The 57,671-nt window shown below is 62.1% G+C and carries 23 protein-coding genes, 2 tRNA genes, 2 rRNA genes and 1 other annotated feature (1 of these 28 cut by a window edge); of the genes, 14 read left to right on the forward strand and 13 right to left on the reverse strand.

Annotated elements, in window-relative coordinates; all coding sequences use genetic code 11:
* Positions 1 to 89: 89 nt before the first annotated feature.
* Positions 90 to 222: a sequence feature (16S ribosomal RNA rRNA prediction is too short), on the forward strand.
* A 78-nt stretch (positions 223 to 300) separates the two neighbouring features.
* The 4 genes from CRX69_RS14285 to rrf all read left to right on the forward strand — a co-directional run bounded on the left by CRX69_RS14285 (position 301) and on the right by rrf (position 3,886).
* A tRNA-Ile gene (locus tag CRX69_RS14285) sits at positions 301 to 377 on the forward strand.
* A gap of 27 nt (positions 378 to 404) precedes the next feature.
* Positions 405 to 480: transfer RNA gene (locus tag CRX69_RS14290), tRNA-Ala, on the forward strand.
* A gap of 248 nt (positions 481 to 728) precedes the next feature.
* Positions 729 to 3,620: ribosomal RNA gene (locus tag CRX69_RS14295) — 23S ribosomal RNA — on the forward strand.
* A gap of 150 nt (positions 3,621 to 3,770) precedes the next feature.
* Positions 3,771 to 3,886 (forward strand): 5S ribosomal RNA (rrf, locus tag CRX69_RS14300).
* Between the two features lie 102 nt (positions 3,887 to 3,988).
* Here the strand turns inward: rrf and CRX69_RS14305 are convergent.
* Positions 3,989 to 4,390 carry a lysozyme inhibitor LprI family protein gene (locus CRX69_RS14305; protein WP_047230566.1) on the reverse strand — a complete coding sequence of 134 codons (402 nt, stop codon included), beginning with the start codon at positions 4,388 to 4,390 and terminating at the stop codon, positions 3,989 to 3,991.
* Between the two features lie 123 nt (positions 4,391 to 4,513).
* Here CRX69_RS14305 and CRX69_RS14310 point away from each other — a divergent pair, with 123 nt between their 5' ends.
* The gene (locus tag CRX69_RS14310) at positions 4,514 to 4,972 is read left to right on the forward strand and encodes an SRPBCC family protein (RefSeq protein WP_047230567.1); all 459 of its coding nucleotides are present in this window, start codon (positions 4,514 to 4,516) and stop codon (positions 4,970 to 4,972) included.
* 251 nt (positions 4,973 to 5,223) lie between these two features.
* Here the strand turns inward: CRX69_RS14310 and CRX69_RS14315 are convergent, their stop codons facing one another.
* Both CRX69_RS14315 and CRX69_RS14320 read right to left on the reverse strand, forming a co-directional pair.
* The gene (locus CRX69_RS14315) at positions 5,224 to 5,625 is read right to left on the reverse strand and encodes a hypothetical protein (RefSeq protein WP_107322198.1); all 402 of its coding nucleotides are present in this window, start codon (positions 5,623 to 5,625) and stop codon (positions 5,224 to 5,226) included.
* A 181-nt stretch (positions 5,626 to 5,806) separates the two neighbouring features.
* Positions 5,807 to 6,754: an AraC family transcriptional regulator gene (locus tag CRX69_RS14320; RefSeq protein WP_047230448.1), complete on the reverse strand. Its 948-nt coding sequence runs from the start codon at positions 6,752 to 6,754 to the stop codon at positions 5,807 to 5,809.
* Between the two features lie 202 nt (positions 6,755 to 6,956).
* Here CRX69_RS14320 and CRX69_RS14325 point away from each other — a divergent pair, with 202 nt between their 5' ends.
* Positions 6,957 to 7,694: an SDR family oxidoreductase gene (locus CRX69_RS14325; protein ID WP_047230449.1), complete on the forward strand. Its 738-nt coding sequence runs from the start codon at positions 6,957 to 6,959 to the stop codon at positions 7,692 to 7,694.
* Between the two features lie 97 nt (positions 7,695 to 7,791).
* Here the strand turns inward: CRX69_RS14325 and inhA are convergent, their stop codons facing one another.
* Positions 7,792 to 8,478 (reverse strand): isonitrile hydratase, encoded by a 687-nt coding sequence (gene inhA, locus CRX69_RS14330; protein WP_047230450.1) that lies wholly within the window; start codon positions 8,476 to 8,478, stop codon positions 7,792 to 7,794.
* A gap of 98 nt (positions 8,479 to 8,576) precedes the next feature.
* Between inhA and CRX69_RS14335 the strand changes: the two genes are divergently transcribed.
* Positions 8,577 to 9,569, forward strand: a complete 993-nt coding sequence (locus tag CRX69_RS14335) for a GlxA family transcriptional regulator (RefSeq protein ID WP_047230451.1) — start codon at positions 8,577 to 8,579, stop codon at positions 9,567 to 9,569.
* Here CRX69_RS14335 and CRX69_RS14340 read toward each other — a convergent pair.
* Together CRX69_RS14340 and CRX69_RS14345 are read right to left on the reverse strand one after the other, a co-directional pair.
* Complete coding sequence (locus tag CRX69_RS14340; protein WP_107322199.1) at positions 9,538 to 10,440, reverse strand: alpha/beta fold hydrolase; 903 nt, start codon at positions 10,438 to 10,440, stop codon at positions 9,538 to 9,540. The genes CRX69_RS14335 and CRX69_RS14340 overlap by 32 nt on opposite strands.
* Before the next feature lie 28 nt (positions 10,441 to 10,468).
* Positions 10,469 to 10,846 carry a hypothetical protein gene (locus tag CRX69_RS14345; RefSeq protein ID WP_047230453.1) on the reverse strand — a complete coding sequence of 126 codons (378 nt, stop codon included), beginning with the start codon at positions 10,844 to 10,846 and terminating at the stop codon, positions 10,469 to 10,471.
* A 604-nt stretch (positions 10,847 to 11,450) separates the two neighbouring features.
* On the opposite strand from CRX69_RS14345, the gene CRX69_RS14350 reads away from it, so the two are divergent.
* Positions 11,451 to 11,819, forward strand: a complete 369-nt coding sequence (locus tag CRX69_RS14350; protein ID WP_076383879.1) for a DUF6124 family protein — start codon at positions 11,451 to 11,453, stop codon at positions 11,817 to 11,819.
* 167 nt (positions 11,820 to 11,986) lie between these two features.
* On the opposite strand, the gene CRX69_RS14355 is transcribed toward CRX69_RS14350, so the two are convergent.
* The 4 genes from CRX69_RS14355 to tam all read right to left on the reverse strand — a co-directional run bounded on the left by CRX69_RS14355 (position 11,987) and on the right by tam (position 16,851).
* Complete coding sequence (locus CRX69_RS14355; RefSeq protein WP_107322200.1) at positions 11,987 to 13,810, reverse strand: glycoside hydrolase family 15 protein; 1,824 nt, start codon at positions 13,808 to 13,810, stop codon at positions 11,987 to 11,989.
* Positions 13,803 to 14,603: a glucose 1-dehydrogenase gene (locus CRX69_RS14360; RefSeq protein ID WP_076383881.1), complete on the reverse strand. Its 801-nt coding sequence runs from the start codon at positions 14,601 to 14,603 to the stop codon at positions 13,803 to 13,805. The genes CRX69_RS14355 and CRX69_RS14360 overlap by 8 nt, the downstream gene beginning before the upstream one ends.
* Before the next feature lie 267 nt (positions 14,604 to 14,870).
* Positions 14,871 to 16,004 (reverse strand): cupin-like domain-containing protein, encoded by a 1,134-nt coding sequence (locus CRX69_RS14365; protein ID WP_107322201.1) that lies wholly within the window; start codon positions 16,002 to 16,004, stop codon positions 14,871 to 14,873.
* A gap of 76 nt (positions 16,005 to 16,080) precedes the next feature.
* Entirely contained in the window at positions 16,081 to 16,851 is a 771-nt protein-coding gene (gene tam, locus CRX69_RS14370) for a trans-aconitate 2-methyltransferase (RefSeq protein ID WP_047230458.1), read from the reverse strand.
* A gap of 144 nt (positions 16,852 to 16,995) precedes the next feature.
* Here tam and CRX69_RS14375 point away from each other — a divergent pair, with 144 nt between their 5' ends.
* The 6 genes from CRX69_RS14375 to CRX69_RS14395 all read left to right on the forward strand — a co-directional run bounded on the left by CRX69_RS14375 (position 16,996) and on the right by CRX69_RS14395 (position 50,172).
* Positions 16,996 to 17,730 (forward strand): thioesterase II family protein, encoded by a 735-nt coding sequence (locus CRX69_RS14375; protein ID WP_107322202.1) that lies wholly within the window; start codon positions 16,996 to 16,998, stop codon positions 17,728 to 17,730.
* Between the two features lie 263 nt (positions 17,731 to 17,993).
* Positions 17,994 to 30,233 (forward strand): non-ribosomal peptide synthetase, encoded by a 12,240-nt coding sequence (locus tag CRX69_RS14380; protein WP_107322203.1) that lies wholly within the window; start codon positions 17,994 to 17,996, stop codon positions 30,231 to 30,233.
* A complete protein-coding gene (locus CRX69_RS14385; RefSeq protein ID WP_420821171.1) occupies positions 30,233 to 39,346 on the forward strand; it encodes an amino acid adenylation domain-containing protein in 9,114 nt (3,037 codons plus the stop codon). The genes CRX69_RS14380 and CRX69_RS14385 overlap by 1 nt, the downstream gene beginning before the upstream one ends.
* Positions 39,244 to 43,983 (forward strand): condensation domain-containing protein, encoded by a 4,740-nt coding sequence (locus CRX69_RS28240; RefSeq protein WP_420821172.1) that lies wholly within the window; start codon positions 39,244 to 39,246, stop codon positions 43,981 to 43,983. The genes CRX69_RS14385 and CRX69_RS28240 overlap by 103 nt, the downstream gene beginning before the upstream one ends.
* Entirely contained in the window at positions 43,980 to 47,210 is a 3,231-nt protein-coding gene (locus CRX69_RS14390) for a non-ribosomal peptide synthetase (RefSeq protein WP_107322204.1), read from the forward strand. The genes CRX69_RS28240 and CRX69_RS14390 overlap by 4 nt, the downstream gene beginning before the upstream one ends.
* Positions 47,211 to 47,703: 493 nt before the next feature.
* Positions 47,704 to 50,172 carry a TonB-dependent siderophore receptor gene (locus tag CRX69_RS14395; RefSeq protein WP_107322205.1) on the forward strand — a complete coding sequence of 823 codons (2,469 nt, stop codon included), beginning with the start codon at positions 47,704 to 47,706 and terminating at the stop codon, positions 50,170 to 50,172.
* Positions 50,173 to 50,982: 810 nt separating this feature from the next.
* Here CRX69_RS14395 and CRX69_RS14405 read toward each other — a convergent pair.
* The 3 genes from CRX69_RS14405 to pvdO form a co-directional block, all read right to left on the reverse strand.
* Positions 50,983 to 55,140 carry a non-ribosomal peptide synthetase gene (locus CRX69_RS14405; RefSeq protein ID WP_107322206.1) on the reverse strand — a complete coding sequence of 1,386 codons (4,158 nt, stop codon included), beginning with the start codon at positions 55,138 to 55,140 and terminating at the stop codon, positions 50,983 to 50,985.
* Between the two features lie 14 nt (positions 55,141 to 55,154).
* A complete protein-coding gene (locus tag CRX69_RS14410) occupies positions 55,155 to 56,813 on the reverse strand; it encodes a cyclic peptide export ABC transporter (RefSeq protein WP_107322207.1) in 1,659 nt (552 codons plus the stop codon).
* Positions 56,814 to 57,051: 238 nt separating this feature from the next.
* Positions 57,052 to 57,671, reverse strand: the 3' portion of a protein-coding gene (gene pvdO, locus CRX69_RS14415) for a dihydropyoverdine dehydrogenase (protein ID WP_107322208.1). The gene runs 256 nt beyond the window's last position; only the last 620 of its 876 coding nucleotides appear in the window; the start codon falls outside the window, past its right edge; its stop codon occupies positions 57,052 to 57,054.

The raw sequence follows: 57,671 nt of genomic DNA on the forward strand, positions 1-57,671 counted from the left end.
CGCAGTCTGCAACTCGACTGCGTGAAGTCGGAATCGCTAGTAATCGCGAATCAGAATGTCGCGGTGAATACGTTCCCGGGCCTTGTACACACCGCCCGTCACACCATGGGAGTGGGTTGCACCAGAAGTAGCTAGTCTAACCTTCGGGGGGACGGTTACCACGGTGTGATTCATGACTGGGGTGAAGTCGTAACAAGGTAGCCGTAGGGGAACCTGCGGCTGGATCACCTCCTTAATCGACGACCGCAGCTGCTTCATGAGCTCCCACACGAATTGCTTGATTCATTGAAGAAGACGATTGGGTCTGTAGCTCAGTTGGTTAGAGCGCACCCCTGATAAGGGTGAGGTCGGCAGTTCGAATCTGCCCAGACCCACCAATTTCATGGTGTTCCCTGTAGCGATACGGGGCCATAGCTCAGCTGGGAGAGCGCCTGCCTTGCACGCAGGAGGTCAGCGGTTCGATCCCGCTTGGCTCCACCATTACAGATTGGCACCAACGTTTAAAGCTTAGAAATGAGCATTCCACCAAGACGGTGCTGAATGTTGATTTCTAGTCTTTTGATTAGATCGTTCTTTAAAAATTTGGGTATGTGATAGAAAGATAGACTGRACGTTACTTTCACTGGTAACGGATCAGGCTAAGGTAAAATTTGTGAGTTGCTCTTAGAGCATGCGAATTTTCGGCGAATGTCGTCTTCACAGTATAACCAGATTGCTTGGGGTTATATGGTCAAGTGAAGAAGCGCATACGGTGGATGCCTTGGCAGTCAGAGGCGATGAAAGACGTGGTAGCCTGCGAAAAGCTTCGGGGAGTCGGCAAACAGACTTTGATCCGGAGATGTCTGAATGGGGGAACCCAGCCATCATAAGATGGTTATCTTGTACTGAATACATAGGTGCAAGAGGCGAACCAGGGGAACTGAAACATCTAAGTACCCTGAGGAAAAGAAATCAACCGAGATTCCCTTAGTAGTGGCGAGCGAACGGGGACTAGCCCTTAAGTGGCTTTGAGATTAGCGGAACGCTCTGGAAAGTGCGGCCATAGTGGGTGATAGCCCTGTACGCGAAAATCTCTTAGTCATGAAATCGAGTAGGACGGAGCACGAGAAACTTTGTCTGAATATGGGGGGACCATCCTCCAAGGCTAAATACTACTGACTGACCGATAGTGAACTAGTACCGTGAGGGAAAGGCGAAAAGAACCCCGGAGAGGGGAGTGAAATAGATCCTGAAACCGTATGCGTACAAGCAGTGGGAGCCCACTTTGTTGGGTGACTGCGTACCTTTTGTATAATGGGTCAGCGACTTATTTTCAGTGGCGAGCTTAACCGAATAGGGGAGGCGTAGCGAAAGCGAGTCTTAATAGGGCGTCTAGTCGCTGGGAATAGACCCGAAACCGGGCGATCTATCCATGGGCAGGTTGAAGGTTRGGTAACACTRACTGGAGGACCGAACCGACTACCGTTGAAAAGTTAGCGGATGACCTGTGGATCGGAGTGAAAGGCTAATCAAGCTCGGAGATAGCTGGTTCTCCTCGAAAGCTATTTAGGTAGCGCCTCATGTATCACTGTAGGGGGTAGAGCACTGTTTCGGCTAGGGGGTCATCCCGACTTACCAAACCGATGCAAACTCCGAATACCTACAAGTGCCGAGCATGGGAGACACACGGCGGGTGCTAACGTCCGTCGTGAAAAGGGAAACAACCCAGACCGTCAGCTAAGGTCCCAAAGTTATGGTTAAGTGGGAAACGATGTGGGAAGGCTTAGACAGCTAGGAGGTTGGCTTAGAAGCAGCCACCCTTTAAAGAAAGCGTAATAGCTCACTAGTCGAGTCGGCCTGCGCGGAAGATGTAACGGGGCTCAAACCATACACCGAAGCTACGGGTATCACTTAGGTGATGCGGTAGAGGAGCGTTCTGTAAGCCTGTGAAGGTGAGTTGAGAAGCTTGCTGGAGGTATCAGAAGTGCGAATGCTGACATGAGTAACGACAATGGGTGTGAAAAACACCCACGCCGAAAGACCAAGGTTTCCTGCGCAACGTTAATCGACGCAGGGTTAGTCGGTCCCTAAGGCGAGGCTGAAAAGCGTAGTCGATGGAAAACAGGTTAATATTCCTGTACTTCTGGTTATTGCGATGGAGGGACGGAGAAGGCTAGGCCAGCTTGGCGTTGGTTGTCCAAGTTTAAGGTGGTAGGCTGRRATCTTAGGTAAATCCGGGATYYTAAGGCCGAGAGCTGATGACGAGTTACCCTTTGGGTGACGAAGTGGTTGATGCCATGCTTCCAAGAAAAGCTTCTAAGCTTCAGGTAACCAGGAACCGTACCCCAAACCGACACAGGTGGTTGGGTAGAGAATACCAAGGCGCTTGAGAGAACTCGGGTGAAGGAACTAGGCAAAATGGCACCGTAACTTCGGGAGAAGGTGCGCCGGTGAGGGTGAAGCACTTGCTGCGTAAGCCCACGCCGGTCGAAGATACCAGGCCGCTGCGACTGTTTATTAAAAACACAGCACTCTGCAAACACGAAAGTGGACGTATAGGGTGTGACGCCTGCCCGGTGCCGGAAGGTTAATTGATGGGGTTAGCTAACGCGAAGCTCTTGATCGAAGCCCCGGTAAACGGCGGCCGTAACTATAACGGTCCTAAGGTAGCGAAATTCCTTGTCGGGTAAGTTCCGACCTGCACGAATGGCGTAACGATGGCGGCGCTGTCTCCACCCGAGACTCAGTGAAATTGAAATCGCTGTGAAGATGCAGTGTATCCGCGGCTAGACGGAAAGACCCCGTGAACCTTTACTATAGCTTTGCACTGGACTTTGAATTTGCTTGTGTAGGATAGGTGGGAGGCTTTGAAGCGTGGACGCCAGTTCGCGTGGAGCCATCCTTGAAATACCACCCTGGCAACTTTGAGGTTCTAACTCAGGTCCGTTATCCGGATCGAGGACAGTGTATGGTGGGTAGTTTGACTGGGGCGGTCTCCTCCTAAAGAGTAACGGAGGAGTACGAAGGTGCGCTCAGACCGGTCGGAAATCGGTCGTAGAGTATAAAGGCAAAAGCGCGCTTGACTGCGAGACAGACACGTCGAGCAGGTACGAAAGTAGGTCTTAGTGATCCGGTGGTTCTGTATGGAAGGGCCATCGCTCAACGGATAAAAGGTACTCCGGGGATAACAGGCTGATACCGCCCAAGAGTTCATATCGACGGCGGTGTTTGGCACCTCGATGTCGGCTCATCACATCCTGGGGCTGAAGCCGGTCCCAAGGGTATGGCTGTTCGCCATTTAAAGTGGTACGCGAGCTGGGTTTAGAACGTCGTGAGACAGTTCGGTCCCTATCTGCCGTGGACGTTTGAGATTTGAGAGGGGCTGCTCCTAGTACGAGAGGACCGGAGTGGACGAACCTCTGGTGTTCCGGTTGTCACGCCAGTGGCATTGCCGGGTAGCTATGTTCGGAAAAGATAACCGCTGAAAGCATCTAAGCGGGAAACTTGCCTCAAGATGAGATCTCACTGGGACCTTGAGTCCCCTGAAGGGCCGTCGAAGACTACGACGTTGATAGGTGGGGTGTGTAAGCGCTGTGAGGCGTTGAGCTAACCCATACTAATTGCCCGTGAGGCTTGACCATATAACACCCAAGCAATTTGCTGACCCGATACAGGGCACCAGATTGCGGTGTGTGAAGACGCTATGAACCGAAAGTTCGCACAACACACAAACCTATCGCATACCCATTCGCTGGAACGTGACCGYAAGGCACGCGCTGGCTACCGAATTTCTTGACGACCATAGAGCATTGGAACCACCTGATCCCATCCCGAACTCAGCAGTGAAACGATGCATCGCCGATGGTAGTGTGGGGTTTCCCCATGTGAGAGTAGGTCATCGTCAAGATTAAATTCCGAAACCCCTATCTGCTGACGCAGGTAGGGGTTTTGTTTTTGTGCCGAAAAAAAAGGATGACCTGAAGAGGTCATCCTTTTTTTGCATCAATGGTTAAGCCCCAGGGACCGGGCAGCTCAGATCACCTTCTTCGCACTTGAGGTAGGTCTTGAGCGTCTCGACCCGGGCCTTGGTTACGGCTGTGGCGCAATTGCTGTGGACCAGCGGATAGACGCTACCCCCTTCGACTCCGGAGGCAGAAAAATTGCATTCGGCGTCACGGAAGCTGATCCAGGCCCGCTGTGCCTTGACCAGTAGCTGCTTGGCCTGCGGGTCATCTTTAAGGCGTGCAGTGATCTGCTTGTACAGACTGTTCAGCTCGTCGTCAGCGGCTTTGTTCTCTTGGGCTGCGCACTGGTTCATTGCTCCCTGGGTGCTAGCATTGGCGCAGTCATCGGCTTGGACAATACTGATAAAAAGCAGCGGCGTCAGGCCCAGAAACAAGCGTGGGAACATGGTCGATCTCTCCTTGATGGGATTTCTAAATGCCGAAGGAGTGTACCCAAACGCTGGGTCGATACAACTTTCTGGTTGGCCTCGTGGTCTTACAGGCCTAGGGTTGAACACAGGAGGTGACTCATGCATTCATCTGATCGCATCGAAAGAAAAATTCTGCTCAAGGCGCCGCGCTCTCAGGTCTGGCGGGCCTTGGCCAATGCCGAAGCCTTCGGTCAATGGTTCGGCGTCGCGCTTGAAGGCAGACGATTTGTCGCGGGCGAGCGTACCCAGGGGCAGATCACCTATCCTGGTTATGAACACCTTATCTGGGACGTTGCGGTAGAGCGGGTCGAGCCGGAGCGGGTTTTTTCGTTTCGCTGGCATCCGTACGCCATTGAACCGCAGGTGGACTACTCTCAGGAACCCGAAACGAGGGTTCAGTTCGAACTTGAAGACATGGATGGCGGCACCTTGCTCAAAGTGGTGGAGTCGGGCTTTAACGGTATCCCGGAGGCGCGTCGGCTTAAGGCTTTTCGTATGGACAGCCGTGGTTGGGACGAGCAGATGGCGAATATCGAAGCATTCCTGGCCAAGGCCTGATCCTCAGTGCCCGTGCATCTAAGGGTTTACGGAAGGGCTGCTATAGCGAATGTCTTACACGCCATGGTTGCTATATCGTCTGTTGCGCTTTGGATCCGATGCGTAATCTGTACTCAACCACTGAAGCACAGGGAGTGCTTCAGGATCAGGGACGATCGACCTTGCAAGGATGGCTATCGACAGGGAGTCGTGATGGTCTTGGAAAAACCCGCCTCGGCGGGTTTTTTTTCGTCTGCAGAAAAGCCGACCTATCAAGCCAGGCGTCGCGCCATGGTACGGTCGGAACCATCAGCGGCAAGTGCCTGCCCAGGTGTGCGGTCGGAACCATCAGCGGCAAGTGCCTGCCCAGGTGTGCGGTCGGAACCATCAGCGGCAAGTGCCTGCCCAGGTGTGCGGTCGGAACCATCAGCGGCAAGTGCCTGCCCAGGTGTGCGATCCGAACCATCAGCGGCAAGTGCCTGCCCAGGTGTGCGGTCCGAACCATCAGCGGCAAGAGTCTGCCCAGGCGTGCGGTCCGAACCATCAGCGGCCACAGGCTGCTGATATCCGAGCGTTTGCGTAAAGAAACGGTCCTGCTGCTGGCTGGGCAGGGCAAAGGCACTGACGCTCAGGACGAAAGTGGTAACGGCGATCAAGGAACTGAAAGTTTTCATGGCGATGACTCCGGTCATATCAAAAGGGGTTGAGTGCCGGGTCGTTCAGATGTCGCGATCTGCTGAACCCGTTGCAGCCCGGACGGTAGTCTTGCTGCATGGGTTCAGAGTAGGGGCGAGGAGGGGGACGCCGTTAGACGGATACTGCCCTTGGTTTGCCTGATCCTGTTTGTGTGCAGGATCAGGCGCGACTCATCTGCAAGGCCTCGGCACGTAGCCGGGCGATGTCCTTGCTCGGCGAGGCCCCGAATAGACGGCTGTATTCGCGGCTGAACTGCGAGGGGCTTTCATAGCCCATTTTGTAGCCGATTGACGAAACGTCGCTGTTCTCCGCCAGCAGCAGCCGTCGGGCTTCCTGCAGGCGCAGCTGTTTCTGGTATTGCAGCGGGCTCATGGCGGTCACGGCTTTGAAGCGATGGTGCAGTGCCGAAGGGCTGAGATTGATCATTTGTGCCAGGCTATCGATGCTCAGCGGCTCGGCATAATGGGTGTTGAGCCACTCGATTGCGCGACTGATACGGTGGGTTTGCGTGTCGGGTATGGCAATTTCGTGCAAGCGCTGGCCCTGGGCACCCCGTAGCAGGCGGTAGAAAATTTCCTGTTGGGCCAAGGGCGCGAGCGTGGCGATATCGTCCGGACTCTCCAGCAGCCGCAGCAAACGCAACACCGCATCGAGCAGCGGCGCATCGATGCGGTCCAGGAATAGTCCTCGATCGGTTCGTTGGGCCGGTACCCCAATGGGGCTGGCGTCGGCGATCAGACGGCAGATCTGCGCCGGGTCGATATCCAGGCGAATGCACAGGTAGGGGCGCTCGGGGCTGGCTTCGATCACCTGACCCGCCAGCGGCAGGGTGACCGAGACCACCAGGTAGTTGAGCGAATCATAGACGTAGCATTCATCCGCCAGCCGAACCTCTTTGCGCCCCTGGACGATCACGCACAAACCGGGCTTGTGGATCGTGTGCAGGGCTTCGGTGGGCTGGTCGCTACGGATCAGGTGCAAGGTCTCGATGGCGGTGGGATGAACGCCGAATTCCGGGGCGAAGCGCTTCATCAGTTCCGCCAGTTCGGTGCGGCGCTGGTTGACGCCGTCCTCAGGCGTTACGTGTATGGACGTGGATACCGACATGCCGATCTATCTCCCTGGCCAAATGGGTGGACCGCGCTAGTAAAGCCGATTGTGCGCCCGGCGACCAGAGGCGGTTTTATCGCTACAGGATCGTGCAAGGGCGCAGGAGGATCCGGCTAACCCAGACACGGATCTGCTCCCTAATCTGGACCTGTCAAAACGCTCCCATCGGGGGGCCATACATCCAGACGAGGAAACCATCATGTCCGCTATTCAAAACAAAGTTGTGGTGATCACCGGCGCCAGCAGCGGTATTGGCGAAGCCGCCGCACGGTTGCTGGCTGCCCGGGGCGCACGAGTGGTGCTGGGTGCGCGACGCGTCGATCGCTTGCAGGCGCTGGTGCAGGAACTTGAAGCCGACGGCCAGCAGGCTGCTTGCAAAGCCGTGGACGTGACGCGCCGTGATGATGTGCAGAGCCTGATCGACTTCGCTGTCGAGCGATTCGGCAAGGTCGATGTGATCGTCAACAACGCCGGGGTCATGCCGCTCTCCAAACTCGAGGCGCTGAAAGTTGACGAGTGGGATCGCATGATCGACGTCAACATTCGTGGTGTACTCCACGGCATCGCCGCCGGTTTGCCTTTGATGCAACGCCAGCGCAGCGGCCAGTTCATCAACATTGCTTCCATTGGTGCCTACACGGTCAGCCCGACGGCGGCGGTGTACTGCGCCACCAAGTTCGCCGTGCGAGCGATTTCCGAGGGTTTGCGCCAGGAGGTCGGTGGTGACGTACGGGTGACGGTGATTTCCCCTGGCGTAACCGAGTCGGAGTTGGCCGAAAGTATTTCCGATGAAGGTGGGCGCGCCGAGATGCGCGAGTTTCGCCGGATCGCCATTCCCGCCGAGGCGATTGCCCGGGCGATTGCCTACGCCATTGAACAGCCGGACGATGTGGACGTCAGCGAACTGGTGGTGCGCCCGACGGCCAGCCCGTTCTGAATTGAATCGATGCGGCAGGAGATTCTTCATGTCTTGTGTGGTGAGGGGATAAAACCCCTCACCACCTTTTTTTGGGGGGACTGATTGGCGTTAATCGTTATTGCAGTGCCAATCGCGCCGCTGCCCGTTGAGTAATCTGCGAGCGCACTCGAAACGACTCTGCTGCGCGTCGGTTGGCTTCTTCCAGCACCTGGGTCGGCGCGGTCTCCGGGCCGCCGGCGGTGAACGGCGGGGCCGGGGCGTATTCAAGCTGTAGCTGGACCAGCTCGGCGGTGTCCTGGTCGAACAATTCGGCCGCCAGGGTCAAGGCAAAATCGATCCCGGCGGTGATGCCACCACCGGTGAACAGGTTGCCGTCGCGTACCACGCGGTCCTTGACCGGTGTGGCGCCCAGGGTTTGCAGCAGACTGTGATAAGCCCAATGGGTGGTGGCCCGTTTACCCTGCAATAAACCCGCCGCGCCAAGCACCAGCGAACCGGTGCACACGGAGGTGATGTACTGCGCGTGGGCCGCCTGTTGCTTGATGAACGCCAAGGTCTGCTCATCTTCCATCAACGGCCCGACGCCGCTGCCGCCCGGGATGCAGATCACGTCGAGCTTGGGGCACTTCTCGAACGTGGTGGTCGGTAGGAGTACCAACCCGGTGCTGGCGGTGACTGGGGCCAGGTCTTTCCAGATCAGGTGCACCTTCACGTCTGGCAGCGAGGCGAGCACGTCATAAGGGCCGGTGAGGTCCAGTTGTTGAACCTGGGGGAATAACAGAAAACCGATCTGCAACGCCATGGCGCTTTCTCCTGAAGTGATGCCTGAGGGGTGGACGGTTTAACTTTAGGCCCGTAGGCTCTGGCGTATACGCCAATAAGCCCACGAATTACGCCAATATGCCAAACCCACCGAAAACCGTTCATGTACTGGCCTTTGCCAACGTGCAGGTGCTAGATGTCACCGGGCCCTTGCAGGTCTTTGCTTCGGCCAACGACCTGGCACGCCAGCAAGGCTTGCCGTTGCCTTACGCACCCACCGTGATTGCTGCCGGTGGCGGGGCGGTGATGTCGTCGGCGGGGCTCGCGCTTATGGCCGAGCCGCTGCCGAGCGTGGGTAGCGACACATTGCTTATCGCCGGCGGTTGGGGGGTGTACGAGGCGGCGCAGGACGCGGCGCTGGTGGCCTGGGTCAGGGACCATGGTCTGCGCTCGCGGCGCGTGGCGTCGGTGTGCACCGGGGCGTTCCTGCTGGCCGCCAGCGGTTGGTTGGACGGACGTCGGGTGGTCACGCACTGGACCCGTTGCGAACAACTGGCCAGGCAGCACCCGCAACTGCGGGTCGAACCCAACCCGATTTTTATCAACGACGGCCCGGTCTGGACTTCGGCGGGCGTTACGGCCGGCATCGACCTGGCGTTGGCCCTGGTGGAGGACGATTTGGGTCGCGCCATCGCTCTGGAAGTCGCCCGGCAACTGGTGGTGTTCCTCAAGCGTCCAGGCGGTCAATCGCAGTTCAGCGTGACCTTGTCACTGCAGAATCAGGGCAGTCGTTTTGATGATCTGCACGCCTGGATCGCGGAAAACCTCACCCAGGACCTGGGCTTGCCGAGTCTGGCGGCAGAGGCGGGGATGAGCGAGCGCAGTTTCGTGCGTCACTACCGTGCCGACACCGGCCAGACGCCAGCGCGGGCGGTGGAGCTGATTCGTGTGGAGACCGCCCGCCGGCTGCTGGCCGACACAGCACTGCCGATCAAGCGGGTCGCGGTGCAATGCGGCTTTGGCAGCGAAGAAACCCTGCGCCGCAGCTTCCTGCGGGCCATGGGTGTGACGCCCCAGGCGTATCGGGAGCGTTTCGCGGTCAGTCCTCAAGCAGATCCAGCAATGCCCTGAGCGTGGCCTGGGGGGCTTCCTGGGGAATGTTGTGGCCGACACCGGCGAGCACTCGACGCTCGTAGACACCGCTGAAATGTTCGGCGTCTTCGTCGAACTCAGGTGCAGGTCCAACGCCGTCATCGGCACCGCACAGGGAGATGCTCGGCACGCTGATGGCCGGTTGCGCGGTCAGTCGTTCCTCCATCCACTCCAGCGTCGGGTCGCCCGGTGCGTACATGAAGCGATGACGGTAGGAATGAATCACCACCTCGACGAAATCCGGGTTGTCGAAGGACGGGGCACTGAGGGGATACAGCGCTGTGCCGCGTGTCCAGGTCGGTGACCACAGGCGCCAGAGCAACTGGCACAGTTCGCGCCGGTTCTGTGTCAGGCTCTCGACGCCCCGGGCGCTGTGGAAGTAATACTGGTACCACAATCTGTGCTCGGTCTCAGGGTCCAGCGGCTGAGTCGATCGGGGAATGTCCTGCACGTTATAGCCATCGCCGGTCACCAGGCAGCGAACCCGTTCGGGCCACAGCGCCGCCACGATACACGCGGCCCGCCCGCCCCAGTCGTAGCCGCACAACCCGGCTTGGGGAATGGCGAGTGCCTGCATCAGGTCCAGCAGATCCTGGGCCAGCGCCGCTTGCTGGCCGGAACGCAGGATGCTCGGGTTATTGAACCGGGTCGGGCCGTAGCCGCGCAGGTACGGCACGATGACCCAATAGCCGCGCTGGGCCAAGGCCGGTGCGACTTCATCAAAGGCCCTGGGGTCGTAAGGGAAACCGTGCAGCAGGATCACTGGGGCGCCGCTGGCGGGGCCGTGCTCTTCGTAGGCGATGCGCAGCAGAGGCGTCACCGCGAAGTTGATTCTGGGCGCCTGGTTCATGTCGGTCTCCTGCACGGCTCGGTTGCCGTTATGCGGGTTCCTGATTCACATATTTGGCCCGATCCGGCGTGAAGGTCACGATCATGTTCGTGCTGGAGCAGGTCAGGGTGCGGTCCTGGGACAGATCGATGTCCAGGTCTTCACCGCGCAGGCCCTGCCATTGGGCGAGGTACTTGAGGCAGCCGAACTTTTCGTTTTTCTTCAGGCTGCGACTGACACCGCCTTTCCAGCCGAGCACCGGCAATTCACCGGCCAGGCAACGCTGCGCCAGATCGGGAAACTTCAGCGCCCGATCGCGGCCGATTTCCCAGCACTTGATCAGGCCCTTGTCTTGGCCTTCCCAGAGGTCTTCCCGGGTCAGGCCTGTTCGGGGCGGGGTGGTGATAGAGCGTTTTACATGGGTCATGTCAGATCCTTGAATCGGGTTTTATCGGGCAGCTCCGCTGCACCCTTGAGTGCATCGATCTTAGGAGGGGTTTACAGGGCTGGCAACCTGAAACCGGCGGCAGCGATAGATGGAGAAATGTTGGTGCCCGCTTCTGTGGCGAGGGGATTTATCCCCGCTGGGCTGCGTAGCAGCCCCGAAAACGGTCAACTCGGTCTGTCTGGCAAAGTGGATTGGCCTATGGACGGGCTGCTACGCAGCCCAGCGGGGATAAATCCCCTCGCCACAAGGGTGTGGAGTTCCTACAAAAAAATAGGTGAACCGGAATTTTCCGACGAGTCGTGGCGGTTGCTGGTTCGGAAACGGCGGGGCTAGGCTTTGCCGGTCGCTGCAAAATCAGCGACCGGGTTTGGTCACCCGTCCAATGTCAGGCGCACACGCGCCAACCTCAGCATGTCGGCGCTTTTTTGTGTGCTTGTCGGTATGCTTTGCGGTGGGCTGTGCGCGGGGCACTTTCGAGTGCGCCGGGTGCCTGACTTCCCGGTTGACCAACCTGCGTATAGCCCACCACCCCTCGTTTGGTCACGAGGTGAGTGGGCTCAATTTCAAGTCAGGAGCTTCACAAATGGTCAAGATCACCCCCAACCCTCCACGCGCCGAAAACCTGTCCGCCTACACCACCCTCGACACCAAAAAACTCCGCGAAGCCGCTGACCGGGCGCTGAATGTCCACTTGTCTCCCCCAGCCCCAGCCAAACCCGACACCCAGGACGGCCAGATATTTTCAGTGGTCCCCGGCCTCAACACCGAATCCGTGCTGACCAGCCTCAGCGAAACCCTGGCTTCGGCCAACGCCATGGTCAGTGACCTGGCATTCGAGCTGGAAGGTTCCCGGCGGCATGTTGCTCTGGGGATTCAGCAGTTGATTGAGCTGGGTACGTTGCTGGCCAATCGAGCGTTGGATGATCTCGAACTGGCTGAGTCGGCGCGGTAGCAGATACACCACTTGTTGTACTGAGCTTTGGTGGTGCAGGGTGGGAGCAAGGCTTGCCCGCGATGAGGGCGACTCGATTTCACGACCGCGTCGCCTTCATCGCGGGCAAGCCTTGCTCCCACAAAAGCCCGTGCACAGCGGGGAATACGTTCACTCGCCAGCCCGGCTCACGGCTGCCAATGCGTTTTGTCCCCACTCAATTTTCGGTCCAGGAAACTGGCGGCGCTGATCAGCGCCAGGTGGGTCAAGGCCTGGGGGGTGTTGCCCAGGTGGTAGCCGTGGCTGTCGAACTCCTCGGCGTACAAGCCCAGTGGGTTGGCGTAGCGCAGCAGTTGTTCGAACTCCAGTTGGGCTTTTTCCACGCGGCCGGCGCGGGCCAGGCATTCGACGTACCAGAACGAACACGCAGCGAACGAACCTTCAATGCCGCTGAGGCCGTCGACGGGGCTTTCGTCGTTGCGGTAGCGGTAGACCATGCCATCGCGCACCAGGTCTTTTTCAATGGCATCGAGGGTCGAGAGCCAGCGCGGGTCGCACGCGCTGACGAAGCGCACAAGCGGCATCAACAACATCGAACCGTCGAGGGCGGTGCTGCCCAGACGCTGGATGAAATGCTGCCGTTCCTCGTTCCAGAAATTTGTCCAGATGTCTTCATAGATGGCCTGGCGAGTCTGGTCCCAGCGGGCGAAAGGCGCGGGCAAGGAGCGTTTGACCGCCAGGCGGATGGCGCGATCGACGGCGACCCAGCACATCAGCCGCGAATGCAGGAAATGGTGCTTCTCCCCGCGCATTTCCCAGATGCCCACGTCTTTGTCCTGCCAGATATCACAGACCTGATCGACCACATTGACGACGTGTTTCCAGCCCTGATGGGAAATGGCTTCGCCGTATTTGTTGACCAGGTACACCGCGTCCATCAATTCGCCGAAGATATCCAACTGCACTTGTTTGTAGGCCAGGTTGCCGATGCGCACCGGCTTGGCATGACCAAAGCCGCTGAGGTGTGGCAGTTCGACTTCAGGTAGCTCCAGCCTGCCGTCCAGGCCGTACAGGATGTTGAGTTTGATCGGCTGATCGCAGCAGTCGCTGACCCGGCTCCGCAGAAAACGCATGTAGGCGTTGGCTTCTTCAACGAAGCCCAGGCGCATGAACGCGTAAACGGTGAAGGACGCGTCGCGGATCCAGGTGTAGCGATAGTCCCAGTTGCGCTCGCCGCCACGGGTTTCCGGCAGGCCGAAAGTGGCGGCGGCGAGGATGGCGCCGTGTTTGCGTGAGGTCAGCAGTTTCAGCGCCAAGGCCGAGCGGTTGACCATTTCCCGCCAGCGCCCGCGATAGGTGGATTGGCCAATCCAGCCGCGCCAGAACGCCAGGGTTCGCTCCAGGCATATTGCGCTGATGTCATCCTGAAGCCGCGGGTCGTCAATCCCGCCCAGCAGGAACTCGGCGCTCTGGCCTTGTTCCAGCGTGAACTCGGCCACCGCCGCCCGGTCGTCCAGGGTCATGGCCTGATCGGAACACAAACGCAAGCCAGGTTGCCCCGGGGCTTCGAAGCAGATGTGATCGCCGTCACGGTGTGCGCTGGTGAGGCTGCGGGCGTAGTCGTGGCGGACCGCGCAGCGCATGCGAAACGTCGCACTGCCGAGGGTCATGCTCACCTTGCGGATCAATACCGGCAGGTCATCCTCGCTGTCGCCGATGGGCAGCAGGTCGGTGATTTCCACCACGGCGTCATCACTCAGCCAGCGGGTTTGCAGTACGTTGGTGTCAGGCAGGTAGATCTGCTGGCGACGGGCGTGGGGCAGGTCCGGCGCCAGTTGAAAGATGCCCGCGTCCGGCGTGTCCAGCAGCGAGCAGAAAATTGATGGGCTGTCGAATTCCGGCCAGCAGAAAAAGTCGACACTGCCTCGGTCATTCACCAGCGCAGCACTGCGCATGTCGCCGATGATGCCGTGGTTCTCGATAGGGCTTTGGGTTTCGTGATAGTCAGCCATTGCCGTGGAACCCCGGATAAAGGCTCATCCCGCCATCGATGAACAACGTGGTGCCTACCACGTAATCGGACAAGTCCGACGCCAGCCAGACCACCGCGTTGGCGACATCTTCCACATCGCCGATACGCCCGTAAGGAATCAGCTCCAGCAATTTCTGCTCCTGTTCGCCTTCAGTGACCTCGCGGTTGATGGCCGTGCGGATCGCGCCGGGCGCGATGCTGTTGATGCGGATGCGCTGGTGGCTGATTTCCTGGGCCAGACTCTGCATCAGCAGATGGACGCCGCCCTTGGAGGCAGCGTAGTTGATGTGACCGGCCCAGGGGATGCGCTGGTGCACTGAGCTCATGTGGATGATTTTGCCGGCGGCCCGGGACACGCCCTGGCGAATGCCCTGCTGATTGAAAATCCGCAGGGCGGCACGGGCGCAGAGGAACTGGCCGGTCAGGTTGGTGCCGATCACGGTGTTCCAGTCCTCCAGGCTCATGTCGACGGCGGCGGCGTCTTTTTGCAGGCCGGAGTTGGCGACCAGGATGTCCAGCGTGCCAAAGGCTTCGACAGTCTGGGCGAACAGTCGCTCGACATCCGGCTCCTTCGACACATCGGCACCGACGGCGATGGCGCGTCCACCGTTGGCGTTGATTTCACGGGCCAGGTCTTGCGCCGGGCCGGCGCTGGAGTGGTAGTTGAGCACCACCGCGGCACCGGCGTCTGCCAACGCCCTGGCCGCGCCTGCACCAATGCCGGAACTGGCGCCGGTGACCAGGGCAACCTGTCGGGCGAGGGATATCTGCATGGTCTAGCACCTTGAGTTGAGGGCTTTACCTGCTGACTGGTATGAGGTGCGTGGAGTTCATTTGGGTGAAGCAGTCTTCACGATGGAATGAACGCGCCACCCATGGCGAACACAAAACCTGTGGCGAGGGGATTTATCCCCGCTGGGCTGCACAGCAGCCCCAGAACCTGGCAACGGTGATGTGGCAGACAGTTTGAATGGGGCCGCTTCGCGCCCCAGCGGGGATAAATCCCCTCGCCACAAAGGCCGCTCGCCTCAAGTCAGCGCTCACCAACCCCGCCCCGAATTCACCCAGAAGTTCACTGACAACGAAGTGGACACCGACTCCACCTGATGGAACCAGCCTTCAGGCAGGAACAGCAGATCCCCGGCCTCCAGCGTCACCCGCAGGAAGGTCACGTCACGGGCGCGGGGGAAGCGCTGGTAGTCCGGCGCGTCCGGGTTGAAATCGCAACCGTCCAGGCCGCCTTGGGGCGCCGTGGACCAGGTGCCGAGGGCTTCGCGGTGATGGGGGGCGGCGAGGGTGAAGATTTTCTGGCCCCAGACCTGGGCGAACAGGTTGTCGGTGTCGTCGCGGTGCAGCGGGGTGAGGGTGCCCTTTGGGCCGATCCAGATGCGTGGCGGGATGAACAGCGACGGGTCGAAATAGGGCGGGTAGTTGATTTGCTCCATCAATTGCGCCGGCAGGATGTTGTTGCCCATGTAGGCCGGCGGTTCACCATCGGCGCCCTTGACCGCCGGGCTGTCCAGAGAAGCAATGAAATCGGCCATGGACGTGGAGCGGAAGTCCCGCTCGGTGGAGAAGGTTTTTTTCACGTAGTCGCCGTGGCGGGTGATGCCTTGCAGCTCGGCAAAATGCACCAGGGATTCTTCGCGACTGAGCTTGAACAACGGCCAGTCCTGCAAGGCATTGCTGATGACCACCGGAATGCCATGGGGCAGGTAGCGCGCTTGAAACGCTTGCACCGACAGCTCGCTGCGCGGGCGACGTTCCACGCTGCGCTGGGTCGGCAGGCTGGCGGTGAGCTTTTCGCTGAAGCGCGGCGGGGTGGGATAACGCTTGTTCATGTCGACCTTTTCCACCGCGCCACTGCCGTGGCGGGCATGCTCGATGATCTGCGGCAACAACGTCGCCAGGCCCATGTTGCCGCCGATCTTCAGGCGTCCGCTGGCGAACAGCTCCTCGACATTGGCCACACCGGCCATGATCCCGAGAAAGTCCTTCTCCGCCACTTCAATGGTCACGTCGGGGCTGCTGTGCCGACCGGCCTGGGTGCGGCTGCTGGCTCTGACCTCGGACCAGTACGCCTGCTGGGGGCCGAACACGAATTGGAAAACACCTTCGATACCAACGGCGTCGGCGTTGGCGAACAGTTTGCCCAGAATGGTTTGCAGGTCCACGGCGGTCACTCTTGTGGGTTTTGGTCTGAGCAGGTAACGAGGGCCGGGACCGGAAATTTAACCCGCGCTGCTTCGTTTAGCGGGTCGCGACCATGAACACACGGGGGAAGGGCAGCAGTACCGTTCCATCGTCCATGGCCGGATAAGCCTGTTCAACGGCGTTGAGATACTGTTGCAGGTATTGCCCGCGTTGCACCTCATCCAGCGGGTCGAGAAACGGCCGCAAGCCGCTGCCCTTGAACCACTCCACCACGCCGGCGGCGCCCCCGGCCAGCGGGTGATGGTAGGTGGTGCGCCACACGTCGACACGGGTGCAATGGGGCTTGAGGATCGAGTAGTACAGGCTGGCATCGGCCACTTCCGTGCGCGTATCGGCGGCTCCGGCCAGTTGGCTGGCCCAAGGCCCATTGGCGGCGATTTCCCGCATCAAGCGGTGGGACGGCTGGTGCAGGGTGTCGGGCATCTGGATCGCCAGGTTGCCACCCTCGGCCAGTTTGCTGACCAGTGACGGCAGCAGGGTTGCGTGGTCGGGCAGCCATTGCAGCACCGCGTTGGCGAAGATCACATCGAAGGGACCGGGTTCGTCCCATTGGCCGATGTCTGCGGTGTCGAAGGCCACTTCGGGCAAGCGCTGACGGGCGGCCTGTATCATGTCGCTGGAACTGTCCAGGCCACGCACCGTTGCCCCGGGAAAGTGCTCCACCAATAATTCTGTGGAATTGCCGGGGCCGCACCCCAGGTCGATCACCGAGCGCGCTTGCCCCGGCGGGATGGCCGCCAGCAGGTCCCGGGCCGGACGGGTGCGTTCCTGTTCAAACGTGACGTATTGCTTGGCAGACCAGGTCATGGCGTTCTCCTTTGCGATGGGCGAGCCGAGATGCCGCCAGTATAGGGGGCGTGTGAGGCCATGGGGCAGATACGGCGACACTGACTAATTCAGACTGTCGCCAGTTCGTTATCTTCCATACACAACTGATCGGAGAAAACCGCAGTGACCCAACTGACCTTGCTATGCCTGCCGTATTCCGGCGCCAGCGCCATGGTTTACAGCCGCTGGCGGCGCAAGGTGCCGCAATGGCTGCAGGTGCAGCCGGTTGAGCTGCCGGGGCGCGGGGCGCGTTTCGGCGAGCCGCTGCACACCGACATGGGCCCGCTGGCGATGCAACTGGCCCGGGAACTGCGCCCCACGCTCCAGGCCCCTTATGCGCTGTTCGGCCACAGCCTGGGCGCATTGCTGGCCTGCGAAATCGCCCATGCCTTGCGCGAGCTGGGTTGCCCGGAACCGGTAGCGCTGTTCGCCTCGGGCACCGCAGCGCCGACGATGCGCGCCGATTACGACCGCGGTTTTGCCACACCGAAAACCGATACTGAATTGATCGAACAACTGCGCACCCTCAATGGCACCAGCGAAGAAGTCCTGGCCAATGAAGAATTGATGGCCCTGACCTTGCCTGTGCTGCGGGCGGATTTTCTGCTGTGCGGGCGCTTCCAGCCGCGAACCCGAGCACCGCTCAAATGCCCGGTGCACGTGCTCGGCGGCACCACCGACAAGGCCAGCACCGAGCAACTGATCGGCTGGAGCCGGGAAACCTCCGGCAGCTTTTCGGTGGACATGCTGGCGGGCGGGCACTTTTTTATCCATGAGCACGAGGCCAGGGTGCTGCGCCTGATCAAGGATCAGTTGAGCGTGCATCATCGACGGTATGGGTTGGCAATCAGCGCCTGATGCACTGATTCACAAACAATCTGCTTTTGTGGCGAGGGAGCTTGCTCCCGCTGGGTTGCGAAGCGACCCCTGCCAGGCGTCGGTTCTTTTGCGGCCGGGAGCTTCTGCGACTGCTGCGCAGTCGAGCGGGAGCAAGCTCCCTCGCCACGGATTTCCCTCTTTCCTGACCTCTATTCTCAAGCGCTAATTTTTCCGGTCTGCATTCGTTTTATAGGGACGACATGCCTTTGTGCCTTGTGCCCACTGATTCCGGATACCCAGAAATGAATGCTGAAGACGCCTTGAAACTTGCTCGCCAGTTTATCGGGTTGCCCCTGGACAAGCGCCGGATGTTCCTGGCGGCGCTGGACAAGGAGGGCGTCGAGTTCAGCGGTTTCCCCATCCCCCAGGGCGTTGAAGCCGAAGATCGCCAAGCCTTGTCCTACGCCCAGCAGCGCATGTGGTTCCTCTGGCAGCTGGAGCCCGGCAGCGCGGCCTACAACCTGCCGGGGGCGGTGCGGCTCAAGGGCGCGTTGAGCCTGACGGCGCTGGAGCAGGCCTTCGCCAGCCTCGTCGCGCGTCACGAAACCCTGCGTACGGTGTTCCAGCGTCAGGCGGACGATAGCCTGTTGCAAGTGCCGACCTGCGCGCCGCTGCTGATCGAGCAACAGGATTTCAGTGCCTTGCCGGCCGCCGAGCGCGAACAGGCAGTGGCCGAGGCGGCGCAGCAACAGTCACTGCTGCCGTTCGATCTGGCGGTTGGGCCGCTGCTGCGGGTCAAGCTGCTCAAGCTCGACGAGCAGGAACACGTGCTGTTGCTGACCTTGCACCACATCGTCTCCGACGGCTGGTCGATGAACGTGCTGATCGACGAATTCATCCGCTGCTATGACGCCCATGAAGCGGGGCAGTCGCCGCAACTCGCGCCGCTGCCGATCCAGTACAGCGACTACGCCCTGTGGCAGCGCCGCTGGCTCGAAGCGGGCGAGCAGGCGCGGCAACTCGAGTATTGGCAGGCGCAACTGGGCAGCGAGCATCCGGTGCTCGAGCTGCCGACCGATCACTCGCGCCCGGCCATGCCGAGCTATCGCGGCAGTCGTCATGAGTTTGCCATCGACGCCGTTTTGGCGGAGCAACTGCGCAGCACCGCCCAGCAGCATGGCATCACGCTGTTCATGCTGTTGCTCGGTGCGTTCAATGTGCTGTTGCATCGCTACAGCGGCCAGTCCGATATCCGCGTCGGTGTGCCGATCGCCAACCGCAATCGCGATGAAATCGAAGGCCTGATCGGCTTCTTCGTCAACACCCAGGTGCTGCGCACCGAACTGGACGGGCAGACGCGGGTTGCCGATTTGCTGCGCGCAGTCAAAGAGACCGCGCTCGGTGCCCAGGCCCATCAGGACCTGCCATTCGAGCGTCTGGTCGAAGCCCTGAAGCTGGAACGCAGCCTCAGCCATACGCCGCTGTTCCAGGTGATGTACAACCATCAGCCGCACGTAGCCGACCTCACCACGGTCAGCACCGCGTCCGGGTTGGAACTCGGCATGCTCGACTGGCAGGGTCGCACCACCCAGTTCGACCTGACCCTGGACACCTACGAAAAGGCCGGCAAGCTGCACGCCGCGCTGACGTACGCCAACGACCTGTTCGAAGCGCCAACCATCGCGCGCATGGCCAGGCATTGGTTGCGTCTGCTGGCGGCGATGGTCGCTGATCCGTCGCAACGCATCGGCGAATTGCCGCTGCTCGACGCCGACGAGCACAGCACCCTGGTGCACGGTGGCAATGCCACGGCCCAACGCTATCCGACCGATCGCTGCATGCATCAACTGATTGAAGCCCAGGTGGCGCGCACCCCGGATGCTCCGGCGTTGTTGTTTGGCGAACAAAGCCTGAGCTACGCCCAACTGGATGCCCGCGCCAACCGCCTGGCCCATCTGCTGCGTGAGCGCGGTGTGCGGCCGGACACGCTGGTGGGGATCTGCGTCGAGCGTTCGGTGGAAATGGTGGTCGGCCTGCTGGCGATCCACAAGGCCGGTGGCGCCTATGTGCCGCTGGACCCGGAGTACCCGCAGGATCGCCTGGCCTACATGATCGAAGACAGCGGCATCGCGTTGCTGCTGACCCAGCGCTCGCTGGCGGCGGAGCTGCCAACCAATGGCGTCAGCGTGATTCTGCTCGATCAGCCGAGTGGCTGGCTCGACGGTTACAGCGAGCGTCGCCCCGAGGTGACGGTTGATCCGTTGAGTCTGGCCTATGTGATCTACACCTCCGGTTCCACTGGCAGACCCAAGGGCGCGGGCAACAGTCACGCGGCTCTGGTCAACCGTGTGTGCTGGATGCAGCAGGCTTACGGCCTGGATGACAGCGATGCGGTGTTGCAAAAAACGCCGTTCAGCTTCGACGTGTCGGTGTGGGAATTCTTCTGGCCGCTGATGGCTGGTGCGTGTCTGGTGGTGGCCGCGCCGGGTGCGCACCGCGACCCGCTGCAATTGATCGATATCATCAACCGTTACCGCATCAGCACGCTGCACTTCGTGCCGTCGATGCTGCAGGCGTTTATCCATGAGCCGGGCGTGCAAACCTGTGAAGGGCTAAGGCGCATCGTCTGCAGCGGCGAAGCCTTGCCGCTGGATGCGCAGAAACAGGTCTTCGCCAAACTGCCGAACGCCAGCCTCTACAACCTGTACGGGCCGACCGAAGCGGCCATCGACGTGACCCACTGGACATGCGTCGACGAAGGTGCCGATTGCGTGCCGATCGGTCGGCCGATCGCCAACCTGCGCACCCACGTGCTCGACGCCCAATTGGTGCCGGTGCCGTACGGCGTGCCTGGCGAGTTGTACCTGGGCGGAGCGGGGCTGGCGCGCAGTTATCACCAGCGCCCGGCGCTGACCGCCGAGCGTTTTGTGCCGTGCCCCTTCCATGACGGCGCGCGCCTGTACCGCACCGGCGACCGGGTGCGCCAGCGTGCCGACGGGGTGATCGAATACCTTGGCCGCCTCGACCATCAGGTCAAGCTGCGTGGCCTGCGCATTGAGCTGGGCGAAATCGAAACCCGCCTGATGCAGCACCCGCTGGTGCGCGAGGCGGTGGTGTTGGTGCAGGACGGCAAGCATCTGGTGGGTTATCTGGTGCTGGAAAACACCCACCCGCACGAGCAGTGGCAGCAGGACCTCAAAGCGTGGCTGCTGGGCAGTCTGCCGGAATACATGGTGCCGACCTACCTGATGCCGTTGGCCAGATTACCGGTCACCGCCAACGGCAAACTGGACCGCAAGGCCCTGCCGCAACCGGACGCGGCGCCGCAGCAGGCGTTCGTCGCGCCGCAGGATGCGCTGCAGATCGCGCTTGCTGAAATATGGCAGGACGTACTCGGGTTGGAGCGGGTCGGCCTCGAAGACAATTTCTTCGAGCTGGGCGGTGATTCGATCATCTCCATTCAAGTGGTGAGCCGTGCGCGGCAGGTCGGTATCGGCATCAATCCGCGTGATCTGTTCCAGTACCAGACCGTGCGCAGCCTGGCCCTGGTCGCCAGCCTCGACCATCACAGTGCGGTGGACCAGGGGCCTATCACCGGCGCGGCTCTCCTCGGGCCGATCCAGCAGCAGTTTTTCTCGCGGCCGATGAACGCCCGTGAGCACTGGAATCAGTCGCTGCTGCTGACCGCTCGCGAGCCCTTGAATGGGCAATGGCTCGATGCGGCGCTGACCTGCGTGATCAATCATCACGATGCCCTGCGCCTGCGCTTTGTGCCGGGCGCGGACGGCTGGCAGCAGAGCCACGGACTGCTGCGGCAAAGCGCTGATCTGTGGTTGCGCGATGCCCAATCCGCCGAGCAACTGAATGCGCTGTGCGACGAGGCGCAGCGCAGCCTCTCCCTGCAAGAAGGGCCGCTGTTGCGCGCCATGTTGGTGAATCTGGCCGACGGCAGTCAGCGGCTGGCGCTGGTCATCCATCACCTGGTGGTAGACGGTGTGTCGTGGCGGGTGTTGCTGGAAGATTTGCAGCAGGCTTACGAACAACTGGCGGCGGGTGGCGGCGTGACCTTGCCGGCCAAGACCAGCGCATTCCAGAGCTGGACCGCGCGTCTGAACGCCGAAGCGCCGCGCTTCGACGATCAGTTGGCCTACTGGAAAGCCCAGCACCAAGGCGCGCTGGACCTGCCGTGTGATCGGCCCCAAGGCAGCCTGGAAAATGCCCACGGCGCGAAGATCGAATGGCGTCTGGATGCCGAACTGACCCGACAATTGCTGCAACGGGCGCCTGCCGCGTATCGCACCCAGGTCAACGATCTGCTGCTGACCGCGCTGGCCCGCACCATCCGTCACTGGAGTGGGCAGCCGGACACGCTGATCGAACTGGAAGGTCATGGCCGTGAAGCGCTGTTCGATGACATCGACCTGACCCGGACGGTGGGTTGGTTCACCAGCCTGTTCGCGGTGAAACTGACGGCCAGCGACGATCTCGGTGGGTCGATCAAGGCGATCAAGGAACACCTGCGCGGCGTCCCGGACAAAGGCCTGGGTTATGGCGTGCTGCGTCATTTGGCGGCACCTTCGGTGCGCGCCGAACTGGCGGACCTGGCGCCACCGCGCATCACGTTCAACTATCTCGGCCAGTTCGACCGGCAGTTCGATGAGGCGGCGTTGTTCGTGCCCTCCAGCGAAGGCAGTGGCGTCGCCCAGGACCCGACGGCACCCCTGGCCAACTGGCTGACCGTGGAAGGTCAGGTCTATGGCGGCGAACTGGCGATGAGCTGGGGGTTCAGCCGTGAGATGTTCGACCGCGCGACCGTGCAGCAACTGGTCGATCGATACGCCATTGAGCTCAAGGCGCTGATCGAACACTGCGCCAACCTGGTCACGCCGCAAGCCACACCGTCGGATTTCCCGATGGCGCCTGTCACTCAGGCGCAACTCGACGGGCTGCCGGTGCCGGCCGGCCAGCTCGACGATCTCTATCCACTGTCGCCGATGCAACAGGGGCTGTTGTTCCACACCCTCTACGAGCAGGCCGCCGGTGAGTACGTCAACCAGTTGCGGGTGGACGTGCAAGGCCTGGACACCGAACGTTTCCGCGCCGCTTGGCAAGCCACCGTCGATGCGCAGGACATCTTGCGCAGCGGCTTCGTCTGGCAGGGGCAATTGCAGCAGCCGCTGCAGATCGTCCACAAGAAGGTGCAATTGCCATTCACGGTGCTGGACTGGCGCGAGCATAGTGATCCGTCGCAGGCCCTTGCCGCGCTGGCCGATAGCGAGCGAGCGCAAGGTTTCGATCTGAGCCAGGCGCCGCTGTTGCGCCTGGTGCTGGTGCAGACCGGCGCCGGGCAATGGCATTTGATCTACACCTATCACCACATCTTGATGGACGGCTGGAGCAATTCGCAGCTGCTCGGTGAGGTGATGCAACGCTACAGCGGCCGCACGTCGGCCAGCGCCATCGGGCGCTATCGCGATTACATCGCCTGGCTGCAACGTCAGGACGGGCAATTGAGCGAGGCGTTCTGGAGCGCTCAACTGGCGACTTTGCAGGAGCCGACCCGCTTGGCGCGAGTGATGTCCGCCAGTGAAATCCCCAGCGGTCATGGCGATCATTTCCAGACCTTGGATGTCCCGCGCACCCAGGCCCTGGAACAGTTTGCCCGCCAGCAGAAAGTCACCCTCAATACCCTGGTGCAAGCGGCGTGGCTGTTGTTGCTGCAACGCTATACCGGTCACGACTGTGTGGCCTTTGGTGCCACTGTGGCCGGGCGTCCGGCGGACTTGCCGGGCATCGAGCAACAGGTCGGCCTGTTCATCAACACGTTGCCGGTGATCGCCGCGCCGCGCCCGGATCAGTCGGTCGGCGCCTGGCTGCAAGCGGTGCAGGCGCAGAACCTGAGCCTGCGCGATTTCGAGCACACGCCGTTGGCCGACATCCAGCGCTGGGCCGGGCAGGGCGGCGAAGCGCTGTTCGACAACATCCTGGTGTTCGAAAACTACCCCATCGCTCAGGCCCTGCAAGAAGGCGCCGGGCAGGGCGTGGTGTTCGGTGAGGTCACTCACCAGGAGCAAACCCATTATCCGTTGAGTGTTGCGGTGACCATTGGCCAGAGCCTGGCGCTGCACTACAGCTTCGACCGGGCGCATTTCAGCCCGGCGGCCATCGCCGGCATCAGCGAGCACCTGTTGCAACTGCTGGAACGCTTCGCCGAATCGGCGCTGCGCAACCTGGGGGAAATCGCCTTGGCCGGCGCCGAGGAGCAGGCTCGGCAACAGGCGGCCAACCATCCGCAGCCATACCCGACCGACATTGCCGTACACCAGCGCATCGCCCATCTGGCAGCGCTAAACCCGCACAGCACGGCGGTGATCTTTGACGGTCAGCGTTTCAGTTATGGCGACATCGAGCGGCGGGCGAACCAATTGGCCCACGCACTGATGGCCCATGGTGTGGGCCCGGAAACCCGGGTCGGCGTGGCCTTGCCGCGCAGCGAAGGGGTGATTGTCGCGCTGCTGGCGGTGCTCAAGGCCGGAGGTGCTTATGTGTCGCTGGACACCGGCTATCCCCGTGAACGCCTGGCGTACCTGATCGAGGATTCAGGGCTGGCGTTGTTGCTCACCGACTCCCGGGTGTCGGCGCAGTTGCCGTTGGAAGGCGCCGCCCAGGTGCTGGAACTCGATCGCCTGGACCTGAGCCTGCAACCGGTGAGCGCACCGTCCGTCCAGATCGACCCGCAAAACCTCGCCTATGTGATCTACACCTCCGGTTCCACCGGAAATCCCAAGGGTGTGAGTGTGGCCCATGGTCCGCTGGCGATGCACTGCCAGGCCATCGGCGAGCGCTATGAAATGCACAGCAGCGATTGCGAATTCCATTTCATGTCCTTCGCTTTCGACGGTGCCCATGAGCGCTGGCTCACCAGCCTGACCCACGGTGCCTCCTTGCTGATTCGCGATGACAGCCTGTGGACCCCGGCACAAACCTACAACGCCCTGCGCGAGCACGCTGTGACGGTGGTGGCGTTCCCGCCGGTGTACCTGCAACAACTGGCCGAACACGCCGAGCGCGAAGGCAACCCGCCGAAGGTGCGGATCTATTGCTTTGGCGGCGATGCGGTGGCCAACGCCAGTTTCGAACGGGTCAAGCGTGCCTTGAATCCAGATTTCATCATCAACGGCTACGGCCCGACCGAAACCGTGGTCACGCCGCTGATCTGGAAAGCGGGTCGTGACGAGGTGTGCGCCGCCGCGTATGCGCCCATCGGCAGCCGCATCGGCGACCGCAGCGCTTACGTGCTGGACGCCGACCTGAACCTGCTGCCCCAAGGCATGGCCGGTGAGCTGTACCTGGGCGGCAGCGGTCTGGCTCGTGGTTACCTCAACCGCCCAGGCTTGACGGCCGAGCGGTTTATCGCCGACCCGTTCAGTGCTGGTGGTGGCTTGCTGTACCGCACCGGCGACCTGGTGCGCCAGCGCGCCGACGGCACGTTCGATTACCTGGACCGCATCGACAACCAGGTGAAGATTCGTGGTTTCCGTATCGAACTGGGAGAGGTCGAAGCCAGCCTGCAAGCCCTCGAGGGCGTGCGTGAAGCGGTGGTGGTCGCCCAGGAAGGCAGCGCCGGCAGCGGCAAGCGTCTGGTGGCCTATGTGGTGGCCGATGAATCAATGGCGCCGCGTGCCGATTTCACCGAGCACCTGCGCGACCAACTCAAGGCCACCCTGCCGGCGCACATGGTTCCGGCCTATCTGCTGCTGCTCGAACGCCTGCCACTGACCCCCAACGGCAAGCTCGACCGCAAGAACCTGCCCAAGCCTGACGTCAGTCAATTGCAGCAACGCTACGTGGCACCGCGCAGCACCCTGGAGCAGCAACTGGCGTCCATCTGGCAGGACGTGCTCAAGCTCGGGCAAGTCGGCCTGCGGGATAACTTCTTCGAACTGGGGGGCGATTCCATCGTCTCGATCCAGGTGGTCAGCCGCGCCCGTCAGACCGGTATTCACTTCACCCCCAAAGACTTGTTCCAGCACCAGACCATCGAAGCGTTGGCGGTAGTGGCGCGTTCGGGTGAAACCACGCACGTCATCGATCAAGGGCCGGTGAGCGGTACGCTGACCCTGTTGCCGGTGCAACGGCTGTTCTTCGGGCAGGCGATCCCTGAGCGTCAGCACTGGAACCAGGCGGTGATGCTCAAACCCACGCATGCTCTGGATGCCCGCGTGCTGGCGCAAGCCTTGAGCGCGCTGGTGGTGCACCACGATGGCCTGCGCTTGAGCTTCAGCGAACGCAGTGAGGGCTGGCAGGCCACTTACCGGTCCCCGGCCAGCCACTGCGCAGAGCTGCTTTGGGCGGTGGACGTGCCTGACGCCCAGGCGCTGGAAAACATTGCCAACCGCGCGCAACGCAGCCTGGACCTGCAAGACGGGCCACTGCTGCGGGCGGTGCTGGCGACGCTGGCCGATGGCAGCCAGCGGCTGTTGCTGGTGATCCATCACCTGGTGGTGGATGGCGTGTCGTGGCGGATTCTGTTTGACGATCTGCAAAGCGCCTACCGGCAACTGGCCGACGGCGGGATGCTGCAGTTGCCGGCGAAAACCACCTCGGCACAGGTCTGGACCGAACGTTTGCAAGGTTATGCCCGCAGCGCGTCGTTGCAGGAAGAACTGGCCTACTGGCAGACCCGGCTGGAGGGTGTCGATGGGCGGTTGCCGATGGACAATCCCCAGGGTGGCCAGCACAACCACCTCGCGCTGACGGTACGCACCCGGCTCAATGCTTCATTGACCCGCCAACTGCTGCAAGACGCGCCCAAGGCCTATCGCACCCAGGTCAATGATCTGCTGCTCACCGCTTTGGCCCGGGTCATGGTGCGCTGGACCGGCACCGACAGCGCGTTGATCCAGCTCGAAGGCCATGGCCGCGAAGCGTTGTTCGATGACGTGGACCTGACCCGCACCGTCGGTTGGTTCACCAGCCTGTACCCGGCCAGACTGACGCCGTCGATGGACCTGGGGACCTCTCTCAAGCAGATCAAGGAGCAGTTGCGCTCGATCCCCAACAAAGGCCTGGGTTTCGGTGCCTTGGCTCATCTGGCGGATAACCCGACGCAGGCGATCCTTGCCCGGCTGCCGGTACCGCAGCTGACCTTCAATTACCTGGGGCAGTTCGATGCCAGCTTCAGCGAAGCGCAAGGTGCCTTGTTCGTGCCGGCCAGCGAAGGCGCCGGCGATGAATTGAACGCCCAGGCTCCGCTGTCCAACGTCCTGGCGCTTAACGGCCAAGTGTTTGGCGGCGAACTGAACCTGGGCTGGACCTTCAGCCGCGAGCAGTTCAACGAAGCCACCGTTCAGGCCCTGGCCGACGATTACGCCCGCGAGCTGCAAGGCTTGATCGAACATTGCTGCCACGCCGAGCATGGCGGCGTGACGCCTTCGGACTTCCCCCTGGCCCGCCTGAACCAGCAGCAACTCGATGGATTGCCGGTGGCGATGGCGCAGATCGCCGACCTGTATCCACTGTCGCCGATGCAACAAGGGATGCTGTTCCATAGCGTCTACGGCGACGCCACGGGCGACTACATCAACCAATTGCGCCTGGATGTTGAAGGCCTGGAGCCGCAACGTTTCCGTCAAGCCTGGCAGGCGGCGGTGGACGCCCATGACATCCTGCGCACACGGTTTGTCTGGCAGGGTGACCTGCCAGATCCGGTGCAGATCGTCAGCAAGCAATTGGACTTGCCTTACCGCTTGCATGATTTGCGGGACGATGCGCAGCCCGATGAAACCTTGCAGGCCCTGGCCGAAGCCGAGCGTCGGCAGCTGGACCTGAGCGCGCCGGCCCTGTTGCGGCTGCTGATCGTGCGGCTCGATGAGCAGCGCTATCAGTTGATCTACACCCATCATCACATCCTGATGGACGGCTGGAGCAATTCCCAGTTGCTGGGGGAAGTGTTGCAGCGCTACAGCGGCCAGAGCGTCACGGTGCACGGCAGTCGTTACCGCGACTACATCGCCTGGCTGCAACGCCAGGATGGCGCCGCCAGCGAAGCGTTCTGGAGACCTGCGCTGCAACGTTTGGAGGCCCCGACGCGGCTGGCCGATGCCGTTGCTTCGCCGACCCAGACCGGCGCCGGTTATGGCGATCACGTGCAGGTTCTGGACGAGACGCTGACCCGCCGTCTGGAAGCTTTCGCCCGTGCCTCGAAAGTCACCGTCAACACGCTGGTGCAGGCCGCGTGGCTGCTGCTGTTGCAGCGTTACACCGGCAAAGACACCGTGGCCTTCGGCGCGACGGTGGCCGGTCGTCCGGCGGACTTGCCCGGTATCGAGCAGCAGATCGGCCTGTTCATCAACACCCTGCCGGTGATCGCCAGCCCTCGGGCCGAGCAGTCCCTGGACAGTTGGCTGCAAGCGGTACAAGCACAGAACCTGGCGCTGCGCGAGTTYGAGCACACCGCGTTGCTGGACATCCAGCGCTGGGCCGGGCAGGGCGGTGAAGCGCTGTTCGACAGTTTGCTGGTGTTCGARAACTAYCCGATTGCCCARGCCTTGGAACAGGGCGCACCGGACGGTTTGCGCTTTGGCCCGGCGCTCACCCAGGAACAAACCAGCTACCCATTGACGCTGTTGGTGGGGTTGGATCGGCAACTGTCGGTGCACCTGAGCTACCAGCAGGCGAGCTTCTCGGCGGCCACGGTAGAACGGCTGGCGACCCATCTGGTTCAGTTGCTGGGCCAGATGACCGATAGCGGCGAGCGTTGCTTGGGTGAACTGTCGATGCTGGAGTTCGATGAGCATCAGCGCCTGACCCACGACTGGAATCCGGTTGATGCGCCCTTTGAACAAGCGCTGTGCATTCACCAGATGATTGCTCGCCAGGCCGAGGCCACACCGGATGCCCTGGCGGTGACCTTCGCCAATACCCGACTGAGCTACAGCGAAGTCGATGGCCGCGCCAATCGCTTGGCCCACAAACTCATCGAAATGGGCGTGGGCCCGGAAGTGCGTGTGGGCGTGGCGATGCCGCGCTCCGAGCACCTGCTGATCGCCTTGCTGGCGGTGCTCAAGGCCGGCGGCGCCTACGTGCCGCTGGACCCGGATTACCCGGCCGAACGCGTGGCCTACATGCTCGACGACAGCCGCGCGCGGGTGTTGCTGACTGAACAATCCGTGGCGGCAACGCTGAGCGTGCCGGCCGAAACCGCTGTGCTCATGCTGGATCAGCTCGACCTGGCGGACTACCCATTGAGCGCACCGCGCACAACCGTGACGCCCGACAACCTCGCCTACGTGATCTACACCTCCGGTTCCACCGGCCAGCCCAAGGGCGTGGCGATTGCCCATCGCAACGTGCTGGCGCTGATCGACCTGGTGGATGCGCTGTATCAGCACCCCATCGGTGGGAGRGAGCCAGTGGAAGCAAAACCAGTAGGAACAGAGCCTGTGGGAGCAAAGCTTGCTCGCGATAGCATCCTATCGGCTGGCCCATGTGTAACTGACCCACCACCATCGCGAGCAAGCTTTGCTCCCACAGACTGTGCTTCCACAGGAGTGCTCCCACAAGGGATTGAGCACGTCTACGACCTTTACGGCCCCTCGGAAGACACCACCTATTCCACCTGGACCCGCCGCACCGCCGGCGGCACGGCGAACATTGGCCGGCCCGTCAAGCACACCGCCAGCTACCTGCTCGACGCCAACCTGCAAGCGGTGCCCCAGGGCGTTTCAGCCGAGCTGTACCTGAGCGGCGCGGGCATCACCCGTGGCTACCTCGGCCGCGCAGCGATGACCGCCGAGAAGTACGTACCCAACCCGTTTTCCACAACCGGCGAACGTCTGTACCGCACGGGTGACTTGAGCCGTTATCGCGCCGATGGCGTGCTCGAATATCAGGGCCGCATCGACCATCAGGTGAAGATCCGCGGCTTCCGCATCGAGTTGGGAGAAATCGAAGCACGGCTGCTGCAACAGCCCCAGGTGCGTGAGGTGGCGGTGCTGGCCCAGGACGTGTCGGGCGGCCAGCAACTGGTGGCCTACGTGGTCGCTCCGTCCCTGAATCTGGATGACACCGAGGAGCAACGCGCACTGCGCGATGAACTCAAGGCCAGGCTCAAGGAGCACCTGCCCGACTACATGATCCCGACCCATCTGCTGTTCCTCGAGCAATTGCCGCTGACCCCCAACGGCAAGCTCGACCGCAAGGCCCTGCCGGCTGTGGACACTGGCTGGTTGCAGGCCGGTTATGTCGCTCCGGTCACTGAGCTTGAGCAGCAGGTCGCGGCGATCTGGGCACAGGTGCTCACGGTGCAGCGCGTGGGCCTGAACGATCACTTTTTCGAGCTGGGCGGCCATTCGCTGCTGGCGGTCAATGTCGTCTCGCGCATGGCGCTCGAACTGGGGTTGACCCTGACCCCGCAACTGATTTTCCAGCACCCCGTCCTGAGGGATTTTGTCGCGCAACTGGACACCGGGGATGCGCCAATCAATGAACAGAAACTCAGCAAGCTGCAAGCTCTGCTTGATGAAATGGAGGAAGTCTGATGGACAAGAGTGTTGCTTTGACGATTGCCAAGCGCTTTATCACTCTGCCGCTGGACAAACGTAAGCTGTACCTGGAGAAAATGCTCGAAGAGGGCGTCTCGCCGGCCAATCTGCCGATTCCCCAGGTCCGTCTCGGGTTCGAACACATCCCGCTCTCCTACGCCCAGGAACGTCAATGGTTCCTCTGGCAAATGGATCCCCACAGCTCGGCTTACCACATCCCCAGTGCCCTGCGCCTCAAAGGGCAGTTGGACGTGCCGGCCCTGGAGCGCAGTTTCAACGCACTGCTCGAGCGCCACGAAAGCTTGCGCACCACCTTCGGCGAGAACGGCGAGCAGACCGTGCAGGTTATCCACCAGCATATGTCCCTGGGCATCGCCGTGCAGGCCTTGCCCGCCGCTCCGTCGGCCAGCGAGGACGACGCCATCAAGGCGTTCGTCGAGGCTGAAACCGCACGCCCGTTCGATTTGCGCCAGGGGCCGTTGCTGCGGGTTTCGCTGTTGAAAATCGCCGAGGACGACCACGTGCTGGCGCTGATCCAGCACCACATCATTGCCGATGGCTGGTCGATGCAGGTGCTGGTGGATGAGCTGGTGCGTCACTACGCGGCCGACACCGCCGGCCAGCCGTTGGCGTTGCCAGCGCTGAGCGTGCAATACGCCGACTATGCGATCTGGCAGCGTCACTGGCTCGAGGCCGGTGAGCGTGAGCGGCAGTTGGCCTATTGGGTGCAGACCCTGGGCGACGAACAACCGGTATTGGAGTTGCCCCTCGATCATCCGCGCCCGCCCGTGCAGAGTTTTCGCGGTGCGCGCCTGGACCTGAACCTGCCGCCGGAACTGGGCGCGGCGCTCAAACAGTTGGCCCGGCGCGAAGGCGCCAGTCTGTTCATGGTCTTGCTGGCCTCGTTCCAGGCCTTGTTGCACCGCTACAGCGGCCAGCCGCAGATCCGCGTCGGCGTGCCGGTGGCTAACCGCAATCGGGTCGAGACCGAGGGTCTGATCGGCTTTTTCGTCAACACCCAGGTGCTCAACGCCCATGTGGATGGACAACTGCCGTTCGACCGTTTGCTCGCGCAGGTCAAGCAGTCGGCCATGGCGGCCCAGGCTCATCAGGACTTGCCGTTCGAGCAGTTGATCGAGGCCCTGCAACCTGAGCGCAGCCTCAGCCACAGTCCGATCTTCCAGGTCATGTTCAACCACCAGACCGCCAGCGACACCCAGGACCGGCAACTGCAACTGCCGCACTTGAGCGTCGAAGATCTGGTGTGGGAAGGGCGCACCGCCCAGTTCGATCTGACCCTGGGCACTTATGAAACCGGGCAGGGTGTCGCGGCGGAGCTGACCTACGCCACCGACCTGTTCGAACCCCACACCATCGAACGCCTGGCCCGCCACTGGCAGAACCTGTTGCAGGGCATCGTCGATGCGCCGCAGCAGCGCATCGGTGAGTTGCCGCTGCTCGACACCGCCCAGCAGCGCCGCACACAGCAAGACTGGCACCGCGTGGTCGACCATGGCAGCGACGCCCTGTGCGTGCACCAGCGCATCGCCGAACAGGCGCGGATAACGCCTGATGCACTGGCGCTGAGCATTGATGGCCAGACCTTGAGCTACGGGCAACTGGAGGCCTGCGCCAACCAGCTCGCCCACCGCTTGATTGGCCTGGGCGTGACGCCGGACCAGCCGGTGGGCATCGCGGTGCAGCGCAGCGCCGAGATGCTTGTCGGCCTGCTGGCGATTCTCAAGGCCGGCGGCGCTTATGTGCCGCTGGACCCGGCGTACCCCGAGGATCGCCTGGCCTACATGATCCAGGACAGCGGCATCGAGTTGCTGCTGACCCAGGCCCGCTTGCAGGCTCAACTGCCGATCCCGGCGACCCTGCGCACCCTGTTGCTGGACCAGCCGGACGCCGCGTGGCAGGCCGCACCGTCCACATGCCCGGCGGTGCCATTGACCACCGAGCACCTGGCCTACGTCATCTACACCTCCGGGTCCACCGGTAAACCCAAGGGCGTCATGGTCCGCCATGGCGCGCTGAGCAACTTCGTCACCAGCATGATCGCCCGGCCAGGCATCACGGCCAGCGATCGCATGCTGTCGCTGACGACGTTTTCCTTCGACATTTTTGGCCTGGAAATCTACGGGCCGTTGTCGGCCGGCGCCAGCGTGGTGCTGACCGGCCAGGACGTGCATCAGGATCCACAAGCGGTGCTGGCGCTGATCGAGCGTCACGACGTGAGCGTGCTGCAAGCCACACCTTCGAGCTGGCGCATGTTGCTGGATCATGAGCACTCGGCGGTGCTGGCCGGTCGCACGTTCCTCTGCGGCGGCGAGGCGTTGCCCCTGGAGTTGGCGCAACGACTGCTGGCACTTTCGCCGAAGGTCTGGAATCTCTATGGCCCGACCGAAACCACGATCTGGTCGGCGGTGCATCCGCTGAGTCTGGAAAACAGCCGTCCGTTCCTGGGCAAGCCGCTGGACAACACCGCCCTGTACATCGTAGGCAGTGACCTGACGCTCAACCCTCCGGGCGCGCCGGGTGAGTTGCTGATCGGCGGCGACGGGCTGGCCCGCGGCTACTTTCAACGTCCGGCGTTGACCGCCGAACGTTTTGTGCCTGACCCGTTCTCCACCTGTGGCGAGCGGCTGTACCGCACCGGCGACCTGACCCGTTATCGGGCCGAAGGCGTGGTCGAGTACATCGGACGCATCGACCATCAGGTCAAGATTCGCGGCTTGCGTATCGAGCTGGGTGAAATCGAAGCCGCATTGCTGGCCCAGGACACTGTGCGGGAAACCGTGGTGGTGGCCCATGAGGCCCCGACCGGTGCGCAACTGGTGGGTTACGTGGTGCTCGCGATCGGTGAAGCAGCGGACGAGGCTTCGTTACGCGCTTCGCTCAAGGCCGCGCTCAAGGCGCAATTGCCCGAGTACATGGTTCCGGCGCACTTGGTGTTCCTGGCACAACTGCCGCTGACGCCCAATGGCAAGGTCGATCGCAAGGCGTTGCCGGCGCCCGATGTGGGCGAAGTGCAGCGGCTTTACGTGGCGCCCCGCAGTCAGCGTGAGCAACAGGTGGCGGCGATCTGGCAGGAGGTGCTCAAGCTTGAGCGGGTAGGGCTGGAGGACAACTTCTTCGAATTGGGCGGGCACTCGCTGCTGGTCACCCAGGTGGTGTCTCGGGTCCGTCGAGCGTTGGCTATCGAGGTGCCGCTGCGCAGCCTGTTCGAACACAGCACGTTGCAGGACTTCGTCAATGCCCTCGACGCCGGCCAAGGCGAACTGGCGCCTGCGATGGTGCCGGTGTCGCGTGACGCACCGCTGCCGCTGTCGTTTGCCCAGGAACGCCAGTGGTTCCTGTGGAAAATGGACCCCGACAGCGCCGCCTACAATATTCCGACCGCGCTGCGGATGCGCGGTGCGCTGGACAAAATCGCCTTGCGCCAGAGTTTTGAAGCGCTGCTGCAACGTCACGAAAGCCTGCGCACAGCGTTCGTGGAGGACGATGGCCGCACCTGCCAGGTGATTCGCCCGCAAGGGCAGGTCCACTTCGTCGAGCAACGCCTGGCAGTGGCTGACGAGGCCAGTATTCAGGCGTTCCTCGAGCAGCAGACGCAACGCCCGTTCGACCTGCTGAGCGAGGCGCTGTTGCGCGTGGCGCTGCTGGAGTTGAGCGAGCAGGAGCACATTCTGGTCCTGACCGTGCATCACATCGTTGCCGACGCCTGGTCGTTGCAGGTGATGGTCGACGACCTGATGAGCCTGTATTCGGCGTTCATTCAGGAACAGCCTGCGCAGTTGCCGCCTCTGGCGGTGCAATACGCCGACTATGCCGTCTGGCAGCGGCAATGGATGGCCGCCGGCGAACGGGAGCGACAACTGGCCTACTGGACCGGGCAACTGGGCAGCGAGCAACCGCTGTTGGAGCTGCCCACGGACCATCCGCGCCCGGCGCAGCAAAGCCTGCGCGGCGCGCGTTTGCCGATTGTGCTGGATCGCTCGCTGAGCGACGCCCTCAAAGCCCTGGCCCGACGGGAAAACGTCACGCTGTTCGTGCTGTTGCTCGGTTCTTTCCAGGCGCTGCTACATCGCTACAGCGGTCAGGCCGACATCCGCGTCGGGGTGCCGATTGCCAACCGTCATCGCCTGGAAACCGAGCGGTTGATCGGTTTCTTCGTCAATACCCAGGTGCTGCGGGCCGAATTCCACCGTGATCTGACCGGTGCGGATTTGCTGCAACAACTCAAGCAGACAGCCATGGCGGCGCAGATGCATCAGGACCTGCCGTTCGAGCAATTGGTCGATGCCTTGCAACCGCAGCGCAACCTGAGCCACAGCCCGTTGTTCCAGGCCATGTTCAACCACCGCAACGAAACCGGTGCGGCACTGGCCAATGCCTTGCCAGGCCTGGCGGTCGAACCGCTTGGCTGGGAACAGCGCACCGCACAATTCGACCTGAGCCTGGATACCAGCGATAGCCCGCAAGGCCTGCACGCCGCCCTGACCTACGCCACGGATCTGTTTGAGCCGGCCACCATCGAGCGCATGGGCCGGCATTGGCTCAACTTGTTGCAAGGCCTGGTGCAGGACCTGCATCGGCCCGTTGCGCAGTGGGCGCTACTGGATGCTGACGAACGGCGGCGGATGCTGCTCGACTGGAACGCGACGACGGCGCAATACCCCCTCGATCGCAGTGTGCATGGGTTGATCGAAGAGCAGGTGCGGCGAACCCCGGACGCCCCGGCGCTGGTTTTCGGCGAGCAACGCCTGACGTATGCCCAGCTCAATGCTCGGGCCAATCGCTTGGCTCACCGGCTGATCGAGCAGGGTGTCGGTCCGGATGTGCTGGTGGGCATTGCCGTGGAGCGTTCCGTGGAAATGGTGCTGGGGCTGTTGGCGATTCTCAAGGCCGGCGGTGCCTACGTGCCGCTGGACCCGGAATATCCACGGGAGCGCCTGGCCTATATGTTCGAAGACAGCGGTATCGGTTTGCTGCTGACCCAAAGCCACTTGCTCGAACAATTGCCGATCCCGCCGGGGCTGCGCAGCCTGGTGCTGGAGCTGCCCGATGATGGGCTGCAAGCAGGCCGCGACGCCAATCCGCACGTCAGACTCGACGGCGAAAACCTGGCGTATGTGATCTACACCTCGGGTTCCACCGGCAAGCCCAAGGGCGCGGGTAATCGTCATTCGGCGTTGGTCAATCGGCTGTGCTGGATGCAGGACGCGTATCGGCTGGAGGCGGACGACAGCGTGCTGCAAAAAACGCCGTTCAGTTTCGACGTGTCGGTCTGGGAGTTTTTCTGGCCGCTGCTGACCGGCTCGACGCTGGTGGTGGCCGCGCCGGGCGCTCATCGCGACCCGACACAACTGATCGAACTGATCACCGCGCAGCGCATCACCACGCTGCACTTCGTGCCCTCGATGTTGCAGGCTTTCCTGCAAGACCCACACGTGGCCGAATGCACCAGCCTGAAACGCATCGTGTGCAGCGGCGAAGCCTTGCCGGTGGATGCGCAGCAGCAGGTGTTTGCCAAACTGCCGAACGCCGGCCTGTACAACCTCTACGGTCCGACCGAGGCGGCCATCGACGTGACCCATTGGACCTGTGTCGAGGAGGGGCGCGACAGCGTGCCGATCGGTCAACCGATTGCCAACCTGGGCACCTGCATCCTCGATGATGAACTGTCACCGGTGCCAGTGGGGGTGATCGGCGAGCTGTACCTGGCGGGCGAGGGCCTGGCCCGTGGTTACCATCGACGTCCGGCGCTGACGGCCGAGCGGTTCGTGACCGGCCCCTTCGGCAATGGTCAGCGCCTGTATCGCACCGGCGACCTGGCGCGCTACCGCGCCGATGGCGTGATCGAATACGCCGGGCGGATGGATCATCAGGTGAAGATCCGTGGCTTGCGCATCGAGTTGGGTGAAATTGAAGCGCGCCTGGCCGAGCACGACGACGTGCGTGAAGCCGTTGTCATCGCTCAGGACGGGAGCTTGCTGGTGGCCTACGTGGTGCCGGCGCGCGCCGAGTTGCTGGCCGCCGAAGACATCGTTCGCCAGACACTGCAAGGTCATCTCAAGGAGCATTTGAGCCAGGCCTTGCCCGACTACATGGTGCCGCAGCACTGGTTGTGGCTGGAAAAAATGCCCGTCAGCCCCAACGGCAAACTGGAGCGCAAGGCGCTGCCCAAGGCCGATATCACCGCCAACCCCAAGGCTTACATCGCACCGGTCACCGCCATCGAACAGGCGTTGGCCGGTATCTGGCAAAGCGTGCTCGGGCGCGGGCAAGTGGGGCTCAGCGACAACTTCTTCGAGCTGGGGGGCGATTCGATTGTCTCCATCCAGATGGTCAGCCGGGCCCGTCAGGCAGGCATCCATTTTAGCCCCAAGGATCTGTTCATACATCAGACCATCCAGGGTCTGGCCAGCGTGGCGACCCTGGGTGACAGCGGGCTGGCTATCGATCAGGGGCCGGTGACGGGAGAGACGCTGCTGCTGCCGTTCCAGCAATGGTTTTTCGACCAGCCCATGGCCGAGCCTCATCACTGGAACCAGTCGGTGCTGCTCAAGGGGTTGCGGCCTTTACACGCCGGGCATCTGGAGCAGGCGTTGCAGGCATTGGTTGCCCATCACGATGCCTTGCGCCTGGCCTTCAGGCGTGAGGACGACGCCTGGACCGCTCGCCATCAAACACTCGCTGAACAGCAGGCGATCTGGCGTCGCTCACCGCTGTTGTGGACGGCTGAGGTGGCAGATGCCCCGGCGCTGGAGCGCCTGGCCGAACAAGCCCAGCGCAGCCTGGACCTGGAAAGCGGCGCGTTGTTGCGCGGTGTCCTGGCGAACCTGGCCGATGGCAGCCAACGGCTGTTGCTGGTGATCCATCACATGGTGGTGGACGGGGTGTCCTGGCGCATTCTGCTGGAAGACCTGCAACAGGCTTATGAACAATTGCAGGCCGGCCAGACCCCGAAACTGCCGGCCAAGACCAGCGCCACCCAGGCCTGGGCGCAACGCTTGAAAACCCATGCGGGCAGTGCAGCGTTCCAAACCCAGATGGCGTACTGGCAAGGGCAACTTGAGGGCGCTCGCGGCGATTTGCCCTGTGACCGGCCGCAGGGCGAACTGCGCAGGTGTCATGGGGCGCAGGTCCAGACGCGGCTGGATAAAAACCAGACCCGCCAACTCTTGCAGCAAGCGCCAGCGGCCTATCGCACCCAGGTCAACGATCTGCTCCTGACGGCCCTGGCCCGGGTGATCGGTCGCTGGACCGGGGAGGCCTCGACCTTGATTCAGTTGGAGGGCCATGGCCGCGAGGCTCTGTTCGATGATCTGGATTTGAGCCGCAGCGTCGGCTGGTTCACCAGCCTGTTTCCGGTCCGGTTGACACCGGCCGTGACCACCGAGGATTCGATCAAGGCCATCAAGGAGCAATTGCGCGCGATACCCGACAAGGGCCTCGGATTCGCCGTGCTGCGCTACCTGGGTGATGAGCCGACGCGGTGTGCCCTGCAGGCGTTGCCGGTGCCACGCATCACCTTCAACTATCTGGGCCAGTTCGACAGCGGATTTGCTGATGACGCCGCTGGGCTGTTTGTTCCGGCCGGCGAATCGGCGGGCGCGCCACAGAGCCCGCTGGCGCCGCTGGACAATTGGCTGACGCTCAATGGCAGCGTCTACGCGGGTGAGTTGAGCATCGACTGGACATTCAGCACGCAGATGTTCGATGAGTCGACGATCCAGGCGCTGGCCCTGGATTACGCTCAGGAGCTGCAGGCGTTGATCGAGCACTGCTGCCAGACCCGGCATCAGGGCTTCACACCGTCGGACTTCCCGCTGGCCGGGTTGACTCAGGCCCAGCTGGACACGTTGCCGCTGGCTGCGCGGCAGATCGAAGACATCTATCCGTTGTCGCCCATGCAGCAAGGCATGCTGTTCCATACGCTGTATGAGCAGCAGGCCGGCAATTACATCAATCAACTGCGTGTTGATGTCGCAGGCTTGGACGTCGAGCGCTTCCGCCAGGCCTGGCAGGCGGCCATGGACACCCATGAAGTGCTGCGCAGCAGTTTCGTCTGGGACGGTGATTTCAAGCGGGCGTTGCAGGTTGTACACAAGCAGATGGAGGTTGCATTCCTGTTCCACGATGGAGGCGCCGCAGCGAATCCATCCCAGGATCTGGACGCCCTGGCGTTGGCGCAGCGCCAGCAGGGTTTCGAGCTGGATGCGGCGCCGCTGTTGCGCTTGCTGGTGGTGCGCGTGGCAGAGGACCGCTATCACATGATCTACACCAGCCATCACATTCTGATGGACGGCTGGAGCAACTCGCAGTTGCTGGGGGAAGTGTTGCAGCGCTACGGCAGCCAACCCGTCGTTGCATCTGGCAGCCGCTACCGGGACTACATCGCCTGGCTGCAACGCCAGGATGGCGCCGCCAGCGAAGCGTTCTGGAAGCCCGCGCTGCAACGTTTGGAGGCCCCGACGCGGCTGGCCGATGCCATTGCGCAGTCCGGGGAGGCCGACACGGGCTACGGCGATCACGTGCAGGTCCTGGACGAGACGCTGACCCGCCGTCTGGAAGCTTTCGCCCGTGCCTCGAAAGTCACCGTCAACACGCTGGTGCAGGCCGCGTGGCTGCTGCTGTTGCAGCGTTACACCGGCAAAGACACTGTGGCCTTCGGCGCGACGGTGGCTGGTCGTCCGGCGGACTTGCCCGGTATCGAGCAGCAGATCGGCCTGTTCATCAACACCCTGCCGGTGATCGCCAGCCCTCGGGCCGAGCAGTCCCTGGACAGTTGGCTGCAAGCGCTACAAGCACAGAACCTGGCGCTGCGCGAGTTTGAGCACACCGCGTTGCTGGACATCCAGCGCTGGGCCGGGCAGGGCGGTGAAGCGCTGTTCGACAGTTTGCTGGTGTTCGAGAACTACCCGATTGCCCAGGCCTTGGAACAGGGCGCACCGGACGGTTTGCGCTTCAGGGCGGTGAAGCGCTGTTCGACAGTTTGCTGGTGTTCGAGAACTACCCGATTGCCCAGGCCTTGGAACAGGGCGCACCGGACGGTTTGCGCTTTGGCCCGGCGCTCACCCAGGAACAAACCAGCTACCCATTGACGCTGTTGGTGGGATTGGATCGGCAACTGTCGGTGCACATAAGCTACCAGCAGGCGAGCTTCTCGGCGGCCACGGTAGAACGGCTGGCGACCCATCTGGCTCAGTTGCTGGGACAGATGACCGATGGCGGCGAGCGTTGCCTGAGTGAACTGTCGATGCTGGAGTTCGATGAGCATCAGCGCCTGACCCACGACTGGAATCCGCTGGACGCGCCGTTCGAGCAAAACCTGTGCATCCATCAGATGATTGCTCGCCAGGCCGAGGCCACGCCGGACGCCCTGGCGGTGACCTTCGCCAATACCCGACTGAGCTACAGCGAACTCGATGGCCGCGCCAATCGCCTGGCCCACAAACTCATCGAAATGGGCGTGGGCCCGGAAGTGCGTGTGGGCGTGGCGATGCCGCGCTCCGAGCACCTGCTGATCGCCTTGCTGGCGGTGCTCAAGGCCGGTGGCGCCTACGTGCCGCTGGACCCGGATTACCCGGCCGAGCGCGTGGCCTACATGCTCGACGACAGCCGCGCGCGGGTGTTGCTGACTGAACAATCGGTGGCGGCGACGCTGAGCGTGCCGGCCGAAACCGCTGTGCTCATGCTGGATCAGCTCGACCTGGCGSACTACCCATTGAGCGCACCGCGCACAACCGTGACGCCCGACAACCTCGCCTACGTGATCTACACCTCCGGRTCCACCGGCCAGCCCAAGGGCGTGGCGATTGCCCATCGCAACGTGCTGGCGCTGATCGACTGGTCCAGATCGGTCTACAGCCGCGATGACATCCAGGGCGTGCTCGCMTCGACCTCGGTGTGCTTCGACTTGTCGGTGTGGGAGCTGTTCGTGACCCTGGCCAACGGCGGTTCGCTGATCATCGCRCGCAACGCCCTGGAGCTGCCGCAACTGCCGGCCCGCGATCAAGTACGGRTGATCAACAGCGTGCCCTCGGCCATRGCCGCGTTGCAGCGCAGCGGCGAGATTCCGGCCAGCGTGCGCATCATRAACCTGGCCGGTGAACCGCTGAAGCAAAGCCTGGTGGATGCGCTGTATCAGCACCCCATCGGTGGGAGCGAGCCAGTGGAAGCAAAACCAGTAGGAACAGAGCCTGTGGGAGCAAAGCTTGCTCGCGATAGCATCCTATCGGCTGGCCCATGTGTAACTGACCCACCGCCATCGCGAGCAAGCTTTGCTCCCACAGACTGTGCTTCCACAGGAGTGCTCCCACAAGGGATTGAGCACGTCTACGACCTTTACGGCCCCTCGGAAGACACCACCTATTCCACCTGGACCCGCCGCACTGCCGGCGGCACGGCGAACATCGGCCGGCCCGTCAAGCACACCGCCAGCTACCTGCTCGACGCCGACCTGCAAGCGGTGCCCCAGGGCGTTTCAGCCGAGCTGTACCTGAGCGGCGCGGGTATCACCCGTGGCTACCTCGGCCGCGCCGCGATGACCGCCGAGAAGTACGTACCCAACCCGTTTTCCACAACCGGCGAACGGCTGTACCGCACGGGTGACTTGAGCCGTTATCGCGCCGATGGCGTGCTCGAGTATCAGGGCCGCATCGACCATCAGGTGAAGATCCGCGGCTTCCGCATCGAGTTGGGAGAAATCGAAGCACGGCTGCTGCAGCAACCCCAGGTGCATGATGTAGCGGTGCTGGCCCAGGACGCTCCGGGCGGTCAGCAACTGGTGGCCTACGTGGTTGCTTCGGCGTTGCAAGCGGACGAAAGCAGTGCGCGCGCCCAGCTCAAGGCAGGCCTCAAGGAGCATCTGCCCGACTACATGATCCCGACGCACCTGTTGTTCCTCGAACACCTGCCCCTGACGCCCAACGGCAAACTCGACCGCAAGGCCCTGCCAGCCGTGGATACCGGGTTATCGCAAAGTGGTTACGAGGCACCCGAGGGTGAGCTGGAGCAACAGATTGCCGGTGTCTGGCAAGAGGTGCTGGAGCTGGAACAGGTCGGTCGCAACGACCACTTCTTCGAGCGCGGTGGTCACTCATTGCTGGCGACCCAGGCCGTTTCACGCTTGCGTAAGCTGACCGGCTATCCGCTGAGCCTGCGTGACCTGTTCGATCATCCGCAGCTCAAGGCGCTGGCGGCGCTGATGGCCGGCTCCGTCGATGGACCGGTCCGGGCGAGCGATTCCCGTGGGGTGTGGCTCCAGGCCCATGGGCCACGCCGTTCCGCGCCGCTGTCGTTGGTGCAGCGACGTTTGTGGGTCGCCGAACAATTGTCCGGCGGCACTTCGGCGTATGGCATGCCCATGGCGCTGCGCCTGTGCGGCGAGTTGTCGGTGGAGCGTCTGATGAGCAGCTTTGCCGACGTGGTACGCCGTCATGACGTATTGCGCACTGCGTATCGCCAAAACGAAGAAGGGGATCCGATGGCGCTGATTGCCGATGAGGTCCGACTGGACTTCCCGGTGATCGACCTGTCTGGTCTGTCGCCCAGTGCCCGGCAGGAACAGGTGGCCCAGGCGACGCTGGAAAATGCCCGCACCCCGATCGATCTGGAGCAGGCACCGCTGCTGCGCGGGCGGATTCTGCACCTGGGGCCGACCGAACATGTGTTGCTCTACGCCATGCATCACATCATCTCCGATGGCTGGTCGATGGGGCTGCTGATCAACGAACTGGTGCAGGTCTACGAGGCATCCCTCAAGGGTGAACCGATGCCGTTGGCGCCCCTGGAGATTCAGTACCATGACTTCGCCTTGTGGCAGCAGGCGCTGGAAGAGCAGGGCGTACTGGCGCGTCAGGCTGACTACTGGAAACACCGGCTCAGTGGCTACGAGGGGCGCCTGAACCTGCCGCTGGCCCGTCCTCGGGGCCAGACCGCTTCCTATGACGGCGATGCGCTGCAGTTCCAGCTTCCCACCGGGCTGACCGCGGCCTTGCGCCGGTTGTCCAGCGAAGCCGGGGTCACGCTGTACAGCACGCTGCTGGCGTCCTTCCAGGTGTTATTGCATCGGGTTAGCGCTGCGCAAGATCTGGTGGTTGGCGCCGACGTGGCCGGTCGTGAACAGCCGGAGCTGGAGCGGCTGATCGGTTTCTTCGTCAACGTGCTGCCCCTGCGTTCGCGCTTGGACGCCGGTGCCACGTTCGCAAGCTTTTTGGCGAAAACCCAGGACAACCTGCTTGGCGCCCTGGAGCATCAGGACTTGCCGTTCGACCAGATTGTCGAGGCCTCGGGCGTGCCACGACACAAGGGCATGAATCCCTTGCTCCAGGTGTTGTTCGTGATGAACAACGTGCCGGTGCGCACCCGCTCCATAAAGGGGTTGAGCGTGGAATTGCTGCCGGCGTTGGAGACCCATTCTAAATTCGACATGGCGTTGTTCGTTGACGAAGAAGAAGGGCAATTGCGCGGCACTTGGCAATTCGCCACAACCTTGTTCGGACATGAGCACATTCAGCACCTGATTCAGGCCTGGACCGCCCTGTTGGAACAGATCGTCGCTGATCAGGACATTCAATTGGGAGCTATCAGCATGCCAGTCGACAACTTGGCGGCCGCCGCCAAGCCTGCCACCGTCCCGGGGCCCAAGGCCGATAAGCTGGGCAAGTTTCTCAAACGCTCGGTGACACCGCTCGCCAAGCCTCGACCGGCGCGGGTGCGTGAATCACTAGTGGCAGCACCGCAGCGATTCCCGTTGATGCTGGAGCCGGGTGAACCCCAGCTGGATGTCATCGAGTGGATTCATCAGAACCGGCCGCTGATCGAGCAAAAGCTGGCCGAACATGCGGGCATTCTGTTCCGCGGTTTTGAACTGGATGGCATCCAGGGCTTTGAAGCGTTCGCCGAAGCGATCCAGCCCGGCCTTTATGGTCAGTACGGCGATTTGCCGAAGAAGGAAGGGGGCAAGAACACCTACCGTTCCACGCCGTACCCGGAGCGCAAGATGATTCTGTTCCACAACGAAAGCTCCCATCAGGACCGCTGGCCGCGCAAGCAGATGTTCTATTGCGAGCAAGCCGCGCCTGTGGGCGGTGCGACTCCAGTGGTGGATTGCCGGTTGATGTACGAAAAACTGCCGTCGGACCTTCGCGAGAAGTTCGAAGACAAAGGGCTGCTGTATGTGCGCACCTTCACCGACAAACTCGACGTGTCGTGGCAGCACTTTTTCAAGACCGAGGACCGCCGCGAAGTTGAGGCCCGGTGTCGGGCGGGCGGTATCCAGTGGCGCTGGCTCGACAACGACGAGTTGCAGACCCGCACACCGGGGCCGGCGATCATCACGCACCCGATCACCGGGGAGAAGTCGTTCTTCAATCAGGTGCAACTGCATCACATCTATTGGCTGGAGCCGGATGTGCGGGAGGACCTGCTGTCGATGTTCGGTCTGGAGCGCATGCCTCGGCATGTGTATTACGGCGATGGCTCACCCATCGAGGATGAGGTGATGGCGCGCATCGGTGATTTGTATGAAGCCTGTGCGGTGCGTTTCGACTGGCGCAAGGGCGATGTGATCCTGCTGGACAACATGCTGGTGGCCCACGCCCGCGACCCGTTCGAGGGCCCCCGCAAGATCGTGGTTGCCATGGGCGATATGTATGAGCGCAGCGCGCTGGAGGGCCAGGTCGATGCCGGGGCCGCCATCCAGGGCATCCGCAACCTGGAGGAAACCGGAGCATGAACGAGGTATTGATGGACCAGCAGGACCCCGGCTTTGCCTTGACCCCCGAGCAACAAGCGATGCTCGAACAACTGTCGAGCACGGCGACCTGTGGCGAAGCATTGCGTTGGCTGAATGTGGTCATCGACGGCGATCTCGATCCGCAGCGATTGCAGATCGCGTTCGATACGCTCCTGGCACAGCAGCCAATGCTGCTGGCGCGGCTGGACAAAGTGGCCGGTTTCCACGGCTTGCGTCAGGTCGCCAGCGGCGCCGCTCGTTTCCCGCTGACGATACAGGCAGGCGAGCAACGGACCGAGGATGTCCAGGCGCAGATCAAGGATTCGCTGGGCTGTGCTTTTGTGGTGGGCGAATCGCCAAACGTCCAGGCCGTGCTTTATCGTCTGGCGCCGCAGCAATGGCAACTGGTGCTGGGTATCGCTCGCTACAGTGCCGATGCGCAATCGCTGAATCTGCTGCTGGAGCAAGTCCAGCAAGCGTACGCCGCAGTTCAGGCGTCGGAAGACGAAGCACCGGGCGAGTTTGCCCAGTACCTGGAATGGCGCAGTGAGGTGGTGCTTGATGAAGATGCCGCCACCGGACGAACCTATTGGCAGCATTACCTGCAAGGCGTGCAGACGGACATCGCCACACCGTGGTTGGCTGCGCGCAGCGCCGGCAGTGAGACGGGGGCCGCTGATACCTGTGTGTCGCTGACCCTGGAGCCGGCCCAGCGCGATGGGTTGCAACGGTTGGCCGAGCAGCTCGATCAGCCGCTTGCCACGCTGCTGCAAGGCGCATGGTGGGTGTTGCTGGGACGTTTGAGCGGCCTTGAGCAGGCGCTGGTGGGCGTGCGTCATGACAGCCGTGGCGACTATGAATACTTCGCCAATGCTGTGGGCGTGTTCGAGAAAACCCTGCCGCTTAGCGTTTCATTGCCCGCGACGGTGTCGTTCAGCGAGTGGCTGGACGAGCTGGCGGCGCGTCTGGAAGCCCATCGCACCTGGCAGGAATACTGGGCGCCGGAACTGTCGCCTGAGGCGGCGCGCCCGGCCTACGGCTTTACGCTGGGGCAGGCTAACCGGGCCGGCAACAGTGGCGGCCTTAACTGGGCTGTTGCAGAGTCCGTGCGGGTGCCGGCAGATCCATTCGAGTTGCTGTTGCAGGTGCAATTGAACGCTGCCCAGCAGCTTGCCGCGGTCAATCTGCATTACGCCAGCTCGCGTTACTCGCCGGCCTCGGCCAGCGCCGTGTTGGAACAGTACGGCGTGCTGTTGGCGTCGATCCTTGCCGCTCCACACACCGCATTGGCGCGGCTCGATCTGTTGAGTCGCACCGCAGAGCAGCGCTTGCTGGCAATCAACCCCGCCATGCACGCGTTAGCTGATGGCCGTTATCTGCCGCAGCGCATCGCCGATCTGGCGTCGCATACACCGAACGCCATTGCCCTGACCGACGCCCGTCAGCAAATGAGCTACGGCCAGTTGCAAGCCCGGGTCGACAGCATGGCGCAGGGCCTCAAGCAGCAAGGCGTGGGCGCCGGTTCGATGGTCGCGCTGGCGTTGCCGCGCTCGGTGGATCTGGTGATTGCAATGCTGGCGAGCTGGCGCCTTGGTGCGGCGTATCTGCCCCTTGATGTGCAGTGGCCCCAGGCGCGTCAGGCGTTGATGCTGGAACAGGCCGGCGCGGCGTTGTTGTTGACCGATGCGGCGCATCTGCCGGCCTGGCAGGATCAGCCGTATAAGGCGCTGACCGTGGCTGAGCTGAGCCATCCGGCTACGCCACTGCCGGCGCTCGCCACCCAGGGCAACGATATCGCCTATGTGTTGTTTACCTCCGGCTCCACCGGTGTGCCCAAAGGCGTGGTGATCGAGCATCGGCAACTGCTCAACTACACCGCCCAGGCCAGTCAGGCGCTGGGGCTTGCCCAGTGCAAGAACGTCGGTTTCAGTTCCAGCGTGGCGGCGGACCTGGGTAATACGGCGTTGTTTGGCGCGTTGTTCAACGGCGCGACCCTGCATGTGGCCAGCGATGAGCTGATGCAGGACGGCGTGTTGTTTGCCCAGTACCTGCAACAGCAGCAGATCGACTGCTTGAAAATCGTGCCCTCGCACCTCGCGGCGCTGCTCGACGGTGAACGGGCGCTGCTGCCGGGCACCCTGGTGCTTGGCGGTGAGCCGATTGCGCCGACCTTGGTCGAGCGCATCGCCCGGTTGCGCAGCGATTGCCGGGTGTTCAACCACTACGGGCCGACCGAAGCCACGGTGGGGGTGATGATTCATCCGCTGTCTCTGAACGGCGCGGCCAGCGACTGTTCGGCGCTGACCCAGGTGCTGGGCAACAACCAGGTTTACGTGCTGGACGCCGATCTGCGTTTGGCACCGGTGGGCGTGCTGGGTGAGGTGTACCTGGGCGGAGCGCAGTTGTGCCGGGGCTATCTTAATGCCGAGGCCGATGCGCAGGCGTTCATCCAGAGTCCCTTTGATCCGGCGCAGCGGTTATATCGCACCGGTGACCTGGCGCGTTATCGGCCGGACGGGGCGATCCAGCTATATGGTCGGCGCGATCAGCAGGTCAAGGTGCGTGGGTTCCGTATTGAACTGGCGGAGATCGAGGCCGTGCTGGTGCGCATGCCGCAGGTGGCCGAAGCATTGGTGTTGCCGGCAACGTCGGTCGAGCAGGGGCTGTTGGCCTTTGTCGTGGCGCAGCAGGGACTGTCGACGGGCTTGCTCGACGCCGCGCGCGCTGAGCTGAGCGCCCGCTTGCCCAGCGTGATGGTGCCGCAGCACGTGCATCTGATCGAACGATTCCCGCGACTGGCCAACGGCAAGATCGATCGCCACGCACTGCAGCAGTTGGCGGTGGCTACAGCGGACGATGAAGACGCCGCGCCACGCGATGCGCTGGAGCAATTGCTCGCCGCGCGCATGGCGCAGTTGCTTGGGCTTGAGCGATTGGGCATCGATCGCGACTTCTTCGCCGCCGGAGGTCATTCGTTGCTGGTGATCAAACTGGTGGCCGGTATTCGCAAGTTGTTGCAGTGCGAAATTCATCCGGGACTGGTCTTCGATCATCCGACCGTGGCGTCGTTGGCCCTGGCCTTGCGGGCGCTGGAGAGCAGTCCGGGGCAATTGGAAAAAATGGCCCAGGTGCGCCTGAAAATGGAGGCGATGAGTCCCGAGGAAAAGGCCCTCCTGACCGAACAGGCTCGGCAGCTGCAAGCCGCCAAGGCGGCCCAAGGCAGCTGACATGGCATGAACAAAAAGGCCTTTTTTAAGTTCTCGTTCCCCCGCTCTGCGTGGGAATGCATTCCGTGACGCTCTGCGTCACCTTCCAGGGGCGGAACGCGAAGCGTCCCTGGCGGCATTCCCACGCGGGAGCGTGGGAACGATCGAAAGGCAGCTGACACTCGCATGAAACAAAAGGCCGGCGCCCCTCTGCGCCGGCTTTTTTTTAACTTTTTTCGCGAATGATAAATAAACTCATTCCGGTTTTTGGCAGGTGCTGCGTCTTACTTAGGTATGTGGACAAATCGGGTCGGGCAGGACGCTCAGGCACCGGATGTGTTCAGCAAAAATTTCGCCGTCGTCCAGCCGGATGACCGTGCCCGGGGAGGGGCCGGTCGGCCCCGCACTGACACATTGCCCTTGGGGCAATCGACCGTGCGGGTTCTCTCGTGCTGGCGAGCGGCGGGCCCTTCGGCCCCATGGACTTTTACTTCTACCAATAATAGAGAGCACGATGTCATCCATTCATGAGTTGAAACCTCTGTTCAAGGCACTCGTCATGTCCCGCGGCCTGCGTTCGCGTCGGGTGTTGACCGGTCTGGGGCTGGTCTGCCTGCTGCCACTCAGCGCTCAGGTGATGGCTGAAGACGTCAGCATCGACATCCCTGCGCAATCGCTGCCCCAGGCACTGCAAGCGTTCGGTCAGCAGACCAACCAGCAAGTGATCTACAACGCCGGCGATATGGCCGGGCTGAAAAGCAACCGCGTCAGCGGCAAGATGAGCCCGCAGGCGGCCCTCACCGAATTGCTCAAGGGCACGGGGGTGCGGTACAGCGTTGAGGGCAATACCCTGATGCTGCTGCGCGGTTCTGCCACTGGGTCCCTTGAGCTGGGCGCGACCACCGTCAAGGCACAGGAGCTGGTTGCGACGACCGAAGGCAGCAAGTCATACACCAGTAACGCCGTGACCATCGGCAAGGGCACCCATACCCTCAAGGAAATTCCTCAGTCGATCACCGTGATGACGCGTAAGCAGATGGATGACCAGAACCTGGTCAACCTCAAGGACGCCGTCAACCAGACCACCGGCATCGTCGGCCTGCAGGGCGTTGGCCAAGGCATGATCCTGTCGTCACGCGGCTTCCAGATCGACGATTGGCAATACGATGGTGTGCCGATCCTGCGTAACAATTATTCGCTGGGCAACTGGGCGACCCAGGACCTGATCTTCTTCGACCGCCTGGAAATCATGCGCGGCGCCTCCGGCCTGCTGCAAGGCACCGGCAGTCCCGGTGGTGCCGTCAACCTGGTGCGCAAGCGTGGCCAGAACGCACCGACCGTGACCCTGACCGGCAAGGCCGGCTCCTGGGATCACTACGGCCTGCAACTGGACGCTGGCGGCCCGCTGAACCAGGCCGGCAACATCCGCGGTCGCATCGTCGTCGACGAAGACCAGAGCAATTCATTCGTCGACCATGCGTGGAGCAAGACTCACTCGCTGTACGGCGCGCTGGACGTCGACCTGAGCGAAGACACCACCCTGGGTTTCGCGGTCAGCCAATCCAACGGCGAATCGCGGGGCAACATCCGCGGCCTGCCACGCTACGCCGATGGCAGGATGCCGGACGTGTCGCGCTCGACCTACACGGGGGCGCGCTGGAACCGCTCCGAAATCGACGTCACCACCCTCTACGCCGATCTGGAGCACCGCTTCAATGAGGACTGGGCGTTCAAGGTCGGCGCGGTGCACATGAGCGAAGACAACCAGGCGAAAAACCAGCGCGTCCAAAGGGGAGGTGGTCTCCTGCCTGATGGCAGCGGCGTGCAATATGCCGACTTCCTGACCGATTTCCAGTCCACGAAGGCCGGTCTCGACATGAACCTGACCGGCAAGTTCGAAGCCTTGTCGATGGAGCAGGAAGTCATGCTGGGCGGCAACTACTCCCAGCTGGAAACCGATGACCGCTACGCCCGTACATTCAACAACACCAGCGACTCCATCTTCGACATCGACAATGACCGTCCGGACATCAGCTACGACAGTTTGATCGCCGCGGGTGGCCAGGGCACCCTCAGCAAATACGATATCCGCCAGAAGGGCGTGTACGGCACCTGGCGCGTCAAGCCGGTGGACGATCTGACGCTGGTGCTGGGTTCCCGGGTCAGCTGGTATGACTACAGCTACAAGTCGAAAACCGAAAACTCAGCCGGTATCACAGGCAACGCGCCAAGCACCGGAACTGAAACCGGAGTGGTCACGCCCTACGCGGGCATCATCTATGACCTGAGCCGTGAATGGGCCGTGTATGCCAGTTATACCGACGTGTTCCAGCCGCAGACCAATCGCGATGCCAACGGTTCGGTGCTCAAGCCGATAGTCGGCACCAACTACGAAGTCGGCCTCAAGGGCGAGTTGATGGACGGTCGGGTCAATACCTCCCTGGCAATCTTCCGCTACGACCATGAGAACCGTGCCATCAACGACGGTGGTTCGGGGTGTGGCGGCTCGGGTTGCTCGGTAGCCTCGGGCAAAGTGCGCAGCCAGGGTATCGACGCCGAAATCAGTGGTGAAGTGATAGACAACCTGCAGCTGTTCGCGGGTTACACCTACAACACCACCAAGTACCTGGAGGACCCGGACAATGAAGGGAGTATTTTCAGCACCTGGACGCCGAAACACATGCTGCGCGTGTGGGGCAACTACCAGTTCACCGGCGACTGGAGCCGTGTCAGCACCGGCTTGGGCTTCACCAGCCAAAGCCACACGATGGTTTACGACTACGATCGTGAAGTCCCGGGTTACACCGTATGGAACGCCCGCGTCGGCTACCAACTGACGTCGGAAATCGCCTTGGCGGTCAACGCCAACAACCTGTTCGACAAGACGTACATTACGTCCGCCTACAACCAGCTCAATGGCAACAACAACTTCGGTGATCCACGCAACCTGATGTTCAGCGTGACGTACAAACCGCAGTTCTGATCCTCGCGGGAATGAATAGACCTGCCTTGTGGGTGGTGCTGTTCACTTAAGGAAACGGCGCTTTTCGAGACGGGAAAGCGCCGTTTTTTTTGCCAAGGTGCCCACTGCGCAATGCCTGCGTTCGGCCAGCGTGGTTAACGGGGCGCCGAGATCAACGTCCGACGCGAGGCGGCCTTATAGCCGACCTGTTCTTACGGGGGAACTCAATCCAATTGTGGGAGCGAGCTTGCTCGCGAAAGCGGCGGGTCAGCTTGCGAGGATGTTGGATGTGCCGACGTCATCGCGAGCAGGCTCGCTCCCACATGAGTTTGCTGGTGTCCTCAGCATCTGCAAACGACACAAAAACCTGTGGGAGCGAGCTTGCTCGCGAAAGCGGCGGGTCAGTTTGCGTTGATGTTGGATGTGCCGACGTCATCGCGAGCAAGCTCGCTCCCACATGAGTTTGCTGGTGCTCTCAGCATCTGCAAACGACACAAAAARCTGTGGGAGCGYGCTTGCTCGCGAAAGCGGCGGGTCAGTTTGCGTTGATGTTGGATGTGCCGACGTCATCGCGAGCAGGCTCGCTCCCACATGAGTTTGCTGGTGTCCTCAGCATCTGCAAACGACACAAAAACCTGTGGGAGCGAGCTTGCTCGCGAAAGCGGTGGTTCAGGCGCACCGAGCCTAAGTGAGGTGCCGAGTGGTCGGGCAGAAGCGCTTTGGCTACTTTCGCCTGGGCCGGCTTGCGGATTTTCGAAAGTGACCCGCCGTAACGGCGGAACCCTAAGTGGCGGTTACCGCAGCAACGGATATACACACCGACCCCAAGCGCTATTCCCCTTCTATCGTACTGGCCCAAAAAGCCTCGACCAACGAATCAAGCAACCCATCATCAAAAATCATACTGCGGTGACGCAACGGCGAATGCATCGAGCATTGCAGCTCCCCGGTCAGGCTGCAGCTCTTGATCAAGGCTTCGCAGAATGCCAATTCTTCCGGGGTTTTTTCTACCTGTGTCCACCAGCAGCTAGGCCGAACCCGTACCGGTTTGAAGGTGAACCCGTCGAAGGCTTCCAGCAAACGATCATGCACCGAGAACGCCTGGGCGTTCATGACTTCATCCTTGACGCTCTGCACGATCGCCAGCAAGTCGCCTCGTCCCGGCTCGATCTGGCTGGCGGCCCACTCATGGAAGGCCTTGACCGTGCTTTCGGGTTGCTCACGCCGATAAGTCGCCGTGCGTTCCGTGAGGGTCGGAAACAGCAGGTCGAAGTATTCGATGGCCTCCAGCAGATCCTGAGAGGCCGGGTCGGCTTGTTCAGCGCCTGGTAAATGCCGATGACGCGACAACGTTGCCGGATATAGATGCTCCGGGATCGTGCTATCCACCAAACCGAGAAAACTCACGGTGTGGCCCAGGCTTTCCAGCGTCGCGGCGATGTCCAGCGCAATGGCGCCGCCCAACGACCAGCCCATCAGGTAATAGGGACCTTGCGGCTGGGCCTTGACGATTTCCTGGCTGTAATCGGCGATCATCTCGCCCCAGGCTTCAGGCCCGGCATGCGGTTCACTGAAGCCGCGGTGCATGACGCCAAAGGTGCGCGCCCGCTGTTGGAGTTTGCGCGCCAGTGGCTGGTAACAGAACACGATGCCGCCGCTGGGGTGCAGGCAAAATAGCTGCGGTGCGCTGGCCGGTGCGTTGTTCAGTTCGACCAGGCATTGGGTCTGTTCCCGATGTTTTTGCGAGATGAACAAGGCCAGCTCGGCGACGCTCGGGTTGGCCAGCAACTCTTGCAGCCGCACGCTGATATTCAGGCGTGCCTTGAGGTTGGCAATCAGTTCGATCGCCAGGATCGAATGCCCGCCCAGTTCAAAGAAGCTGTCGTTGACACCGACGCGCGCAACCTTGAGGGACTGTTGCCAGAGCTGTGCCAGGGCTTCTTCCAACTGAGTGCGAGGCGCCAGGTAAAGGGAATGCCAAAGACCGGCGTCGGGTTCCGGCAAGGCCTTGCGGTCGAGCTTGCCATTGGCATTGAGCGGGAAATGATCGATGAACAGCAGGTGGCTGGGCACCATGTAGTCCGGCAACTGCGCTTTGAGTGCGCTCAACAAGCCTTCGCGTAACTCGGCCGTGGCCGGTTGTGCGGCAATCACGTAGGCGACCAGCTGCAGGCCGCCCGGGCCTTCATGGGTCAACACGACACCGTCTTGCACCGCCGGCAGCGTTTGCAGGCGCGCCTGGATTTCCCCCAGCTCGATGCGGAACCCGCGAATCTTGACCTGATGATCCAGGCGTCCGATGTACTCGATGCTGCCGTCGGTGCGGTAGCGGGCCAGATCCCCGGTGCGATAGAGGCGCCCACCCGGCAGCGGGTCGAACGGGTCGGGGATGAAGCGGGTAGCGGTCAGGTCGGCACGTCGGTGATAGCCGCGGGCCAGGCCGGCCCGGCCAACGTATAGCTCACCGATGCAACCCTTGGGCACCGGGTTCAGATGAGCGTCGAGCAGATACCAGGACAGGTCGACGATGGGTTCGCCGATGGGGCTAGCGGCCTCGCTGTGCAAGTCACTCATCGACAACGGCCGCCAGGTGACATGCACAGTCGTTTCCGTGATGCCATACATATTGATCAGTTGCGGCGTCTGGTCGCCGAAACGTTCGAACCAGGGGCGAAGACTCTGTACATCGATCGCTTCGCCGCCAAAAATCACCTGTCGCAACCGGTGGGCAAGAGGTTGCCCAGGTTCGCAGGCGACCTGCAGCAACGCTTTGAACGCCGAGGGCGTCTGGTTGAGCACCGTGACGTTTTCCTGGCAAACCAGGGCGTAGAAATCCTGCGGTGAACGGCTCACGGCGTGGGGCACGATGACCAATCGGCCGCCGTGCAGCAGGGCGCCGAAGATCTCCCACACGGAAAAGTCGAAGGCATAGGAATGGAACAGGCACCAGACATCCTGATGATCGAAGCTGAACCAGTGGTCCGTGGCCTGGAACAATCGGCTGACGTTGTGGTGCGCCAGCAGTGCGCCTTTGGGTTGGCCGGTCGAGCCTGAGGTGTAAATCACGTAGGCCAGGTTATCCGGGTCCATCGGCACATTCGGATTGTGCTCGGGATAGGGGCTATTGGCATCGACCGAATCCAGCAACAGACAGTTGATGTCAGCGGGCAGCGCCAGCGATTCCCGCAGATGAGCCTGGGTCAGGATCTGCGTGACGCCGCTGTCCGCGATCATGTAAGCCAGGCGGTCGGCCGGGTAGGCGGGGTCCAGCGGCACGTAGGCGCCCCCGGCCTTGAGGATCGCCAGCAGGCCGATGATCATCTGTGGCGTACGCTCGACGGCGATGCCGACCAGTACGTCGGGCCCGACGCCTTGCTCGATCAGCCGATGGGCCAGTTGGTTGGCCTGTCGGTTGAGTTCGGCATAGCTCATGTGCTGCCCTTCAAAGGTCAGGGCGATGGTGTCGCCTGTGCTGGCGGCGTGGGTTTCGATCAACCGGTGCAGACACTGTTCGCTGCGCAGTTGGGTCGGCTGACGGTTCCAGTCGCCCAAGGTTTTTCGGTGTTCATCGGCGCTCAACAGTTGCAGTTCGCCAAGCGCGCATCCAGGCGTCTCGACCAGGCCCCGCAGCAGGTTCTGCCAGTGGCCGGCCATGCGCTCGATGGTCTCTGCGCGGTACAGATCACGGCTGTATTCGAACGTTGCCAGCAGCTGTTGCTGGGAATAATCGACATCCAGCGACAGGTCGAACTTGGCCTGGTTGTCACCGGTACTGAGAAACTCCAGCGTCAGTTGACCCAGGTTTGGCGCCGACGGTGAGGACGACCCGGTGCGCCAGTTGAACAAGACCTGGAACAGCGCACTGGCGCCCTGTGCGCCGGGCCGTTGCAACTGATCCAGGATCAGTTCCAGCGGGTAGTCGGCATGTTCCAGCGCGGCGAGCGACTGCGCGCGCAGGTCCCGGAGGAAATCCAGCGCGCTGCGGGTCGAGTCGATCCGCGCCCGATACACCTGGCTGCTGACGAAAAATCCCACCAGCTCCTGGCTCTCGTGGCTGTTGCGGTTGGCGTTCGGGACGCCGACGGTGAAGTCGTTCTGGTTGCTGTACCGAGCCAATAACAATTGCCAGGCCGCCAGCGCCACGACAAAAGGCGTAAGCCCCTCCCGCTGACAGAACGTATCCAAGGCCTGGACCATTGCCGGGTCAAGTGACACCTGCACGCGTCCGGCCATGTGTTGCTGATTGGCGGTGCGCGCAAACTCCTGAGGCAGTTCCAGCGCCGGCAGCTCATGGCCCAGGTAGTCGCTCCAATAGGCGCCACTGCGGTGGCAGGCCGGGCTCTGCACATAGTCGCCGCGTTGCCAGCTCGCGTAGTCGGCGTATTGCAGGGGCAACGGCGGCAGCGTTGACGGATCGCCGAGCAAGGCTCGGGCATAGGCCATGGCCATGTCTTGCATGAGGATCGTGTTGGACCAGGCATCGGAAACGATGTGATGCATGTTGAGCAACAACACATGCTCGTCACTGCCCAGTCTGAGCAACGTTGCCCGCATCAGCGGCGCCTGGGTCAGATCGAACGGTTGTCGGGCGTGCTGTTCGATGCGCTGTGAAAGCGCCAGCTCCCGTGTTGGCTGATCGAGCGCGGCGAGGTTCTCCCGGTGCACGATCAGGCTGGCGTTACGCTCGATCACCTGGGTGGCGGCGCCGTCGATTTCAGTGAAGGCGGTGCGCAGGATGTCGTGCCGGTCGATGACGCGATTGAGTGCCTGTTCCAGGGCGTCGGCATTCAGTTTGCCGGTCAGGCGCAGGGCGCGCGGCAGGTTGTAGGCTGATCGGCTCGGGTCGCGCTGTTGCTCCAGCCACAAGCGCTGCTGGGCGAAGGACAAGGGCGCGCGGTCCGGCCGGCTGCGGCTGGAGCGGGCTTGCACAGCGTCAGCGTCCTCCTCCAGCAGCAGGGTCAGCAGGTCATCATCTAGCAATGGGTTCATGGTGTTCTCGCGGTTCAGGCAAAGGCTGCGGGGGCTTTTTCACTGATGACCTGACCGGCCTGCATCCGGACCAGTTGATCGGCGATGTCGAAATAGCGGTCGTCGTGGGAAATGACGATGATGGTTTTGCCCAACGCCTTCAGCTCCGGCAGCAGTTCGGTATAGAAAACCCGTCGGAACACCGGGTCCTGGTCGGCGGCCCATTCGTCGAACACCAGCACTGGGCGCTCCTCAAGCCAGGCGTTGAGCAACGCCAGGCGTTTGCGCTGGCCGGTGGAAAGATCGGTAGTGCTGAAGGCGCCGTCCTGAATGCGAACCTTATGAGCGATTTCCAGGCGCTCCAGGTAGCGATTGGCGTCGTCAGGTACCTGCTGGTCACCCTGAACCAGGTCATCGAACAGGTAATAGTCGGCAAAAATCGTGGTGAACAACTGGCGATAATCGTCCCGTTGCGCGGCCCCTACCGGCGCGCCGTCGAGGAGGATTTCGCCGCCCTGGGGGAAATAGAGGCCCAGCAGCAGTTTGATCAGCGTGGTCTTGCCGCCCCCGTTTTCACCGACGATGAACACAATGTCGCCCTGGGCGATGGAGAGGTTGACCGGTCCCAGGGCGAAGGGTTGGCTGCCTTCGACCGCCGGGAAGGCGTAGTGCACATCACGCAGTTCAAGCTGCTGGAGCGCTGGCCTGGAAAGGCTCTTGTCGTCCAGCAGCAGGTGCGGCTCCGGTGAGGAAAACTGCTCGTCAAGCTCGGCAATGCGCTTGAAGGCAATGTTTGCCCGGCTGATGACCGGCAAGGTCATCACCAGGTATTCCAGCGGGCCCTTCATGTACAGCAGCACCAGCACGAAACCGCTAAGCACGGCCTTGTCGGTGCCCAGCCACAGCGATTGCAGGGCCAGCACCAGGCCAATGACCACAAAAAACAGCATCGAGCCGAAGGTCTTGGCCACCACGAAGGTGTTGACCGCGCGAATATTGGTGTCGCAAATATTATCGGCGGTGGCTTCGATGCGCTGGCTGAACATGCGCTGGCGGCGTGGGCGATGAATGCGCAGTTCCTTGGCGCCAGCGGCGATCGCGCTGTAGTGTTTTTGCAGCGCGTCTTCGGCCTCGCGGGCGGCTTCGAACCCCCTGATGCCACGGGCTCGGGCCAGGTATTGCACGACCGTGCCGATCACCAGCGCCACCAGCAGCAGCAAGAACATCGGCAGTGACAGGTAGGCCAGATAACCCAGGCAACCGAGGGTCACGGTGAAGGCGATGGCCAGTGGTGCGAACGAAAACGCGAAATTGCTGACGGTGTTGACGTCGTGGGTCAGTACCGGGATGAGCCGGTGGCTGCGATAACGTTCGATCTGTTCGATGGGCGCCAGCAGCACCTTCTTGCCCAGGGACTTACGCAACCCGGCGATGATGTTCTGACCGACGTGGTTGCTACCGATGTCCGAAAGAATCGAGGTCAGCAGCGCCACCGCGCAGAGCACCACGAACGTTACCAGCGTCTGGGCTGTGGGTTTGGCCGCGGCGTTCAGGGCGTCGTTGATGGTCGCCAGCAGGGCGGTGATGCTCAGGCCGCCAAGCATGCCCAAGAGGATGGAGCCTACGACAATCAGCCGGAAGGGTTTGAGCAGGATGAACAGTTCATTGATCACCCCGCGTGTTGGTTGGCTCATGGAGGTTTCCCTGCTTGATGAAAAGGGCGAAGGCCATCGCGGGTGGTCGCCGGGAGGGCTTTAGGGCGCAGGCACGCTGGATTGGGTTGTGCCCATCTTTAGAACGATTGGAGGGCAGGGGAATTTATCCTGTGGGAGCAAGGCTTGCCCGCGATGAAGGCGACGCGCTTTTCTGTGAAATCGAGGTGTCTGCATCGCGAGCAAGCTTTGCTCCCACAGGGGCCGAGCTGTGCTCGGCCTACATATCCCGCGCCACCCGAAAACCAATCCAGTCACCCCGATTGCCCGGCACCAGCGCGTTGCGGTTGCCGGAGCGGGAGAACACCGGTGCCTCGCCCCAGTCGTTGCCGCGGATACGCTTGAACTCGCATTTGCCGGTCAGCCAGGCGCTGCCATCGCTCGGGGCACCGATGTAGTTTTCGTTATAGCAATCGGCCGTCCACTCGTAGATGTTGCCGTGCATGTCGTACACGCCGAAGGCGTTGGGCGCGAAGCTGCCGGCCGGGGCGGTGAAGTTGTAGCCGTCGGCCGCGCCATAGGTGTTGGCATGTTGGGCGATGCTGTATTCCTTGCCCTCGTCGAACGGGAAGGGGAACGGCCCGCTGGAGCCGCCGCGTGCGGCGTACTCGCGCAGGGACTCGCTGACCAGGCGGTATGGCTTGCCGGTTTTTTTCGACAACCAGGCCACGTAAGCGTTGGCCTCTTCGAAATTCATGCACACCGCCGGATGCCGGTCGGTGTATTGCTTGCGCGGGTCACTGCCCTGATAGTCCGGGATGCCGGCCTTGCACGCGCGGCCGGGACGTTTATCGCCGTCGGGCATCGAGTACCCGGTGTCGCGCAGGTAGGCGAACCATT

The sequence above is a fragment of the Pseudomonas rhizophila genome (assembly GCF_003033885.1).
In the GTDB taxonomy this organism is placed as follows: Bacteria; Pseudomonadota; Gammaproteobacteria; order Pseudomonadales; family Pseudomonadaceae; genus Aquipseudomonas; species Aquipseudomonas rhizophila.

Excerpts from the sequence above, each read along its gene's own strand:
- CRX69_RS14305 (WP_047230566.1), bottom strand. The coding sequence starts at position 4,390 with ATGTTCCCACGCTTGTTTCTGGGCCTGACGCCGCTGCTTTTTATCAGT.
- CRX69_RS14310 (WP_047230567.1), top strand. The coding sequence starts at position 4,514 with ATGCATTCATCTGATCGCATCGAAAGAAAAATTCTGCTCAAGGCGCCG.
- CRX69_RS14315 (WP_107322198.1), bottom strand. The coding sequence starts at position 5,625 with ATGAAAACTTTCAGTTCCTTGATCGCCGTTACCACTTTCGTCCTGAGC.
- CRX69_RS14320 (WP_047230448.1), bottom strand. The coding sequence starts at position 6,754 with ATGTCGGTATCCACGTCCATACACGTAACGCCTGAGGACGGCGTCAAC.
- CRX69_RS14325 (WP_047230449.1), top strand. The coding sequence starts at position 6,957 with ATGTCCGCTATTCAAAACAAAGTTGTGGTGATCACCGGCGCCAGCAGC.
- inhA (WP_047230450.1), bottom strand. The coding sequence starts at position 8,478 with ATGGCGTTGCAGATCGGTTTTCTGTTATTCCCCCAGGTTCAACAACTG.
- CRX69_RS14335 (WP_047230451.1), top strand. The coding sequence starts at position 8,577 with ATGCCAAACCCACCGAAAACCGTTCATGTACTGGCCTTTGCCAACGTG.
- CRX69_RS14340 (WP_107322199.1), bottom strand. The coding sequence starts at position 10,440 with ATGAACCAGGCGCCCAGAATCAACTTCGCGGTGACGCCTCTGCTGCGC.
- CRX69_RS14345 (WP_047230453.1), bottom strand. The coding sequence starts at position 10,846 with ATGACCCATGTAAAACGCTCTATCACCACCCCGCCCCGAACAGGCCTG.
- CRX69_RS14350 (WP_076383879.1), top strand. The coding sequence starts at position 11,451 with ATGGTCAAGATCACCCCCAACCCTCCACGCGCCGAAAACCTGTCCGCC.
- CRX69_RS14355 (WP_107322200.1), bottom strand. The coding sequence starts at position 13,810 with ATGGCTGACTATCACGAAACCCAAAGCCCTATCGAGAACCACGGCATC.
- CRX69_RS14360 (WP_076383881.1), bottom strand. The coding sequence starts at position 14,603 with ATGCAGATATCCCTCGCCCGACAGGTTGCCCTGGTCACCGGCGCCAGT.
- tam (WP_047230458.1), bottom strand. The coding sequence starts at position 16,851 with ATGACCTGGTCTGCCAAGCAATACGTCACGTTTGAACAGGAACGCACC.
- CRX69_RS14385 (WP_420821171.1), top strand. The coding sequence starts at position 30,233 with ATGGACAAGAGTGTTGCTTTGACGATTGCCAAGCGCTTTATCACTCTG.
- CRX69_RS14390 (WP_107322204.1), top strand. The coding sequence starts at position 43,980 with ATGAACGAGGTATTGATGGACCAGCAGGACCCCGGCTTTGCCTTGACC.
- CRX69_RS14395 (WP_107322205.1), top strand. The coding sequence starts at position 47,704 with ATGTCATCCATTCATGAGTTGAAACCTCTGTTCAAGGCACTCGTCATG.
- CRX69_RS14405 (WP_107322206.1), bottom strand. The coding sequence starts at position 55,140 with ATGAACCCATTGCTAGATGATGACCTGCTGACCCTGCTGCTGGAGGAG.
- CRX69_RS14410 (WP_107322207.1), bottom strand. The coding sequence starts at position 56,813 with ATGAGCCAACCAACACGCGGGGTGATCAATGAACTGTTCATCCTGCTC.